Genomic DNA, 57,671 nt, shown 5'->3' with positions numbered 1-57,671 from the left:
GGATGGGTGGCGGGAACGAACGTCCGGTCTTTCAGGGCCGGCCGGTCCAGGCCGTAGATCTGCCACAGCGACGACAAGTCCAGCAGCCCGGGCACTTCGATGACATCACCCGGGTCCACGTCGAGTTCGCGCAGCAGCAACTCGAGCATGCCCTCGGTCATGTCGTCGGCGACCTCGAGTCGCACCGGCGAACCAAACCGTCGTCGCGCCAATTCCCGCTCCAGCGCCTGCAGTAGGTCTTCGTCGCGGTCCTCTTCCACCTCGAAGTCGGCGTTGCGGGTAATGCGAAACGCGTGATGCTCGACAATCTCCATGCCCGGGAACAGCACCGGGAGGAACGCCGCAATCAGCTCTTCCATCGGCAGGAACCGGACCTTGCCGTGGCCTTCTGACTCGGCGGACATCTCACCGCCGTCGCCGGCTCCCAGTTCGACGAAGCGATCGACGTTGTCGGGCACCTTGACCCGGGCGAAGTGCTGGCCGCCGTCCTCGGGTTGCCTGACGGTGATAGCCAGGTTCAGGCTCAGCCCGCTCACGAACGGGAACGGGTGGGCCGGGTCGACCGCAAGCGGTGTCAGCACAGGGAAGACCTGCTCGGTGAAATAGGTCGACAACTGCTCGCGCTCAGCCTTATCCAGGTCGTCCCACGTGATGACCGAGATGCCCTCTTCGCCAAGCGCCGGCAGCACCGAGTCCAGGAACACGCGCGCATGCCGGCTGGCGATGTGCTGGGTCTGCTCAGCGATGCGACGCAATTGCTCACGCGGCGTCAGGCCGTCGGCGGACCGGACCGATAGCCCCATCTGGTCGCGACGTTTCAGCCCCGCCACCCGGACCATGTAGAACTCGTCGAGGTTGGAGGCGAAAATCGCCAGGAACTTCGCCCGCTCCAGCAGCGGCAGCGAGCTGTCGTCGGCCAGCGCGAGCACCCGCGCGTTGAAGTCCAGCCAGCTCAGTTCCCGGTTGAGGTAGCGGTCCTCTGGCAGCGCGTCGGTGATCGCCGCGCGAGTGGCGGCCGGTGGCGCTGCGACGGCCGAGTCGCCGGGCGACCACAGGTTCTCGTCGGGCCGCGCCTCAGCTTCGATTTCAGTCACCCTGCGATCATTGCTCATCACCCGTCGCGCGGCCAGCGCACCAGGCACACTTATATATCCCTTTGCTCGTCAACCCGCCCTCGTCAACCCGCTCGTCAACGATGTGCGATGGCGCGCGCGGTCGCGGGCCCGATCCCGAGCTGGCGGGCGGCCGCCAGGTCGGCCGGCGTGTCGACGTCGCAGCGCAGGCCGGGCCAGGCGCCGGTCAGCTCGATGGCGCCCGAACGGCGATGCCGCGCCGAAGAATCCGCCCCGAACTGTGGGTCCAGTGCGCTGCCGAATGCGCAGAGTGCCGAGGTGCCCGTGCCCAGCCTGTCGGCGACGAAGCTGCGCCGGTGGTGACGCGCGGCCGTGATCGCCTCGTCCAGCTCCTGTGTCTGTAGCGCAGGCAAATCTCCTTGCAGCACAACAAGATTGGCGCCTGATCCGGAGAGGGCCCGTTCGGCTGCGGCGATGGCGTGGTTGAGCGGGTCGCGATGGCCCTCGGGTGTCGGGTCGGTGAGCACCTCGGCGCCGGCGTCGGCCGCCGCGGCCGCCGCGGCTTCGTCGGGCGTGACAACGGTGATCGACCGCAGTGCTCGAACGCGGGCCGCCGCGGTCAGCGTGTCCTGCAGCATGGCCAGCACCACGTTCTCCCGGGTGCGCGCCGAGAACACCGGTGCCAGTCTCGTCTTGGCCGCGGCCAGTCGCTTGACGGCGATGATCAAGGCGATATCGCTTGCACCATCGGCCCGTGTGCCGCTCATGCGATTATCCTGCCAGCGGACGCCGTTCTGTCTCCCGCGAGCGTCACGCTAGCGTGATCGAGACGGCCGAGCGTCACGCCAGCGTGACGAGAGGCGACGAGACCCGGGAGCGTAATGGCCGTAACCGTGATGGGCGCCGGTGCGTGGGGCACGGCGCTGGCCAGGGTGCTCGCCGACGCTGGCGGCCCAGAGACGCAGGTCATCCTGTGGGCGCGTCGCGCCGAGGTCGCCGAGCAGATCAACGCCACCCGGTACAACAGCGACTATCTGCCCGGTGCGCCGCTTCCGCCGAGCATCCGCGCGACCTCGGACGCCGAAGAAGCGCTGAGCGGCGCGACGACGGTGTTGCTGGGCGTGCCCGCGCAAACGATGCGCGGCAACCTCGAGCAGTGGGCTCCGTTGTTGTCGCATGGTGCGACCCTGGCCAGCCTGGCCAAAGGCATCGAGCTGGACACCCTGATGCGGATGAGCCAGGTCATCGTTGGGGTGACCGGTGTTGACCCCAGTCAGGTCGCGGTGATCTCGGGACCGAACCTGGCCAGCGAGATCGCCGAACGCCAGCCCGCTGCCACCGTCATCGCATGCAGCGACTCCGGCCGGGCGGTCGCCTTGCAGCGCATGCTGAACAGCGGATACTTCCGGCCGTACACCAACTCCGACGTCGTCGGCACGGAAATCGGCGGGGCCTGCAAGAACGTCATCGCGCTCGCGTGTGGGATGGCCGCCGGCGTCGGCCTGGGTGAGAACACCGCGGCGGCGATCATCACGCGGGGACTCGCGGAGATGATGCGGCTCGGCATAGCGCTCGGCGCCAAGGGAGCGACACTGGCCGGTCTGGCCGGAGTGGGCGACCTGGTGGCCACCTGCACCTCGCCGTATTCGCGCAACCGGTCGCTGGGCGAACGTCTGGGCCGCCGTGAAAACGTGCAGTCGGCACTGCAGGTCAAGGATGGTCATGTCGTCGAGGGGGTGACGTCGTGTCAGTCGGTGCTGGCGCTGGCGTCCAGCTACGACGTCGAGATGCCTCTCACCGATGCCGTGCATCGGGTCTGCCACAAAGGGCTTTCGGTCGACGAGGCGATGGCACTGCTGCTGGGCCGCAGCACCAAGCCCGAATGAGCGCGGGCTCAAGTGCGTTCACTCTGCGGCTAGGGCGGGAAAGTTCGGGCGAAAACCCGCAGTTCGCGGCCTCGAGCCCGGCCTGGCGACAGCGCAACCGGTAGCCTCTGAAGGTTGTGACCCAATCCGGCCCGCCCGCGACGCCGCGCGACCGGCGCGTGCGCGTGGCCGTCGTGTTCGGCGGACGCAGCAACGAGCACGCCATTTCGTGTGTGTCCGCGGGCAGCATTCTGCGCAATCTGGACCCGCAGCGGTTCGAGGTGATCGCCGTCGGCATCACCCCCGACGGGTCCTGGGTGCTCACCGACGGCGATCCGGATGCGCTGGCCATCACCAACCGGCAGCTGCCCGAGGTGACCTCCGAGTCGGGCACGGAGCTGGCGCTGCCTGCCGACCCGCGCCGCGGTGGCCAGTTGGTGTCGTTACCGCCGGCTGCTGGTGGCATCCTGACGTCGGTCGACGTGGTGTTTCCGGTACTGCATGGGCCGTACGGCGAGGACGGCACCATCCAGGGACTGCTCGAGCTGGCCGGTGTGCCCTACGTCGGCGCCGGTGTGCTGGCCAGTGCGGCGGGGATGGACAAGGAATTCACCAAGAAGTTGCTGGTCGCCGAGGGGCTTCCGGTTGGTCCGCACGCGGTGCTCAAGCCCTCCCGCCAGACGCTGCAGCCAGAGGAGTGCGAACGGCTGGGCTTGCCGGTGTTCGTCAAACCCGCGCGGGGCGGCTCGTCGATCGGGGTGAGCCGGGTGTCGAGCTGGGATCAGCTGCCCGCCGCGGTTGCGGGCGCTCGTCGCCATGACCCGAAGGTGATCGTCGAGGCGGCGGTCAACGGCCGCGAGCTGGAGTGCGGTGTCCTCGAAATGCCTGACGGCACAGTGGAAGCCAGCACGCTGGGCGAGATCCGGGTGGCCGGGGTGCGCGGACGCGAGGACGCGTTCTACGACTTCGCGACCAAGTATCTCGACGACGCGGCCGAACTCGATGTGCCGGCCAAGGTCGACGACGAGGTGGCCGACGCGGTACGGGAACTGGCGATCCGGGCGTTTCGGGCGATCGACTGCCAAGGCCTGGCCCGGGTGGATTTCTTCCTCACCGAAGACGGACCGGTGATCAACGAAATCAACACGATGCCCGGCTTCACCACGATCTCGATGTACCCGCGGATGTGGGCGGCCAGTGGGGTCGACTACCCAACACTGTTGGCCACCATGGTGGAAACGGCGCTGGCCCGCGGCGTGGGGCTGCGCTAATCAGGCGCTAATGCGCGGGTGCCGGGTCGATGGGAACCGCGGCGACGGTGCGATCGATCACGTCCGAGAGCTCCTGAATCGGTGCCGGGCCGGATCCCGGCGGCAGCGTCAACGCCAGATAAACTGCGCGGTCCACCGCGTACCAGGTGGATCGGCCGGTGTCCGCTTCTGACTGGCCGTTCACCCGGAACCACTGCACCCGGTCGACCACCTGGATTGGGGAGCCCACCACGAAGTCGGCCGGCCGGTCCAACCCGCAGCGCAACACCACCGGCTCGCTGTGCGGCCCGGCCCGCCAGGCCGCTGCGCCCTCGGGCGCAGGCTGCGCCAACGGCGCGCGCTGATAGCTTCCGAGCCGCTGCGGCAGCGCCGCCGTCAGGGTTTTGCATGCTGGTGCGGCGGCTCGGGGGGCCGGGACGCCGGGAAGCGCGACGGGCTGCGGTGGCGTCTCCCGGTTGGCCGCGATTACCAGAATGACGCCGATCGCCGTCACACCCAGCAGCGCCGCGGCAATGATCAGAGCGCGTGGCGGGCCGTCGGAGTCGACTGTCACCTGCGTGGCTACCTCGGACTCTCATACACTGGCGCGGTCCGCCCGGGCGGGCAGGGACCAAACTTACCCGAGGCCGGGGCGGTTGGAGGTGGCGTGCGCGACGACACAGCAGGAGAGCCTTCGACGCTGCAGCAGCTCGGCGAGTTCGCGGTGATCCGGCGTTTGGCGCAGGGCCGCCGGCAACCCCGCGCTGTGCTGCTGGGCCCCGGTGACGACGCGGCTGTGGTTTCAGCCGGCGACGGTCGCGCGCTGGTGTCGACCGATGTGCTGGTGCAGGACCGGCACTTTCGGCTGGACTGGTCGACACCGCACGACGTCGGCCGCAAGGCGATAGCGCAGAATGCCGCCGACATCGAAGCGATGGGCGGGCGTGCCACGGCGTTCGTGGTGGGGTTCGGAGCGCCAGCGGATACCCCGGCGGCCCAGGTGGATGCGCTGGCCGCCGGAATGTGGGACGAGGCCGAGCGGATCGGCGCGGGCATCGCGGGCGGGGATCTGGTCAGCTGTCCGCAGTGGGTGCTGTCGGTAACCGTGCTGGGCGAACTCGACGGTCGCCCACCGGTGCTCAGATCCGGCGCAACGGCCGGCTCAACGGTTGCGGTCGCCGGTGAGCTGGGACGTTCGGCGGCCGGTCATGCCTTGTGGCACAACGGAATCGATCAGTTCGACGAACTGCGGCGGCGCCATTTGGTGCCGCAGCCGCCCTACGGCCAGGGGGCTTTCGCTGCGGCCGCCGGGGCCGAGGCGATGATCGACGTATCCGACGGGTTGATCGCCGACCTGCGACATGTCGCCGAGGCTTCGGCGGTGAGCATCGACCTGTCCGCGGCGGCGCTGGCGGCAGACCGCGACGCGCTGACGGCGGCTGCTGCGGCGGTGGGCGCCGACCCGTGGCCGTGGGTGCTGGGCGGCGGCGAAGATCATGCCCTGGTCGCCTGTTTCGGCGGGCCGGTGCCCGACGGGTGGCGCGTCATCGGGCGAGTGCTCGACGGCCCGGCTCGGGTGCTCGTGGACGGCGAGGAATGGGAAGGGTACGCGGGTTGGCGATCGTTTTGAGCGGTTAGGGTGGCCCCGTGACCGTCTATGCGATCGCGCAGTTGAGATTCACCGACCGGGCAGCCTACGACCGATACCAGGCCAGATTCATGGAGGTTTTCGGTCGCCATCCGGGAACATTGCTGGCGGCCGACGAGTCGCCGCGGGTCGTCGAGGGGCAGTGGGACCGCGAGAAGGTGGTGCTGATGTCGTTTCCCGACGAGGCCGCGTTCTACAGCTGGGCGCAGTCGCCGGAATACCAGGAGATCTCGAAGGATCGGCGCGCGGGCGCGGACACGGTGGTGGTGCTGGCCAAGGGCTTGCGTTGACCGCGCGCCCGCTGAGCGAACTCGTCGAGGCCGGCTGGGCCGCTGCGCTGGAGCCCGCCGCCGAGCAGGTCGCCGAGATGGGACGGTTCCTGCGCGCCGAGCTGGCGGCGGGGCGCAGGTATCTGCCCGCGGGCCCGAATATCTTGCGCGCCTTCACTTTTCCCTTCGATCAGGTGCGGGTACTGATCGTCGGGCAGGACCCCTACCCGACGCCGGGACATGCTGTGGGCCTGAGCTTTTCGGTAGCGCCCGACGTGCGGCCGCTGCCACGCAGCCTCGCCAACATCTTCGACGAGTACACCGCCGACCTTGGTCACCCACAGCCCTCGTGTGGCGACCTGACGCCGTGGGCGCAGCGCGGCGTGCTGCTGCTGAACAGGGTGCTCACGGTGCGGCCCAGCAATCCGGCTTCGCATCGCGGCAAGGGCTGGGAAGCGGTCACCGAGTGCGCAATCCGGGCACTGGCAGCGCGCGCACAGCCGATGGTCGCGATCCTGTGGGGGCGCGACGCGTCGACGCTGAAGCCCATGTTGGCCGCGGGCAAGTGCGTTCCCATCGAGTCGCCGCACCCGTCGCCGCTGTCGGCTTCGCGGGGGTTCTTCGGCTCGCGTCCGTTCAGCCGCGCCAACGAATTGCTCACGGAGATGGGTGCCGACCCGATCGATTGGCGACTGCCCTGAATTAGGGGCGAGCAGACGCAAAATCACGCGACACACCGTGCTTGCGGGGGCTTTTGCGTCTGCTCGCGGGGTTTAGCGCGGCGCGACGATGCCGTTGTCGTAGGCATAGACGATCGCCGCGGCGCGGTCGCGCAGCCTGAGCTTGCCGAAGATCCGGCCGATGTGGCTTTTGACGGTGACGCCCGAGATACACAGTTCGTCCGCGATCTCGTTGTTGGAGAAGCCTTTTCCGATCAGCGTGAGCACGTCGAGTTCGCGCGCGGTCAGTTCGGCGAGATCGTTACGGTGCTTATCCGAAACCCCGTGGGCCGCTTTGCGGTATGTGCTGAGTACACGCGAGGTGACCGCGGGGTCCAGATAACTGTCTCCTCGCGCGACGGCCCGCACGGCGCGGATCAGCTCCTCGGCGGAAGAGTCCTTGAGCACAAAGCCCGCCGCGCCGGCCCGCAGTGCTCCGGACAGCAGCTCGTCCTCGTTGAATGTCGTCAGCGCCAGCACCGGCGGCGCCCCGCCCAGCCGGCGCGTCGCCTCGATGCCGTCGACCCGTCGCATCCGCAAGTCCATCACCACGACATCGGGTTGGTACTTGGCGACCGCCGCGAGCACTTCGTCGCCGTCGGCGCATTCGGCCACGATGGTGAAACCGTCTTTGCGGCGCAGGATTCGGCGCAGCCCGGAGCGCACCAGATCCTGGTCGTCGACGAGCAGCACCGCGACTTCCGGCGTTTCAGTGGCAGTGAAGCTCACGACTGGTGACACCACCACGGCCGCCATCCGGTATTGCCGTCCTCGAGCGGTATTTCGGCATTCACCGCCCACCCGTCCCGACTCGGCCCGGCCTCGATGGCTCCGCCGAGCAATTCGACGCGCTGGCGCATGCCGCGCAGTCCGCGACCCTCGGTGTCGGCGGCCGCAACCGCGGCGGGCAGTTGGGTGTTGATGGCCAGCTTGGCCGATGCCGCTGAAATATCAAGCACCACAGATGATCTGGAGTCCGGCGCGTGCTTGGCGATGTTGGCCAGCGATTCCTGCGTAATGCGATACAGGGCGAGGCCGACCGCGGCCGAGACGCGGCTGGTCGGGCCGTCGACGCGCAGTGTGACGGCTACTCCGGCCCGCTCGAAATCCGCGACCAGCACGCCGATGTCGTCGATGCCGGGCTCGGGTGGAGGAGCGGCTTTTCTGGCGCCGTGCGGTCCCGTGTCGAGCAGACCGACGGTGCGGCGGATGTCGGCCATCGCCTGCCGGCCGAGCCGTTCGGCCTGCTCGAGCGCCTCGACCGCGTCGTCGACGTCGCGGTCCTGCTGCAGCGCGCGGCGCGCGCCGGTGACGTGCAGCAGTGTGACCGAAAGCGAGTGGGCGATGACGTCGTGCACTTCGCGTGCGATGCGTCGCCGTTCGTCGGCCGCGGCGTGCTCGGCCAACACCTCCTGCGCCTCGATCTGTTGCGCCAGCAGCACCCGTTGGGTGTGCATGAGATAGCCGATAAGCCAGCCGCCCGCGACGAACAACAGATACAGCGCCACCACATCCAGCCGGTGCACCGCGGCCGCGGTGAGCAGCATCGCGGCCGACGACACGGCGGCCAGGAAGCCTCCGACACCGGAGGTCAATGTCCCTACGAGACCGACCATCAACACCAGCAAGGCCGGTGCGAAATCGGCGCGAATCGGCGTCGACGTGGCGAAGAGCATTACCGCCGTGGTTGCCGACCAGGTGATCCACATCAGGACGGGCCGGAACTTCATATTGAAAAAGAAGAACGCCACTAGCGGCGACAGGGCGATAGACATCGCGATCAGCGCGGCGGGCAGATCGGACCATGGCCGCTGCAGCACCGCGACAGCCCCGGCGGACAGCACAAGGCCGTAGGTAATGATGACGAACGGCCAGGTGATGCCGACCGGCATCCGCTCACGCCGTTCGCGCAGCCTCTCGCGCAGGAAGCCGATTGCGGCACGCAACATCGTCCAATCCTAAAAGAGCCGCGTGTCCGGCCACATCATCCTCGGGTATGCCTCGCGGCGGCTCGGCCTCATACCGTGGTAGGAGCCAAAGACCGAACCTCAGCACGACGCGCGGTAGCGGCCCCCATTCCTAACGTTTCCGGTATGACATGGAAACTGCTGCACGAGCGCATGGCCTTCATGGCCGAATTGATCCAAGCCGCCGAGACCGACCCCGAGGCGGCACTTGATCTGGCCGACAAGGCATCCGAAGTCTCCCGGCTGTTCGGCAGCGAGGAGGGGCTGCTGCTCTCACTGCGGCAGCGCTGGCTGATGATGCTGTACGCGAAGCTGGATCAGGCGGACTACGACGGTCTTACGGCCGAAGAGGCCAGAGCTGAGCTGACCGCCGCCAACCCGGGACTACACGCATTGTTGGGCATAGCTTCCCGACGATCGCTGCGGCTGCGCGTGCTGTCTCGAGGTGAGCACCGGGTTGTGGATCTCTTCGACGGATCGATGAGCGATCGGCAGACCGTTGCGTGAACAGAAGGCAATCCGATACGCGATCCTGGCTGTCGGGCTCTGGGTGCTGGCGGCCGCCGTCGGCAATCTGGCTGTGCCGCAACTGGAGCGGGTCGTCGAGTCGCACTCGCGCTCCTTCATGCCCGCGAACGCGTCCAGCTCGATCGCCGCCACCCGCGCCGCCGAGCTGTTCGGGCAAACCCCCAGTAACAACTTCATTTTCGTGGTGCTGGAACGGAACGCGCCGCTGACAGCACAGGACCGCAAGTTCTACGACGCGCTGACGGCGGCACTGGAATCCGATCGCCGGCACGTGTATTCGGTGACGGACCTGTGGTCACAACCCGCGACCGCCGCGGGCGCACAGAGCCGCGACGGACATGCGGTCAGCGTCATGGTTCGGCTCGCCGGAATGCTGGGGACCTCCAAAGCGCGCGATTCGGTGGACTCCGTGCGCAATACCGTCACCGCCCTGTCGCCACCGGCGGGGCTGCACGCTCATGTGACGGGTCCGGGCGCGACGATCGTCGACGAATTCGCCGCCATCGACCGGCAGATGCTGTCGATCACCGCCGCCACTATCGCACTGATCCTGGTGCTGCTGCTGGTGGTGTACCGGTCGCCGATCGCCGCGGCCATTCCACTGATATCGGTCGGTCTGGCGCTGGCGGTTGCCCGCTGGATTGTTGCGGCACTTGGGTTGTCGGGCACCGTTGAGGTGTCCCTGTTCTCGGTGGCGCTGATGGCGGCGATGACGTTGGGCGCAGGCACCGATTACGCGATCTTTCTCGTCGGGCGCTACCAGGAGGGCCGGCGTGGCGGTGTGGCGCCTGCGCCGGCGCTGACCGACGCCTACCGTGCCGTCGCCCCGGTGATCATCGGGTCGGCGCTGACGGTGTCGGTGGCGCTGGCGTGCCTCGGCTTCGCCGAGGTGGGGATGTTCCGTAGCGCCGGAATACCCTGTGCGATAGGGATTCTCGCGACGATGGTGGCGTCCCTGACGCTCACGCCCGCGCTGATGGCCTTGGCCGTGCGCCGCGAACGGCTCGAACCGCGGCCGTCCAAGACCGCGCGGCGCTGGCGGCGCGTGGGAGCCGCGGTGGCGCGTTGGCCCGGGCCGATCCTGACCACCGCCGGCGCGGTGATCGTGCTGGTGGCATTGCCACTCGCGAGCCTTCGGGTCGGCTGGAATGAGCCGGCCGCCACCCCTTCCGACGCCGAGTCCAGTCGCGGCTATGCGGCCACCGATCGGCATTTCGCGGCCAATTGGCTGCTACCCGACGTCGTCACCATTCAGGCCGACCACGACCTGCGCAGCCCGGCCGGGCTGATCGCCATCGAGCGGATCACGCGTCAGATCATGGCCGTCCCTGGGGTGCGGATGGTGCAATCGGCCAGCCGGCCCGACGGCAAGGTGCCAGAGGAGGCGACGCTGAGCTATCAGGCCGGGACGGTCGGCCGTCAATTCAACGAGACGGTCGATTCGTTGACGCGGCGGCTGCGCCGGATCTCCGAACTCGACGGCGCGCTGGCGCAAACCCAGGCGGCGGTGAGCCAGCTCGGCAGCGGACTGCGGGGCGGCAGTGCGGGCTTGGCCGAGATGTCCGGGGCCGCAACCGATATGCGCGCCGGCCTGGAAGGCGTGCAACGGTCGGCCACCACGGTGTCGAGCTACCTGGATCCGCTGCGCGACTTCGTCGCGCGTACCCCGGACTGCGCCGGTAACCCGTTGTGCGCGACCGTGAACCGGATACTGGAGCCTGTCGATGGCCTGCTGCAGACTTCGACGCGACTCGGTGACGGCGCCGCCAAGCTGACCGGTGGGTCGAATATCGCAGCCCAGGCGCTGGCGGGTATGCCGCAAGCCGTGGCAGCAATGAACAACGCACTGGCGCAAGCCCGTTCGGCCACCCACGACCTGCTCGGATTGAGCGATGCCATCGGGCCACAGCTGAGGCAGCTGACCGACTACCTCGCCGAGATCGACACTCAATTCCAAGGCAGCGCGGCATCGGGTTTCTACCTGCCGCAGCGAGCGTTCTCCGACCCGCGCTACACCGAGGTCCTGCGCAAACTCATCTCCGCGGACGGCCGCGCCACCTATCTACTGGTGTACGGCGACGGTGAGGAGTGGGGCAGCGACGGCGCCACCCGGGCGGATCAGGTGCGCGCCGCGATCAGGCAGGCCACCAAGGAGGGCACGCTGACCCCGACTGGAGTCGACCTGGCCGGTGTCGGGCCCGCGACCGCCGACTTGCAGCGCTCCGTCGGCCGCGACACGGCGCTGCTGGTAGGAGCCGCGCTGGTGCTGATTTTTCTGATCGTCATGACGATGCTGCGCAGCCCGGTCGCCGGGCTGGTGGTCGTCGGCACCGTCGTCGCGTCGTATGCATCGGCGCTGGGTGCCAGCGTGCTGATCTGGCAGTACCTGCTGCATCAGCCGCTGCATTGGGCTGTCGCGCCCATCGCCTTCATCGCATTGATCGCCGTCGGCGCGGATTACAACCTGCTGCTGGCGTTGCGGATCAAACACGAGGCGGCAGCGGGCCTCAAGACGGGGATCATCCGGGCTTTCGGCGGTACCGGTGGCGTGGTCACCACGGCGGGCATCGTTTTCGGGATCACCATGCTGGCACTGCTCGCCAGCAGCGTGCTCAGCATCGCCCAGGTCGGCACCACGATCGCGGTCGGCCTGTTGATGGACACCCTGGTGGTGCGGGCGCTGGTAGTGCCGTCCATCGTGGCGCTGCTGGGCCGATGGTTCTGGTGGCCGCGCCGTCTGACCCGTGGTACCGCGAAAGTGCAGCCGCCGACGCCGCCACTCGGGAAATCCGTCGCCAGTCGCACCTTCGCGGCGCTTGACCGCCGCTAGACCCAGGGCGGCGACCCGCCGCGCCCGGCTTCGCCGCGCTTGCGATCGCCGCTGGATCGATGGCGGCGACCCGCCGCGCCCGGCTTCGCCGCGCTTGCGATCGCCGCTGGACCGTCAGCCGCGGACGACCTTGCCGGCCTTGATGCACGAGGTGCACACGTTGAGCCGCTTCTTGTTGCCGCCGGGACGCGTCACGACGTGCACGGTCTGAACGTTGGGGTCCCACCGGCGGCTGGTGCGGCGGTGGGAGTGCGACACCGACTTGCCGAAGCCGGGGCCTTTCCCGCAGATATCGCACACAGCGGCCATTCTGAGCTCCTCAAACGTTCTGGGATCCGGTGTCTTGGTGTCCGGCGACCAACCCGGACCGGCCGGGCCGTCCCAGGATAGCCGGGGTCGGCGGCAACCGCCAAAATGCTGCACCGCGGCGGCTGCGTCATGAGCTGTGCTGTCACCGCCGCTGGCTAGGCTCAACGCACGGGCCGGCACGCAGGGAAGAGGGTCAGCGGTGGGCACTTGCGCCGAACACGATCGTCGGCTGAACGCGTCCGCCCTCCGCGACTGGGCCCACACCGCCGTCAGTGACCTGATCACTCATATCGACGAGATCAATCGGCTCAACGTCTTCCCGGTCGCCGATGCCGACACCGGCGCCAACATGCTGTTCACCATGCGTTCCGCGCTTGCCGAGGCCAACGCCTCGGAGGCCGTCCCCGGCGACGTCGCCCGGGTCGCCGCCGCTTTGTCGACCGGCGCGCTCAACGGCGCCCGGGGCAACTCCGGGGTCATCCTGTCCCAGATCCTGCGCGGTATTTCCGACGTCACCGCGGCGGCGGCCGCCGACCGCGGCGGTGAACTGCCCGAAATCGACCCCGCCCTGCTCGGGGCCGCGTTGCGGCGCGGAGTCGAGCTGGTGATCGCCTCGATGGGCGGCGACGAGGTCCACGGGACCATCGTCTCGGTGTTACGGGCCGCGGCCGGCGCCGTCGAGGAGTGCGCGGTCGACGGTCAAGGCCTGGCCCACGCGGTCACGGCTGCCGGCAATGCGGCGGTCGTCGCGCTGGAGAAGACCCCCGAGCAGCTCGACGTGCTCGGTGACGCCGGCGCGGTGGACGCCGGCGGACGCGGCCTGCTGGTCCTGCTGGACGCGCTGCGCACGACGATTACCGGCCAGGCGCCCGCCCGCGAGGTGTATGAGCCGTCACCGCGGATACCGCCCGCGCAAGCCGCCAAGCGACCGGCGCCGCAGTTCGAGGTCATGTACCTGCTGAGCGGTTGCGACGCCGAGGCGGCCGACGCGCTGCGGGACCGGCTGGCGGAGCTGGGCGAATCCGTCGCCATTGCCGCCGCCGCGCCGACTACAGGCGGCAGCTATTCGGTGCACGTGCACACCGACGACGCCGGTGCGGCCGTCGAAGCCGGCCTGGTCGCCGGGCAGCTGAGCCGCATCGTCATTTCGGCCCTTTCCGGTGCCACCGGCCTGCCCGCGGGCGGCTGGACGCGGGAACGGGCGGTCCTGGCTGTCGTCGACGGTGACGGCGCCGCGCAGTTGTTCGCCGACGAGGGCGCCTACGTGCTGCAACCCAGTTCGGACGCCGCCGACCCGGCCACCGACATCAGCGCCCACCGGCTGGTCCGGGCGGTGGTGGACACCGGCGCCGCACAGGTCATGGTGCTGCCCAACGGCTATGTGGCGGCGGCCGAGCTGGTTGCCGGCTGCACCGCTGCCATCGGCTGGGGTGTCGACGTTGTTCCGATACCGACCGGGTCGATGGTGCAGGGGCTGGCCGCGCTGGCGGTGCACGAACCGGACCGGCAGGCCGTCGACGACGGCTACACCATGGCCCGCGCGGCCGGCGCTGCCCGGCACGGCTCGGTGCGCATCGCCACCGAGACGGCCCTGACCTGGGCCGGCAGCTGTCAGCCCGGTGACGGCCTGGGCATTGCTGGCGACGAGGTGCTAATCGTGGCCGCCGACGTCGCGGCGGCGGCAGCCGGCCTGCTCGACCTGCTGCTGGCCTCCGGCGGCGAGCTGGCCACAGTGCTCATCGGCGAGGCAATCGAGGCGACCGACGGCGCCGCTGCCCTGGCCGACGCTCTGCACAAGCACGTGCACGACAAGCATCCCGGGACCGAGCTGCTGACCTACCGCACCGGCCATCGCGGCGACGCGCTACTGATCGGGGTCGAGTAGCCGTGGCGTCACTGAGCGATCGACTCGACTACGTCGTCGGCGGCAAAAACGCGGAGCAGCTCGACGAGGAATTCGGCATCCGCACCGTCGACGACCTCTTGCGCCACTGTCCGCGCAGCTACGTGGTCGGCGCGGCGGTGCGCGCCGCCGAGGACGAGCAGCCGGAAGCCGGTGAGCACATCACCATCGTCGACACGATCACCCAAGCGCACACGTTTCTGACGAAGAAGACCCCGAAGAGAACTTGTCACCGGATCACCCTCGGCTCCGGCCGCAACCGCGTGACCGCCACGTTCTTCAACGCCAAGATCATCAGCAGGGACCTGACCAAAGGCACCAAGGTGATGCTCTCCGGGGAAGTCGGGTTTTACAACGGCGTCATGCAGCTGACCCATCCGGCATTCCTCATCCTCGACTCGCCGGACGGAAAGCATCGCGGCACCAAGTCGTTGAAAAGCATTGCCGTCGCCTCGCAAAGAACCAGGGGCGAGTTCGACATAGCGGACTTCGCAAGCCGCTTCTTCCCGATCTACCCGGCCAGCACCAAGGTGCAGAGCTGGGACATCTTCAACTGCGTGCGCCAGGTGCTCGACGTCCTCGACCCGGTCGCCGATCCGCTGCCCGCGGACCTGCGCGAACGCTATCACCTGATGCCCGAAGACGAGGCCTTGCGCGCCATCCATCTGTCGGAGAGCGACGCGGTGCGCCGACGCGCCCGCGAGCGACTCACCTTCGACGAGGCCGTCGGGCTGCAATGGGCGCTGCTGGCCCGTCGGCACGGCGAGCTGTCCGAGTCGGGCCCGTCGGCACCCCCGCGCGTCGATGGTCTGATGGCAGAATTGTCGCGGCGGTTGCCATTCGAGCTGACCGCCGGACAGCGCGAAGTGCTCGGCGTGCTGTCCGACGAGCTCGCGGAGACCCGTCCGATGAACCGCCTGCTGCAAGGCGAGGTCGGCTCCGGCAAGACCATCGTCGCCGTGCTGGCGATGCTGCAGATGGTTGATGCGGGCTACCAGTGTGCGCTGCTGGCGCCGACGGAAGTGCTTGCAGCACAACATCTCCGGTCGATCTCCGATGTGCTGGGCCCGATGGCGATGGGCGGACAGTTGGGCGGGGCCGACAACGCCGCGCGGGTAGCGCTGCTCAGCGGGTCGATGACAACGGGTCAGAAGAAATACCTGCGGGCCGAAATCGCCGCCGGGCAGATCGACATCGTCATCGGCACCCACGCGCTGTTGCAGGACGCGGTCGACTTCCACAATCTGGGCATGGTCGTCGTCGACGAGCAACACCGGTTCGGTGTGGAGCAGCGAGACCGGTTGCGCGCCAAGGCCGCTGCGGGCATCACGCCGCACCTGCTGGTGATGACGGCAACGCCGATACCACGCACGGTGGCACTCACCTACTACGGCGACCTGGAAACCTGCACACTGCGCGAACTTCCGCGCGGGCGGCAGCCGATCACCACCAAGACGATCTTCGTCAAGGAGAATCCGGGGTGGCTGGACCGAGCCTGGCAGCGCATCAAAGAGGAGGTCGCCGCCGGCCGCCAGGCCTACGTGGTGACGCCCCGTATCGACGACACGGACGGGGCCGATCAGCCCGGCTCGAAGCCTTCGGAGACCGCCGAGGGCCTGTTCGCTCGGTTAGGTTCCGGTGAGCTGGCGGACCTGCGGTTGGGCCTCATGCACGGCCGACTGCCCGCCGACGAGAAGGACGCCGCGATGGCCGCATTCCGTTCCGGCGATATCGATGTGCTGGTGTGCACCACCGTGATTGAGGTGGGAGTCGACGTTCCCAACGCGACTGTCATGTTGGTGATGGACGCCGACCGGTTCGGAATCAGCCAGCTACACCAGCTGCGCGGCCGCATCGGCCGGGGTCAGCACCCAAGCCTGTGCCTGCTGGCCAGCTGGGTTTCGACGGGATCCCCGGCGGGCCGACGGTTGCGTGCCGTAGCTGACACCATGGACGGATTCGCGCTCGCCGACCTGGACCTCAAAGAGCGGCGGGAAGGAGATGTGTTGGGCCGCAATCAGTCCGGCAGGGCGATCACCTTGCGGCTGCTCTCGCTGGCCGAGCACCAGGCCGTCATCGAGGCCGCCCGGGACCTCTGCACGGCGGCTTATGCGGAGGCGGCTGCGCATCCCGGATTGGCGGTCCTGGGAGCCCGTTTCGAAAGACCGGACCGCGTCGAATATCTGGACAAGGCATGAGGCACGTGATGAACCGCAAAGTGCTGCTGTGGTTGTCGGCTCTCGCGGTGCTCGCGTTGGTGGTGGCCTACCAGACGGTGGGACCGGCCGCGAGGCACCACAAGGAGTTCGCCGCGCGCGCCGACGTCCCGACGGTGCAACCGGGGACCGATGTGCTGGCCGGAATCGCCGTGTTACCCCAGCGGCTGCATCGCTACGACTACCGCAGGGCGGCTTACGGCGACGCCTGGGACGACGACAACGACGCCCCGGGTGGCCACAACGGCTGCGACACCCGCGACGACATCCTCAACCGCGATCTCGTCGACAAGACGTACGTGATCACCAAGCGGTGCCCCGACGCGGTGGCCACCGGGATCTTGCACGACCCGTACACCAACACCACAGTGGTCTTCCAGCGCGGCGCCAAGGTCGGCGAATCGGTGCAGATCGACCACATCGTCCCGCTCGCATACGCCTGGGACATGGGCGCCTTCGCCTGGCCGGGGCCGCAGCGGCTGCGTTTCGCCAACGACCCGGCCAACCTGTTGGCCGTGCAGGGCCAGGCCAACCAGGACAAGGGCGATTCGCCGCCGGCCCACTGGATGCCGCCGAACACCGCGTTCGCGTGTCAGTACGCCATGCAGTTCATCGCGGTGCTGCGCGGCTACCAGTTGCCGGTGGAACAGGCTTCGGCCGACGCGCTACGTCAGGCCGCCGCCACGTGCCCGGCGGGATAGGCCTGGGCTGAGCAGCCGTTGGCAGCCGACAGTGAATATCGCGACAGGACACGCCGACCAAGCGTCGCCAGGTTCGCACTCGACGAGCTGTCTGGCTTACGCGCCCTCGTACGTCTCCGGATCCGGACGCAGCCGGGTGCCGTCGTTAAGGCCGTTGATCGCCTCCAGGTGATCGGCGCTCAATTCGAAGTCGAACACGTCGAGGTTGCCGGCAATGTGCTCGGGCTTGGCCGACCGGAAGATGACCGCATTGCCCAGCTGCAGGTTCCAGCGCAGCAGGACTTGCGCGGGAGACTTGCCGTACTCGCCGGCAATCGACGTGATCGTCGGGTTGTCCATCAGCCTGCCCAGAACCAGCGGTGTGTAGGACTGGGTCACCACATTGTGCTGCGCGTTCGCTTTGCGCAGGTCGTTCTGGTTGAGCAGGGGGTGCAACTCGACCTGGTTGACCGCGGGCGTGAAGAAGGTGAGTTCGATGACCGTCGTCAAGTGATCCTCGGTGAAGTTGGACACGCCGATCGAGCGGGCATGCCCGTGTGCCTGGCTCTGGATCATGCCGCCGAAGGAGTCCACATAGTTACCCAGCGACGGCGCCGGCCAGTGCACCAGGTACAGGTCGACGTAATCCAGTCCGAGCCGCTCCAAGCTGGCCTGGCAGGCCTGTTGCGCACTGGTGAAACCCTGGTCGGCAGTGGCCAGCTTGGTGGTGACGAACAGCTCCGCGCGCGGAATCCCGGAGGCCGCGATCGCCCGGCCGACGGCTGCTTCGTTGCCGTAGACCGCAGCGGTATCGATCAGGCGGCAACCGATTTCCAGCGCCGCCGAGACGGCACGTTCGGTCTCGTCATCAGACAATTCCGCGACGCCCAGGCCAAGCACCGGCATGGTCTTATCGTCATTGAGCGATATGGATGGGACGATGTCGCCCGACTCGCCAGTCAACTCAGCTCACCTGCCTGTGGAATTAAAGGTTCGAGGGTTGGGGCCAAGCCGGGTGCCGTCTTCGAGAGAAGAGACCGATGCCATTTGACTGGCGCTCAGCTCGAAATCGAACACGTCGAAGTTGCTCGCAATCCGTGAGGGGTGTACCGACTTGGGAATCACGATATTACCGAGTTGGATATGCCACCTAAGCAACGCCTGGGCAGGTGTCCGGCCACATTCCTCGGCGACAGCCTTGATCGCCGGATGAGTCAACAGCGAACCCCGCCCGAGCGGAGACCACGCCTCGGTGGCAATGCCCAGCTGGGCGTGCACCTCACGCAACTCTTTCTGGGGCAACCGCGGGTGGAGTTCGATCTGGTTGAGCGCGGGGACGATGCCGGTGGCATCGATGAGCACCGTGAGGTGTTCGGGCTCGAAGTTGCTGACGCCGATCGACCGGACTCGGCCCTGGTCGCGCAGGTGGGCGAACGCTTTGAACGTGTCGACATATCTGTTGAGGGCGGGCTGCGGCCAATGGATCAGGTAAAGGTCCAGATAATCGAGCCCCAGCCGGTCCATGCTGGCATCGAAGGCCGCCAGCGTGCTGTCGTAGCCCTGGTCGGAATTGGCCAGCTTCGTCACCACGTAGAGTTGGTCGCGAGGCACGCCGGAATCGACAATCGCTCGCCCCGTCTCCCGTTCGTTGCGGTAGGCGGCCGCGGTGTCGATATGCCGGTAACCGGCGCGCAGCGCGGCACCGACCGCCTGCTCGGTGTCTGCGGGCGCGACCTGGAAAACTCCGAGCCCGACGGTGGGTATCCGATTCCCGTCGTTCAGTAAGACTTGGTGACTGAACAAGGGACCGAACAAGGGATCAGCCATGACAAAGAGTCTGCCAGGCGCGACGGACGTCAAGCTCGGAGCAAAAGGCGCGCCCTTGCGGTGGGTGAGCCGGGTGCAGAACAAGGTCACCACCGTCGGCGTCAAGGTGATTCCGTGGATCCCGGCCCCGGCAAAGCGGGTGCTCTCGGGCGGTCGTTCGGTGATCATCGACGGCAACACGCTTGATCCCACGCTGCAGTTGATGTTGTCGGGTCTGCGACTGGCCGGCATCGACGGGCTGGCCGTCGACGACGACCCCGTCGCCTCCCGCGCCCAGATGCGCGAGACGATCCTGGAACTTCCGGGCCCGCAGATTCACGTCGACGTGCGCGAGTTGTCCATACCCGGCCCGGCCGGTGAGATCGCCGCGCGACACTACCGCCCGGCGGGTGACGCGGCCGCACCGCTGCTGGTCTTCTACCACGGCGGGGGCTGGACGATCGGCGACTTGGACACCCACGACGCGCTGTGCCGGCTGACCTGCCGCGATGCCGGCCTGCACGTGTTGTCGATCGACTACCGGCTGGCGCCCGAGCATCCGGCCCCGGCCGCGGTCGACGACGCCTACGCCGCGTTCCTGTGGGCACACGAGCACGCCGCTGAACTCGGTGCGATTCCGGGCCAGGTCGCCGTCGGCGGAGACAGTGCGGGGGGCAACCTGGCGGCCGTAGTGTGCCTGCTGGCCCGCGACGCGGCCGGTGTTCAAAGCGGGCCCGTTCCGGTGCTGCAGTGGCTCATCTACCCGCGAACCGACTTCACCGCGCACACCCGATCGATGAGCCTGTTCGCAACCGGGTTCTTGCTGACCAAACGGGATATGGACTGGTTCCACGCCCAATACCTGCGGGGTACTGACCTGGATCCGGCAGACCCGCGGATGTCGCCGCTGCTGGCCGACTCGTTGGCCGGCTTGCCGCCGGCGCTGATCGCGGTCGCCGGTTTCGACCCCCTGCGCGACGAGGGTGAGAGCTACGCGACGGCGCTGCGGGCCGCCGGGACGGCGGTGGACCTGCGGTACCTGGGTGCGTTGACGCATGGCTTCGCCAATCTGTTTCCGCTCGGCGGCGGCAGCGCGGAGGCGACGAACGAGCTGATCTCGGCGTTGCGCGCGCACCTGACCCGGGTGTGAGCCTCCAGCTGAATCGCCCGCTCTCCCCCGCAAGCGGGAGGTGCCCCCACCTCCGGCCCCCCGGGCCGGCATCGTCGCCGGGCGGCCGCCGGTACTCTAGAGGCGCCGCCGCCCTAGTGCGACCGGGACAAGCCGACACCGAAGGATCAGCAAACCTGTGGCCGACAAATCGAAACGTCCCCCGCGAATTGACCTGAAGAACCCCGACGGCAAATTCGGCCGGTTGGTCCAGATCGGGGGCACCGCGATAGTGGTGATATTCGCGGTCGTCCTCGTCTTCTACATCGTGACGTCGCATCAAGACAAGAAGTCTCCTGCCGCCCCGGTCAACGGTCAGGGCGACACGGTGCGGGTGACGTCGAGCAAGCTGGTGACCAAACCCGGGACCACCGAACCCAAAGCCGTCGTGACCTTGTACGAAGACTTCCTCTGCCCGATATGCGCCGATTTCGAGCACAAGTTCGGGCCGACGGTGAGCAAGCTGATCGACATCGGTGCCATCGCGGCCGATTACTCGATGCTGGCGATTCTCGACGACCCCCGCACCCACAACAACTATTCGTCGCGGGCCGGTGCCGCTGCGCGCTGCGTTGCCGACAAGTCCGTTGACGCGTTCCGCGTCTTCCACGCCGAGCTGTTCGACCCCAACCTGCAACCCGCAGAGCGGGCCTCCAGCTACCCGGACAACAAGTGGCTGATCGAACGCGCCCGCCAGGCCGGCGTCGACGTCGGCCCCGGCTCGGAGGTCGCCGATTGCATCAACAGCGGCAAGTACGTCGACGTGGTCGCCGCGGAGGCGAAACGCGTCGGTATCGACGGAACTCCGGTGATCAAGATCAACGGCGAGGAATACACGCGTTCCACTCCGCAGGACCTGGTCGCCAAGATCAAGGGGATCGTGGGCGACGTGCCGGGCATTGACACGGCCGTCGCTCCTGCGGCGTCATGACCGCCGCGGCGGCAGCTGAACCCGGCGAATCTGTCGAGGCGCCAGTTGCGGTCCGCGAAGTGCGCGTGTCCGCGCCCAGCGCATGGGCTGTGTTGGTCGCCGGGGTGGTCGGCCTGGTGGCTTCGACGACGCTGACGGTGGAAAAGATCGACATACTGATCAACCCGGCGTACAAGCCGTCGTGCAATTTGAACCCGATCCTGTCGTGCGGGTCGGTGATGATCACACCGCAGGCATCGGTGCTGGGTTTTCCCAACTCGCTGCTGGGCATCGTGGCGTTCACCGTGGTGCTCGTAAGCGGTGTGCTGGCGGTGGCGAAAGTTGCTGTGCCGCAATGGTATTGGATTGGGCTGCTGGCCGGGACTCTGGTCGGCGCCGGGTTCGTGCACTGGCTGATCTTCCAGAGCCTGTACCGCATCGGGGCGTTGTGCCCCTACTGCATGGTGGTCTGGGTGGTCACCATCTCACTGCTGGTGGTGCTCACCTCCATCGTGGTGGGTCCGCAGCTCGAAGCCCGGGCCGGCGCGTCCGTGGCGCGGGTGTTCTACCAATGGCGATGGTCGATTGCCACGTTGTGGTTCACGGCGGTGTTCCTGCTGATCATGGTGCAGTTCTGGAACTATTGGTCGACACTTCTTTAAAGGGAGTGTTCGCTCGGTGACGGCGGAGGCGAGGGGCCACAGATGATCTCGAAAGTACTGGTGGCCAATCGGGGCGAAATAGCGATTCGCGCGTTCCGCGCGGCTTACGAGCTGGGGATCGGCACGGTGGCCGTCTACGCCTACGAGGATCGCAATTCCCAGCACCGGCTCAAGGCCGACGAGTCCTACCAGATCGGCGAGACCGGTCATCCCGTGCGCGCATACCTGTCGGTCGACGAGATCGTCGAAACCGCCCTGCGCGCAGGCGCCGACACCGTCTATCCCGGCTACGGTTTCTTGTCGGAGAACCCCGAGCTGGCGGCGGCCTGCGCGGCCGCGGGCATCACCTTCGTCGGCCCCAGCGCCGACGTGCTCAGACTCACCGGACACAAATCCCGGGCCATCGCGGCGGCCCGCGAAGCCGGTCTGCCGGTGTTGATGTCGTCGGCGCCGTCGGATTCCGTCGACGAGCTGGTGGCCCAGGCTTCCGGTGCGTCGAATCTTCGATTTCCGTTGTTCGTCAAGGCGGTTGCCGGTGGTGGCGGGCGGGGGATGCGTCGCGTCAACGACATCGACGCGTTGCCCGACGCGATCGAGGCCGCCAGCCGGGAAGCCGAGTCCGCATTCGGGGACCCGACGGTCTATCTCGAGCAGGCGGTGCTCAAGCCGCGGCACATCGAGGTGCAGATCCTGGCTGACAACCACGGCCATGTCATCCACCTCTACGAGCGTGACTGCAGCGTGCAGCGCCGCCACCAGAAGGTCATCGAGCTGGCGCCGGCTCCGAACCTGGACGACGAGCTGCGGATGAGAATGTGTTCGGACGCGGCCGCTTTCGCCCGGCACATCGGATACACCTGTGCGGGCACGGTGGAATTCCTGCTGGACGAAGACGGCCGCTACGTGTTCATCGAAATGAACCCGCGGATTCAGGTCGAGCACACCGTGACCGAGGAGATCACCGACGTCGACCTGGTGTCCAGCCAGCTCCGCATCGCCTCCGGGGAGACGCTGGACGACCTGGGTCTGCGCCAGCAGGACATCGCACCCCACGGCGCCGCATTGCAGTGCCGCATCACCACCGAGGACCCGGCCAACGGCTTCCGGCCCGACATTGGACGGATCAGCGCCCTGCGCACCCCGGGCGGTGCCGGCATCCGCCTGGACGGCAGCACCAACCTGGGCGCCGAGATCAGCGCGCACTTCGACTCCATGCTGGTCAAGCTGACCTGCCGGGGCCGTGACTTCCCGACCGCGGTGTCCAGAGCGCGCCGGGCCATCGCGGAATTCCGGATCCGCGGGGTATCGACGAATATCCCCTTCCTGCAAGCGGTTCTGGACGACCCGGACTTCCAGGCCGGCCGCATCACCACATCGTTCATCGACGAGCGACCGCAGCTGCTCACGGCGCGGGGTTCGGCCGACCGGGGCACCAAGATCCTCAACTATCTGGCCGACGTCACCGTCAACCAGCCGCACGGGGCCCGGCCGTCGAAGGTGTACCCGCACGACAAGCTGCCGGACATCGATCTCGAAGTGCCGCCACCCGCTGGGTCCAAGCAGCGGTTGGTCGAACTGGGCCCGGAGGGGTTCGCACGCTGGCTTTTGGAGTCGCCGGCGGTTGGCGTCACCGACACCACGTTCCGCGACGCGCACCAGTCGCTGCTGGCTACCCGGGTGCGTACCAGCGGTCTGATCATGGTCGCGCCGTATCTCGCCCGCACGGTGCCGCAGCTGTTGTCGGTGGAATGTTGGGGTGGTGCGACTTACGACGTGGCGCTGCGCTTCCTCAAGGAGGATCCGTGGGAACGCCTGGCAGCACTGCGCGAAGCGATGCCCAACATCTGCTTGCAGATGCTGCTGCGGGGCCGCAACACCGTCGGCTACACGCCGTATCCTGAGGTGGTGACGTCGGCGTTCGTGGAGGAGGCGACGGCCACCGGCATCGACATCTTCCGCATCTTCGACGCGCTCAACAACGTCGAGGCGATGCGACCGGCGATCGACGCGGTCCGCGAAACCGGTTCTGCCATAGCAGAAGTCGCGATGTGCTACACCGGCGACCTGGGCGACCCGGAGGAGCGTCTCTACACGCTGGACTACTACTTGAAACTGGCCGAGCAGATCGTGGACGCCGGTGCACATGTGCTGGGCATCAAGGACATGGCCGGGCTGCTACGGCCACCGGCAGCAAAGCTGTTGGTGGGTGCGCTGCGCAGCCGCTTCGACTTGCCCGTGCATGTGCACACGCACGACACGCCGGGTGGCCAGTTGGCCAGCTACGTGGCCGCTTGGCAAGCCGGGGCCAGCGCCGTCGACGGCGCCGCGGCGCCGATGGCCGGGACGACCAGCCAGCCCGCGCTGAGCTCGATCGTGGCCGCGGCGGCACACACCGACTACGACACCGGGCTATCGCTGGATGCGGTCTGCACGCTGGAGCCCTACTGGGAGGCGTTGCGAAAAGTGTACGCGCCCTTCGAATCTGGGCTGCCCGGCCCGACCGGGCGGGTGTATCACCACGAGATCCCCGGTGGTCAGTTGTCCAACCTGCGCCAGCAGGCGATTGCCCTGGGGCTGGGGGACCGGTTCGAGGAGATCGAAGATGCCTACGCCGGTGCGGACCGGGTGCTGGGCAGGCTGATCAAGGTCACCCCGTCGTCGAAGGTAGTCGGCGACCTGGCATTGGCACTGGTCGGCGCCGGTGCGAGTGCGGACGAATTCGCCACCGACCCAGGAAAATTCGACATCCCCGAGTCGGTGATCGGGTTTCTGCGCGGCGAGCTGGGCGACCCGGCTGGCGGCTGGCCCGAGCCGTTGCGTACAGCGGCACTGACCGGCCGTGCGCCGGCCAAGCCTGTCGAGCAGCTGGCGCCGGAGGACGAAGCCGCCCTGGCGTCGGCTGGGCCCAAGCGTCAGGCCACCCTGAACCGGCTGTTATTCCCGGGCCCGACAAAGGAATTCGAGGAGCATCGGGAAAACTACGGCGACACATCGCAATTGTCGGCCAACCAGTTCTTCTACGGCCTGCGTCAAGGCGAAGAGCACCGGGTGAAGTTGGAACGCGGGGTGGAGCTGCTGATTGGGCTGGAGGCCATCTCCGAGCCCGACGAGCGCGGCATGCGAACGGTGATGTGCATCATCAACGGGCAGCTGCGGCCGGTGCTGGTGCGCGACCGCAGCATTGCCAGTGCGGTCCCGGCCGCGGAGAAGGCGGACCGCGGCAATCCCGGACACATCGCCGCGCCGTTCGCCGGTGTGGTCGCCGTCTCGGTGTCTGAGGGCGACCAGGTGACCGCAGGCCAGACCATCGCCACCATCGAGGCGATGAAGATGGAAGCCCCGATCACCGCCTCCAAAGACGGCGTGGTGGAGCGGGTGGCCGTGTCGAGCACCGAGCAGGTCGAGGGCGGCGACCTCCTGGTGGTGCTGAGCTGACGCGCATCATCGGCGGCGTCGCCGGGGGCCGGCGCCTCGCGGTCCCTTCGCGGGGGACCAGACCGACCACCGACCGGGTGCGCGAGGCGCTGTTCAACATCGTCGCCGCCCGTCGGGATCTGGCCGGCCTGGCGGTGCTGGATCTCTACGCCGGCTCGGGAGCCCTTGGGCTCGAAGCGTTGTCGCGCGGGGCCGCGACGGCGCTGTTCGTGGAGTCCGATCCGCGCACTGCGAGCGTTCTCGCCCGCAACATCGACGCGCTTGGTCTGGCCGGTGCGACCCTGCGCCGCGGGGCGGTGGCCACCGTTCTGGCGCAGGGTGCTGCCTCGCCGGTGGATCTCGTGCTGGCCGATCCCCCATACGACGTCGAGACTGCCGACGTGGATGCCGTGCTGGCCGATCTAGGCGTCCACGGCTGGGTACACGAGGGCAGCATCGCAGTGGTGGAGCGCGCGGCGGCCAGTGCGCCGTTGACGTGGCCGGCGGGTTGGTCGGTGTGGCAGGAGCGAGTTTACGGCGACACCCGGGTGGAGCTGGCCGAACTGAGATGACGGTCTACCTTCTCTATCTCGCAACAGCTCTCGGGTTGAGGTAAGCGGTGGTTTTTGGCTGTTTTCGATCCAGGTATGAGGCAGGTACCCAGTCGGTCACGCGGTGGGGCGTGCGCGGGTGGTGAGGCCTGCGCGTTTGATCAGAGCAAGGCGGCCAAGCGTACGGGGAACTATTCGCGGCGGGATCGCGGTCGACAAACTTCGCCAGGCGCCTCGAGGCCTGAGATACCTGCCGGAAACACACCATTGGGCCGCTGGTGCTCTGTACCGTGAGGATTCATGCGTGGATGGATCCTTGAGGAATCGCCTGGCGAGTACTGCTGGGCTGAGGTCCCGACTCCAGTGCCAGGTCCTGGCGAGGTGCGCATCGAGGTTCGGGCATCGGCGCTTAACCACATCGATCTCTGGCTGACGCGGGGGACGCCCAAGCCGCGATCCTTTCCGCACGTGTCGGGCTCCGACGTCGCGGGAGTGATCGACATGGTCGGGCCCGGCGTGACCGACTGGCAACCGGGCGACGAAGTCGTGATGGAGGCGGGCGTCACCTCTCATGAGGCGATCCTCACACGCGGCATCGACAACGTCGTCGACCCTGGACTACACCTGCTCGGTGAACACCGCTGGGGTGGCCACGCCGACTACGTGGTGGTCCCGGCCTGGCATCCGGTTCGCAAGCCGAAGCACCTGTCGTGGGTCGAGTGCGCGGCATATCCGGTGTGTCACGTGACAGCCTGGCGGATGATGCGCAAGGGTCGCGTGCAGGCCGGCACGAGGGTGCTCGTCGTCGGCGGCGGCGGCGGGGTAGCCGTCGCGTCGCTGCTGATCGCCAAGTACCTGGGCGCCGAGGTGTACTCGACGTCGCGGGACGAGGCGAAGCGCAGGCGCGCCAAGGAGCTCGGCGCAGTCGACGCGTTCGATTCCGCCGGGCCATACCCGATCAAGGTGGAGGTCGTCGTCGACAGCGTCGGCGCGCCGACCTGGGAACCGGCGATCCGGGCACTCGACACCGGCGGTCGCTACGTTACCTGCGGTGCGACCGGCGGGATCGAGGTGCCGCTGTTGCTGCCCCGGCTGTTCTTCAAGCACCAGGAGCTGATTGGGGTGACGACGGGATCACACCTCGAATTCGTCCAGGTGACCGAACGCATAGGCCGGGGTCTCCCGGTGATCGTGGACGAGGTGTTCCCGTTTGACGCCTACCCCGAGGCGCTGACCAAGCTCGCCAAGGGCGACCAGATCGGCAAGCTGGTCCTAGAGCATTGACATTCGCGCGCGCCCGGACCGCAACAGGCTGCGGTCACCGACGGAAAGACTCGTTGCAAGGTCGGGCACGCCGCTGACTTGGCCGGTCGGGCAGGTCTTCCTGGTCGCCGGCGTTAGCAACACCCGCTTGCGTAGGCCGAACGGCGGCAAGGCGGACGTGTAGCGTCATCGACCATGAGCGGCGCGGTATGTCCAGGGTCATTCGACCCGGTGACGTTGGGCCACATCGATGTCTTTGAACGCGCCTGCACCCAGTTCGACGAGGTGGTGGTGGCGATTCTCGTCAACCCCGCCAAAAAAGGCATGTTCGATCTCGACGAGCGGATCGCAATGATCGAGGAGTCCACCACGCATCTGCGTAACTTGCGGGTGGAGGCCGGACAAGGTCTGGTGGTGGACTTCGTCAGATCCCAGGGGATGACCGCAATCGTCAAAGGCTTACGCACTGGCACCGACTTCGAGTACGAGTTGCAGATGGCTCAGATGAACAAACACGTCGCCGGGGTCGACACGTTCTTCGTCGCGACCGCACCGCGATATTCGTTCGTTTCGTCCTCACTTGCCAAAGAGGTTGCGTCACTGGGTGGTGACGTGTCGGAGTTGTTGCCTGAACCGGTAAACCGCCGGCTTCGCGAGAAGCTCACCGATGGCCAGTGATCCTCGAGGCATCGTCGACAATTTCATGAAGGCGATTGTCGAGGAAAGGTTCGACGACGGCCGCATGCTGCTGCACGACGACTTCGTTGTCTACGAAGCGGGCGGTCTACCATATAGCGGCGAATATCACGGCCCTGACGACTTTTTCGAGCTCTTTGCAAAGATGAACGAAGCCATGGAGCTTTCACCGGGGGAAACGGTTCAACATCTACTGAGCGGTGACGTCGTTGCCATACGGGGGCGGTTGAAATTCACCGCGCGGGCCTCTGGCGAGAGTGTTGAGATGAGTTTGGTCGAAATCTATACGGTCCGAGACGGATTGATCGCTGAGCTCGACGTGTACTACAAGGACCCATCGGCGGTTGCAGCGCTGCTGCGGGTGTAACACCCCGGATGACGACGGGCGGTGTCAATACTGCTTTACGACGGCCCGCGGCGCTGTTCGCCAACTCAAGCGACCGTTCGCCTGCTGTCGGGGCGGCTCAAGAAGTAGCACGGCACGGCCGTCGAGTAGGACGGGGCGTACCCAGTCACCCAGTTCGATGAGCTCGCCCGTACTGGGCCGGCGATGCAAGGGGTCACGAGCGACGTCGATTGGGGTATGCGCGTAAACCGCCTCAATGGTGGCGTGAGTCGGCAGATCTTCGAGGCCGGGCAGCGTGATGAAAAGTCCGTCGTTGCCCGACAGATGCAGGCCCACCGCCGCCAGTGCGCCGAGCACCCCGTCCTGGGTCCCGCCGTGCCCGGACAAATGCACGCCCACCGCGGCGGCAAGTTCCCGGCCTTGCTTGGGGCACAACACTTCACGTTTGGCCCGACGACCGAAATCCACTAGAAGTGACGCGGTCTCTGTCAGCTCGCCCGGCAGGGCTACGGCGAGCCCGGGATCGGCATCAGGAGGGCATACCCTTTCCAGGAAATGTCCGGCGATTTCGATGATCCTGGTGCGCGCCGCGTGCGGTTTGCCGTTTGCGCTTCGCCAGGCCAGGCACGCACTGGAATTGTGTGAGGTGTAGGGGATTCGGTCGTCGACGAAGAGCTGATGGCGAGTTGCGCCCGCCGCGTCGCCGAGGCCCGCCGCCGTCAGCTCGCGAAGCAATGCCCTTGCGCGACGGCCTGTTCCGGGGGTGTACAGGTTGTCGGTGTCGTCGATTCCGATCAGCACATCTACCCCGGCAAGGGCGCATGTGCCGGTCATGGGTTGACCATTAGTGCGGTGACATCGCGGACCCATCGGTCCCGGCTGAGTTTCGCTCCGGTGAGCTTGAGGGTATGGCGTTTGGTGACGTTCAGGATCACCGGATCGCTGAGTTCGGCGGCGCTCAGGGTCTGCGCCGGATCGCGGCCCTCCACCCGCACGCTGACTGCACCGGCGGTGCCTGCGAGATCCAAAATCGAGCGCACGGTTGGTCCCTTCTGGGTCTGCGCGCCGTGCGACCGCGGCGTTGCGATCTCGACCTGCGGAAGACGTTGCAATTGCGACACGCTGTAGCGCTGAAGGACGCGGCCGTTGTCTTGCACGGTCAGACGGCTTTCGGCGTCAAACCGGCTGCAGGCAGCCATGCCGAGGATCAGCGTTACCGCAAATGCTAGGAACCGGCGGCTAATAGGGCGCATATGAGGAGTTTAGTCGGAAGTATTTCCGCAATTTCGGTTGTGCCCTGCTGCCGTTCCGTCCTATCGTTTCTGAGTGACCGTCGTGCACCAACCTGCCCACGGCTTGTCGCTTTTCCGGGAGGTGGCGCTACCAGCGCTGGCGGTCGCCCTGATCGTCGTTTACTCCGATATCCGAATCCCGTTGGGGCTGCCCGGGCACCGCGGCCTGGTCTGGTTGACCCTGCTGGTGTTAGTTGCGCTCGCGACGCATAGGCGCGAAACGGTGGTCGCTGTCGGAGCGGTCGCGACGATGGCGACATTCGCCGCTCAGACCCCGGCCGGTCCCTGGGCCAGTGGGCGATATCTGGCCGCTGCTGTTCTGCTATATGCGGTCGCCGCGGCGCCGGTGGTGCGTTGTCGGCGATGGTTGCTTGCGGTAGCTGCTGCGCCGATTCACCTTGTCGCACTGGGCGGCTCGATTGTTGCTCTGATAGCTCGCGGCCAGCTGTTTGCGTTCGCATCGGCCGGGATGACTGAGCGGGTGGTGCTTCATCTCGCTTTCGGGTTGATAGCCGGACTGCTCGGATTGGCTTTGGCATCGGGCCTGGATCGCTTTCGAGTGTCGAATGCACGCGGACGAAGGGAGTAGCCGTCATGATGCTGCGAGTTGTTCCTGAGGGCCTGGCTGCGATCAGTGCCACGGTCGAATCGATCACAGCGCAGCTGGCTGCTTCACATGCGGCAGCCGCTCCGGTGGTCTCGGTGGTAGTGCCCCCGGCGGCGGATCCGGTCTCGCTGGAAGCCGCGGCCGTGTTCAGCGCCCGGGGTACCCAGCATGCGGGAGCGGCAGCGAAAGGTGTTGAGGTACTGGGACGCGCAGGCTTGGGCGTAAGCGTGGCCGGTGTGAGCTATGCCGTCGGTGACGCGGCGACGGCCTCGACTTATTGATTGCGGGCGACGGTGACGGCGCCGGTGTGGATGGCGTTTCCGCCCGAGGTGCACTCGGCGTTGCTGAGCAGCGGTCCGGGGCCGGGCCCGTTGCTTGCGGCGGCAGCCACCTGGACGGCCTTGAGCACCGAATACGATGCTGCGGCAACGGAGTTGTCGGCGGTCTTGTCGGGATCGACCCTGGTGTGGGACGGCCCGACCGCCGCACAGTATGTGGCCGCACACATGCCGTATTTGGCGTGGCTAAGGTTGGCCAGCACCCTTAGCGCCGAGGCGGCAACACAGCATGAGGTCGTTGCCGCTGCATATACGGCCGCACTGGCCGCGATGCCGACACTGCCGGAGCTGGCCGCCAACCATGCAGTCCACGCGGTCTTGGTGGCCACCAATTTCTTTGGCATCAATACGATTCCGATCGCGCTCAACGAGGCTGACTACGCCCGTATGTGGACTCAGGCCGCGACGACCATGAGTACCTACCAAGTCACGACCATGGCGGCCCAGAACACCCAGGGGGCCGGAGCGGGCGCCGGAGCGGGCGCAGGTGCAGGCGCGGGTTCCGGTGCAGGCACGGGTGCCGGAACTGGCGCGGGCGCGGGTTCCGGTGCGGGCGCTGGGACGGGTGCAGGCGCCGGCACCGGAGCGGGAGCCGGGACTGGCACTGGCGCCGGCAGCGGCGCAGGCGGCGGTGGCGGTGGCGGCGGCACGGGCTCGTTTCAGTTACCCACGCCGGATGAGATTTGGCAGATGCTCTTCGGGCCCGACGGAGAGCAAATCCCCGGCCAGGGCCAGCCCAACTGGAGTCCGTCGCAGTACGTGGAGAACCTGCCCAATTTCTTCCAAGGAAATGCCCAGGCTCTGACATGGTTGCAACAAAATCTGCAGGGCTTGCTGAACCCGTCCACCGCACCGGCGCTCATTCAGTACTTCATCGCCTGGCAAACATTCCGGTTGGTCAACTGGACATTGCGGACGCTGCGGTTCCTCATCCAGGAGTTGCCGCTGCTGATCAGCGTCGGGATCAGCATGGCAATCACCAACCTGGGCAGTGTCGCCCCGCTGGCGGGACTGGCCGGACTGGCCGGAATGGCTCAGCCGGTGAACGTCCCCGCATCCGCCGCGCCGGTCCCGCAACCTGCGGCAGCGGGCGTCCAACCCTCCGCGGTGCCGGTTTCCGTCGCCATGACGCCGATGACGCCGACGAGTCCCGTGGCGCCGGCTGCGTCGGTCGCATCGCCCGCGGCGTCTCCGGCCTCTGCCGCCGCGCCGCCGTCGGGCCCGCCCGCTCCACCGACACCGGTGACCGGTGCCGAGGGTTTCGGTTACATGGTGGGCAGCCTCGGCGCCCGCCTGGACTCGACGCTCGAAACCCGGACCAAAACCAAGGAGTCGGCCGCCGCATCCGCCTCTGCTCCAGCGGGCGTCGCGGCGCACGAGCGAGATCAAACAAGGTCGCGGCGACACCAGCGGTCGGTCATCGACCGTGCCTACCGCTACGAATACCTGGACGCCGAAGGCGATTCACCTGCGTCTCCGCCATCTTCGGTGGCATCGGGATCCGGCGCCGGACCGCAAGGATTCGCCGGAACGGCGCCCAAGGCAGGTGGCCAGGCAGCTGGCTTGATCACGCTCGCTGACGACGAATTCGGGAACGGGCCCAGTATGCCGATGCTGCCGGAAACCTGGGGCGACGAGTCCGGGCAGTGAGACCTCAGGGACTGTTGGCGCCGTGATCCTGCTGACCGGCTGCGGGTGGCCCGCCCATCATTCGTAGCATCGGGATCCCGCCCGAAGTCATGAATCGGATGACCAGCACCACCGCCATCGCTAGAAACGCAATGTTGAGCCAAGTCGTGTAGTCCCACGAAATGCCTCCGGTCATGACCATCGCATGGCGTTGCCTCGGAATGAGATGTGCTGTGCCGAACAGTATTTCGACAAGATAGCCGGCGGCGACCATCGCGACGTAGAAGGTGCCGAGCAGCGTCAGCATCATCTTGGTCCCGTAGTACTTGCGATAGATATTCAGGATCGGCAGGATCAGCAGGTCGGCAAAGATGAACGCGATGACGCCGCCGAAACTGATGCCCCCATTCCACAGCGCCGCGGCAAGCGGCACGTTGCCGATCGAGCAGACGAACGACACGATCGCCACCACGGGTCCGACGATCGGTCCCCATATCGCCGACCAGCCGGGGTGATTCGTCAAAAAGAAGCTCTGCCAAGCGGTTTCGGGAACCCAGGCCGCGATGGCGCCGGCGATAACCAGCCCCAGGACCAGGTCACGCAGAATCGCCAGCCACTCCATGACGAAAACGTGGGAGACCGAGGTGAGACCCTGCGCTGAAAAGAGGCGCTGCCAGAAGGATCCGTCACCGCGGATGGACATGTCCATGGCGGCGTGGCCTTCCATCGAACCGGCGATTCCCCGGTCGGCCTGCTCGCGGGCGGCGTCGACGAGCCGGCTGCGAACAAACAGCCGGAACAACAGCGCCAACACCACGATCATCACGGGGCCCGCGATGAACTCTGCCGCGGTGAATTGCCAGCCCATCAGCAGGGCCAGGATGATGCCCAACTCGATCACGAGATTCGTGGATCCGATCTCGAACGCCATGGCGGCGGTGAAGTTCGCGCCCTTGCGGAACAGTGATCGGGCCAGTGCGACGGCGGCATACGAGCACGACGAGGACGCGGCTCCCAGGCTGGCCGCGACCGCCAAGGTGCGCGCCCGATCGTCGCCCATCAAGCTCACGATCGTCGAACGGCGCACCACGGCTTGCACCACCGCCGACAACGCAAAGCCCAAGATCAGCGCCCAGAGGATTTCCCAGGTCATCGAGCCGGCCAGCGCCAATGCGTGGCCGACGGCTCTGAGGGCTCGGTCTGTCACTCTGCGCTCCGCGCTGGACTCACGAGTCGGACGCTATACCCCTGGCCGCCGCGCCTCGATGCCTGCGACGGCACTGCTGCAATAGCCGGGGCTACCCTGTAGCAAAGCCGCTTGGGCGACAGTCCTGCAGAAATACGAAAAGGCCGACACACCGGCCTCGCCACCACAGTCACAAAGGTAACACCAGGCACACTGGTAACAACCGGGATTTTGCAAGATGCCAGGAGGGTATGGCCGTGTACCGAGTCTTTGAAGCGCTTGACGAATTGGGCGCCATCGTGGAAGAAGCGCGTGGCGTGCCGATGACGGCAGGCTGCGTGGTCCCTCGCGGCGATGTCCTCGAACTGATTGATGACATCAAGGACGCGATTCCCGCAGAGCTCGACGACGCTCAGGACGTGCTCGACGCCCGCGATTCGATGCTGCACGACGCCAAGACGCACGCCGACTCCATGGTGGCCACGGCGACCACCGAGTCGGAGTCGATGGTCAACCATGCGCGCGCGGAGGCCGACCGCATCCTCGCCGACGCGAAATCGCAGGCAGACCGGATGGTCGCGGAGGCACGTCAGCACAGCGAGCGGATGGTCGGCGAGGCCCGTGAAGAGGCGGTTCGCCTGGCGGCTGCCGCCAAACGCGACTACGAAGCCAGCGTCAGCCGCGCCAAAGCCGAGGCCGACCGGCTGATCGAGAACGGCAACATCTCCTACGAGAAGGCTGTGCAGGAGGGCATCAAGGAGCAGCAGCGCCTGGTGTCGCAGAACAGCGTGGTGGAGGCGGCCAACGCCGAGGCCACCCGCCTCATCGACACGGCGCACGCCGAAGCCGACAGGCTGCGTGGCGAGTGCGACATCTACGTCGACAACAAGCTGGCCGAGTTCGAGGAATTCCTCAACGGCACCATCCGTTCAGTTAGCCGCGGCCGTCACCAGCTCCGCACCGCAGCCGGTACCCACGACTACGCGACCCGGTAACCGGCTTATAAGGCTCCAACAAGGCTCTGGCGCTGCAGGGTGCGCGCCGTAGGATTTCTGCTATGGCGCGCCAGCACAGCACCGCAGCTCACAGGCACCCGACGTCGCCGATGGTGGTCGACATCGCGCGCCTGGGTCGTCGCCCGGGAGCGATGTTCGCCGTACGCGACACGTGGCCCAGCCCCGCTCGTATCGGGCTGGAGCTGATAGCGATCGAGCGAGGCGCCCCGCTGGATCTGGACCTGCGAGTCGAGTCGGTGTCGGAGGGCGTGCTGGTGACCGGGACGGTGACCGCACCGACAGCCGGTGAATGCGCCCGTTGCCTGACCGCGGTCGAAGGCCGAGTGCAGGTCAGCCTGACGGAACTTTTCGCGTACCCGGCCAGTGCGACCGAGGCGACCACCGAGGAAGACGAGGTCGGCCGCGTCGTCGACGACACCGTGAACCTCGAGCAGCCCATCATCGACGCCGTGGGGCTGGAGCTTCCGTTCTCGCCGGTCTGCCGGGCGGACTGCCCCGGATTGTGTCCGGAATGCGGGGTTGCGCTTGCCGACGAGCTTGGTCACCGCCACGACCGCATCGACCCGCGGTGGGCCAAGTTGGCCGGAATGCGTGGCTCGGACAGGCCGGAGACCGGGCAGGATGAGCGGTGACGCCGTCGCGGCAAGTCCTGCTCGACGCCCTCGGAGTCGAACTGCCTGACGAGCTGATCTCGCTGGCTCTGACCCACCGAAGCTACGCCTACGAACACGGCGGACTGCCGACCAACGAGCGCCTGGAGTTCCTCGGTGACGCCGTCCTGGGCCTGACCATTACCGACGAGCTGTTCCACCGCCATCCCGACCGTTCCGAGGGGGACCTGGCCAAACTGCGCGCGAGCGTGGTCAACACTCAGGCGCTGGCCGACGTCGCACGCCGCCTTACCGACGGCGGGCTGGGTGTCCACATGTTGTTGGGACGCGGCGAGGCGAACACCGGCGGGGCCGACAAGTCCAGCATCCTGGCCGACGGGATGGAGTCGCTGCTGGGCGCGATCTACCTGCAGCACGGCATCGAGGTGGCTCGCGAGGTGATCTTGCGGCTGTTCGGATCGCTGCTGGACGCGGCACCCACGCTCGGCGCCGGCCTGGACTGGAAGACCAGCTTGCAGGAGCTGACTGCGGCCCGCGGCCTGGGTGCGCCGTCCTACGTGGTGACCTCCACCGGCCCCGACCACGATAAGGAATTCACCGCGGTGGTCGTCGTGATGGATACCGAATACGGCTCGGGCGTGGGTCGCTCCAAGAAGGAAGCGGAGCAAAAAGCGGCATCGGCAGCCTGGAATGCGCTGGACGCGCTGGATGTGCGCGACCCCGCCGGAAAATCTTCTGTCTGAGCCCATGGTAATGACCCGCTGCGCCCGGCTTCGCCGCGCTTGCGATCATCACTAGATGCCTGAGCTGCCTGAAGTCGAGGTGGTGCGGCGCGGACTGCAAACCCATGTGGTGGGCAAGACGATCACGGCTGTTCGGGTGCACCACCCCCGGGCGGTACGCCGCCACGAAGCCGGTCCCGCCGACCTGACGGCCCGGTTGCTCGGGGCGCGGATCGAGGGCAGCGATCGGCGCGGCAAGTACCTGTGGCTACTACTGGACGCCGCAGACGGCGCCGAGCCTGATGCCGCTTTGGTGGTTCATCTCGGCATGAGCGGGCAGATGCTGCTGGGGACCGTGCCGCGCGCCGATCACGTCCGGATCTCGGCTTTGCTCGACGACGGGACGGTGCTGAGCTTCGCCGACCAGCGCACGTTCGGCGGCTGGATGCTCGCCGACCTGGTGACCGTGGACGGCAGCGTGGTGCCGGCACCCGTCGCCCACCTCGCGCGCGATCCGCTGGACCCGCGGTTCGATACCGACGCCGTAGTAAAGGTGTTGCGCCGCAAGCACTCCGAGATCAAGCGGCAGCTTCTCGACCAGACCGTAGTCTCCGGCATCGGCAATATCTACGCCGACGAGGCGCTGTGGCGGGCCAAGGTGCACGGAGCCCGGTTGGCCGCCAAGCTGACCCGCCGGCAGTTGTCCATGGTCCTCGATGCGGCCGCCGACGTGATGCGCGAGGCGCTGGCGAAGGGCGGGACGTCGTTCGATTCGCTGTATGTCAACGTCAACGGCGAGTCGGGCTACTTCGACCGATCGCTGGATGCCTATGGCCGCGAAGGAAAAAGCTGTCGCCGATGCGGCGCGGTAATGCGCCGGGAGAAGTTCATGAACCGGTCGTCGTTCTACTGCCCGAAATGCCAGCCGCGGCCCCGCATCTAGGCCTCAAATCAATCGAAGATGTTGCGGCGCACGGTAACCGGTGACCTGTGGGCAAAGGCCGGATCGACGAACCACTCGTGGGCGAACAGCAGACCGAACACTTGTGGTGGCAGGCGAAGCAGGAGGCCGAACATGCGCACCGCCGGTCCCGTGCTGCCGATCTGAGAGCGGTGGGCCGCCAACGCATCCCGCTTCTGCCGAGCAAAGCGGAAGATGTTGATCCGATGCGTGATGGTCCCTCGCGGAGCGTATGCGGTACGAGCGATGTCCTCATCGTAGGGTGCCGGCAGCCGCAACAGGCGAGCCAGATACGCCGTCCACAAGAGTAATTCGCGCGGCATGGTCACCTCCAGCACTCGCGGGGTGCCAGCGAGTTCGGCGGCGCGCTTGCCGACATGGTGCACCTGCACATGGTCGCGGTGGCCGTAGCCGCCGTTGGGCTGGTAGCTGAGCAGGAGGTCTGCGTCCTCGTCGCGAAGTATGGCCGCGAGCCGTTGGGCCGCCTCGTCGACATCCGCTCTACCGAATCTGACCCGCCCGGGCGGATCCGGATAGAATTCCGGACCGTATCCACTGTCGGCGTAGCCGAGACATTCAACTCGATGGGCTCCCAGGATGCTTGCGCTCGAACGCAATTCGCCCAGGCGGTCAGCCTCCTCGTTGTGCACGCATCCGTCGGTCGCCGTGACGATCACCACGCGATGCCCGGCCGCCGCCGCCTGCGCCAGCGTGCCGCCGGTGAGGACGACCTCGTCGTCCGGGTGGGCGTGGAATGCGACGACCGTGGGCATGCAACGCAGTATGCCTGCCGGCCGTCGGCGTCGAAATTGACGCTGGCGCGGTGCTCTCTCGCGGTTTTGCGCGCTGCCGTCGATCTCGGCGGGACCACCACCCGGTAGAAAAGACCCATGACGCAACTGTGGGTCGAGCGCACCGGAACGCGCCGGTATACCGGGCACAGCTCGCGGGGCGGGCAGGTTCTCGTCGGCTCGGAGGATGTCGACGGCGTCTTCACCCCGGGTGAGCTGCTGAAGATCGCGCTCGCCGCATGCAGTGGCATGGCCAGCGACCAGCCGCTGGCCCACCGCCTCGGCGAGGATTACCGAGCGGTGGTGCGCGTCTCCGGTGCGGCCGACCGTGACCAGGAACGTTATCCGCTGCTGCAGGAGACCCTGGAAGTAGACCTGTCGGGACTGTCCCCCGACGACAAGCAGCGGCTGTTGGTGGTCGTGAATCGCGCGGTCAACGCGGTCTGCACGGTGGGGCGCACGCTCAAATCCGGTACCACCGTCACCTTCGAGGTCGCTGATGCCGGAAGGTGACGTCCGGCTCACCGCCTGGGTGCACGGCTGGGTTCAGGGAGTGGGCTTCCGCTGGTGGACCCGGTGCCGTGCGTTGGCGCTGGGTCTTACCGGGTATGCCGCGAACCAGGATGACGGCCGGGTGCTGGTGATCGCCCAGGGGCCGCGCGAGGCCTGCGAGAAATTGCTGCAACTGCTGCAGGGCGGCAGCACACCCGGCAAAGTCGACAAGGTCGTCGCCGACTGGTCGCAGGCGCGGGAGCGGTTCACCGGCTTCGTGGAGCGGTGATCGGAAGCGCGGCGAAGCCGGGCGCGCCGGGTCACCGCCATCTGGTCCAGCGGTAATCTGGCCCCTCGTGTACCTCAAGAGTCTGACGCTGAAGGGCTTCAAGTCCTTCGCCTCGCCGACGACTCTGCGTTTCGAGCCCGGCATCACCGCCGTCGTCGGGCCTAACGGCTCCGGCAAATCCAATGTCGTCGACGCCCTGGCCTGGGTGATGGGGGAGCAGGGAGCAAAGACGCTGCGCGGCGGGAAGATGGAGGACGTCATCTTCGCCGGCACCTCGTCGCGTGCCCCGCTGGGCCGCGCCGAGGTCACCGTCACCATCGACAACTCCGACAACGCGCTGCCGATCGACTACTCCGAGGTGTCGATCACCCGCAGGATGTTCCGCGACGGCGCCAGCGAATACGAAATCAACGGCAGCAGTTGCCGTTTGATGGATGTCCAGGAATTGCTCAGCGACTCCGGGATCGGGCGCGAGATGCATGTCATCGTCGGGCAGGGCAAGCTCGACGAAATCCTGCAGTCGCGGCCCGAGGATCGCCGGGCGTTCATCGAAGAAGCCGCCGGGGTGCTCAAGCATCGCAAGCGCAAGGAAAAGGCGCTGCGCAAACTCGACGCGATGTCGGCCAATCTCGCCCGGCTCACCGATCTGACCACCGAGCTGCGGCGCCAGCTCAAACCGCTCGGGCGTCAAGCCGAAATGGCACAGCGGGCCGCAAGAATCCAGGCCGACTTGCGGGACGCCCGGCTGCGGCTGGCCGCCGATGACATGGTCAGCCGGCAGGCAGAGCGGAACGCGATCTTCGAGGCCGAGGAAGCGATGCGGCGCGAGCACGACGAGGTGGCGGCCCGGCTGACGTTGGCCTCCGAGGAGCTGGCCGCCCACGAAGAAGCGGCGGTGTCGCTGTCGCAGCGGGCCGACTCGGTGCAACACACCTGGTTCGGGCTGTCGGCCCTGGCCGAACGGGTGGGCGCCACGGTGCGCATCGCGACCGAACGGGCCCAGCACCTGGACGTCGAGCCGGTGACCAGCAGCGACACCAATCCCCGAAAACCTGAAGAATTGGAAGCCGAGGCGCAGCAGGTGGAGATTGCCGAGCGGCAACTGCTGGCTGAGCTGGCCGCGGCGCGCAACCGGCTGGAGGCCGCCCGGACGGAATTGGCCGACCGGGAGGCCCGCGCCGCCGAGGCGGACCGGGCGCATCTGGCGGCGGTCCGGGCCGAGGCGGACCGGCGGGAGGGGCTGGCGCGGCTTGCCGGCCAGGCCGAGACGATGCGCGCGCGCGTCGAATCGATCGACGACAGCGTCGGGCAATTGTCCGAGCGCATCGAGGAGGCCGCCGCCCGGGCCCAGCAGACCCGAGCGGAGTTCGAGACCGTGCAGGGCAAGGTCGGTGAACTCGACCAGGGCGAGGCCGGCCTCGACGAGCACCACGAGCGGACGGTAGCCGCACTGCGGCTGGCCGACGAACGCGTCGTCGAACTACAGGCCGCCGAGCGGACGGCCGAACGCGAGGTGGCGTCGCTGCGGGCCCGCATCGATGCGCTGTCGGTTGGGCTCGAACGCAAGGACGGCGCGGCGTGGCTCACCGAGAACCACAGCGGCGCAGGGCTTCTCGGGCCAATCGCCAAGCTGGTGAAAGTGCGCGCAGGCTATGAAGCGGCATTGGCCGCCGTGCTCGGATCGGCGGCCGACGCGCTGGCCGCGGCCAGCCTCGGCGCCGCCCGCGGAGCGGTTGCCGCGCTCAAGCAAGCCGACGCGGGCCGTGCGGCGCTGGTGCTGGGCGACTGGCCGGCCCCCGAGCAGCGACCGGTCGCCGAACTACCCGGCGGGGCACTGTGGGCGCTGGACCTGATCGAGGCACCCCCGCGGCTGCGCGGCGCGATGGTCGCCATGCTGTCCGGAGTGGCGGTGGTCGCCGACTTGGGCGCGGCCCTGGATCTGGTGGCAATCCAGCCGCAACTGCGTGCCGTGACCGTCGACGGCGACCTGGTGGGGGCCGGCTGGGTGAGCGGTGGTTCGGACCGCAAGCTTTCCACGCTGGAGGTCACGTCGGAGATCGACAAGGCCGGTGGCGAGCTCGCCGCTGCTGAGGCCCAGGTGGCGCAACTGAGCGCGGCGTTGTCCGGCGCGCTGGCCGAGCAGACGGCCCGGCAGAACTCGGCTGAGCAGGCGTTGGCCGCGCTCAACGAATCCGACACCGCCATCTCGGCGATGTACGAGCAGCTCGGCCGGCTCGGCCAGGACGCGCGCGCGGCCGACGAGGAGTGCAGCCGGTTGTTGCGGCAGCGGGAGGAATTGGAAGCCGCCCGCGCCGCGACCCTGCAGGAAGTCGTCGAACTCGAGACCCGGCTGCGCAACGCCGAAGCGACCCAACAGGTGCATGACGTCGAGCCGGTCGACCGGCAAGAGATCGCTGCTGCCGCCGAAGCCGCCCGCGGCGCCGAAGTCGAAGCCCGGCTGGCAGTGCGGACGGCAGAAGAAAGAGCCAATGCCGTACGCGGACGCGCGGATTCGCTGCGCCGGACGGCCGCCGCCGAACGCGAGGCGCGGGTGCGGGCCCAACAGGCCCACGCCGCACGGCTACACGCGGCCGCCGTGGCCGCGGCGGTTGCCGATGCCGGACGGCTGCTGGCTGCGCGGCTGGACCAGGTGGTCGAGGCGGCGTCGGGGATGCGCGACGCACTGGCTGCCGAACGCCGGCAGCGGTCCGAGGCGCTGGTGGCGGTCCGCGGCGAGGTGAACGCTCTGACCGCGCGGGTGGCCACGCTGACCGATTCGCTGCATCGCGACGAGGTGGCCAACGCGCAGGCGGCCCTGCGAATCGAGCAGCTGGAGCAAATGGTTCTCGAGCAGTTCGGCATGGCGCCCGACGACCTGGTCGCCGAGTACGGCCCCCACGTCGCACTGCCACCGACCGAACTCGAGATGGCCGAATTCGAGCAGGCCCGCGAGCGCGGCGAACAGGTGGTCGCACCGGCTCCGATGCCATTCGACCGGCCGAGCCAGGAGCGGCGGGCCAAACGCGCCGAGCGTGAACTGGCGGAGCTGGGCAGGGTGAATCCGCTGGCGCTGGAGGAGTTTGCTGCGCTGGAGGAGCGCTACAACTTCCTGTCCACCCAGCTCGAGGACGTCAAGGCCGCCCGCAAAGACCTGCTCGACGTGGTCGCCGACGTCGACGCGCGCATCCTGCAGGTATTCAGCGACGCGTTCACCGACGTGGAGCGCGAATTCCGGGGCGTGTTCGCCTCGCTGTTCCCCGGCGGCGAAGGCCGGCTGCGGCTGACCGACCCGGACGACATGCTCGCCACCGGTATTGAGGTGGAGGCGCGTCCGCCCGGCAAGAAGATCACCCGCCTGTCTTTGCTGTCCGGCGGCGAGAAGGCGCTGACGGCGGTGGCGATGCTAGTGGCCATCTTCCGGGCCCGGCCGTCGCCGTTCTACATCATGGACGAGGTGGAGGCCGCGCTGGACGACATGAACCTGCGCCGCCTGCTGGGCCTGTTCGAACAGCTGCGGGCCCATTCGCAGCTGATCATCATCACGCACCAGAAGCCCACGATGGAGGTCGCTGACGCGCTGTATGGCGTGACCATGCAGGGCGACGGCATCACCGCGGTGATCTCGCAGCGGATGCGTGGCCAAGAGGTTGACCAGTTGGCCTCTACTTCCTCGTAAGTCTCGTGTGAACGTGATGGCTATTAGTGTGAACGCACGGCTTTGCGGGTGACGGCAGGGCGGGGTTCCGGCCGATTCCTCCGCCGACGATTCAGACTGAACGCCGGCAACCCCACGAGCGCCGGAGTCACCCACGGCTGAAAGGATTGTCAGCGTGTCGGAAGGTCTGTGGATCGCCATCGCGGTCATCGCCGCCCTGGTAATCGTCGCCGCGCTGGTCGTGGGACTGGTGCTCTACCGACGGCGGCGGATCAGCCTCTCGGCGCGGCCGCAGACCGAGGCTATCGACCGTTCGGGCGGCTATCAGGCGTCGTCGGGCATCACCTTCAGCCAGACGGCCACCCCTGTCGAGGACCGCATCGACACCAGCGGCCTGCCCGCGGTCGGCGACGACGCGACCATTCCCCGCGACGCGCCCAAACGCACGATCTCCGATGTTCTGCTTCCCGAGTTCGAGCCGGAGGCCGAGACGCTGGCCCCACCGGAAGCCGAGGCCCCCGAGCAGCTCGAAATCGAGGCGATCGCGCCGCCCGAAGGCCGATTGGAACGCCTGCGCGGGCGCCTGGCCAAATCACAGAACGCACTCGGCCGCAGCGTGCTGGGCCTGATCGGCGGCGGGGATCTCGACGAGGAATCGTGGCAGGACGTCGAGGACACCCTGCTGGTCGCCGATCTGGGCCCGGTGGTCACCGAATCGGTGGTGTCGGCACTGCGCAGCCGGTTGGCCAGCAGCAGCGTGCGTACCGAAGCCGACGCCCGCGCAGTGCTGCGCGACGTGCTGATCGACGAGCTGCAGCCCGGTATGGACCGCTCGATCCGGGCGCTGCCACACGCCGACCATCCGTCGGTGCTGCTCGTGGTCGGGGTGAACGGCACCGGCAAGACGACGACCGTCGGCAAGCTGGCGCGGGTGCTGGTGGCCGACGGCCGCCGCGTCGTGCTGGGCGCCGCCGACACCTTCCGGGCCGCCGCGGCCGATCAGCTGCAGACCTGGGCTGTCCGGGTGGGCGCCGAGGTGGTGCGCGGAGCCGAAGGCGCCGACCCGGCGTCGGTGGCGTTCGACGCCGTCGACAAGGGCATCGCGGCCGGCGCCGACGTTGTGGTCATCGACACCGCCGGGCGATTGCACACCAAGGTGGGGCTGATGGACGAACTCGGGAAGGTCAAGCGTGTCGTTACCCGCCGCGCGGCAGTCGACGAGGTGCTGTTGGTGCTCGACGCCACCATCGGCCAGAACGGGCTGGCGCAGGCGCGGGTGTTCGCCGAGGTCGTTGACATCACCGGCGCCGTACTGACCAAGCTCGATGGAACGGCCAAGGGCGGCATCGTTTTCCGCGTGCAGCAAGAGCTGGGGGTGCCGGTGAAGCTGGTCGGACTCGGCGAAGGGCCGGACGATCTGGCGCCGTTCGAGCCCGCCGCCTTCGTAGACGCGCTGCTGGGCTGAATCAGGGCGCCCGAGAGCGACGTTAATACCGCCGAAACATGGTGGCTGTATTGCCGAAACAACCATTGCGCAAGGTTCTGGATCAGGTCGTCAGGCACGTGTCTGACGCCTGTTTTCGGGGCCGACCGGAGGTGATTGCGAGTGACATACCCGTTAATGGGCCAGCCCAACGCAGGCGATACCGCCTGGATGTTGGCGAGTTCCGCGCTGGTGCTGTTGATGACGCCGGGTCTGGCGTTCTTCTACGGCGGCATGGTGCGCGCCAGAAGCGTGCTCAACATGATCATGATGAGCATCAGCTCGATGGGCGTGGTGACCATCCTGTGGGTGCTCTACGGCTACTCCATGGCATTCGGCAACGATAAGGCCAACTTCGCGGGCGACCCACTGCAATTCTTCGGCCTCAAGCACCTCATCGGCGGCAATGCCGTCCCCGCGGATCCGACCGCGTCGCCGCCCACCTCCGCCACGGACATCGCGCTGGTAGGCACCCCGCCGGACGCGCTGCCCGCCACCGTGTTCGTGGCCTTCCAGCTGATGTTCGCGATCATCACCGTCGCGCTGATCTCCGGCGCGGTGGCCGACCGGCTGAAGTTCAGCGCCTGGCTGGTGTTCTCCGGGCTGTGGGCGACGCTGGTCTACTTCCCGATTGCGCACTGGGTCTTCGCGGCCGACAAGTATTCGGCCGAGCACGGTGGCTGGATCAACAACAAGCTGCACGCCATCGACTTCGCCGGTGGAACGGCGGTGCATATCAACGCCGGTGTGGCCGGGCTGATGCTTGCGCTCGTGCTGGGCAAGCGCAAAGGCTGGCCCACGACGCTGTTCCGCCCGCACAACCTGCCCTTCGTGATGTTGGGTGCCGGATTGCTGTGGTTCGGCTGGTACGGCTTCAACGCCGGGTCGGCACTGACCTCCAACGGCGCCGCCGGCTCGACGTTCATGGCCACCACCATCGCGACGGCCACGGCCATGCTGGGCTGGCTGCTCACCGAGCGCATCCGCGACGGCAAGGCCACGACCCTGGGCGCGGCGTCGGGCATCGTCGCCGGGCTGGTGGCCATCACGCCGTCGTGTTCGTCGGTCAACGTGCTGGGCGCCCTGGCGATCGGCCTGGTGGCCGGGGTGCTGTGCGCGCTGGCGGTGGGGCTGAAGTTCCGCTTCGGGTTCGACGACTCGCTCGACGTGGTCGGTGTGCACCTGGTCGGCGGATTGGCGGGCACCCTGATGGTGGGCCTGGTCGCGGCCCCGGAGAGCACGGCCATCAACGGCATAGCCGGGGTCTCCAAGGGCTTGTTCTACGGCGGCGGCTGGGCCCAGCTCGAACGACAGGCCATCGGCGCATTCAGCGTTCTGATTTACTCTGGCGTGGTAACACTTATCCTGGCGTTGATCCTCAAATACACCATGGGATTGCGTCTGGGTGCCGAACAGGAGGCCACTGGCATCGACGAGTCGGAGCACGCTGAGTCGGCCTACGACTTCGCCGTCACCAGTGGTTCGGTTCTTCCTCCACGGACCAGCGTGCTGGACACCCGTAACGGCCTGCAGGAGCGAGTGGACGACAGAGTGGAGGCAGAGCGCTAATGAAGCTGATCACCGCGATCGTGAAGCCGTTCACGCTCGATGACGTCAAGACCAGCCTCGAAGACGCCGGTGTCTTGGGAATGACGGTCAGCGAAATCCAGGGCTACGGTCGGCAGAAGGGCCACACGGAGGTCTACCGGGGCGCGGAGTACTCGGTGGATTTCGTCCCGAAGGTTCGCATCGAGGTCGTCGTCGACGACTCGATCGTCGACAAGGTCGTGGACAGCATTGTCCGGGCGGCGCGAACCGGCAAGATCGGCGACGGCAAAGTGTGGGTCAGCCCGGTCGAGACGATTGTGCGGGTACGCACCGGCGAACGCGGAACCGACGCCCTCTGACGGTGGACCGCGCCGGGCGGCGCATCTCGATTGGAGGGTCCGGAAATAGGAAGTGCTTGCGCAGCAACTGATTTGGCTGCCGCGCGACGCAAGCTGCTGGCACCTGAGCACCGCGAACTTGATTCGGCCGAGTTGCGGCAAGCACTGCTGGATCTGCACGAGTCCTGGCTGAGGGCCAAGGCGGCCGAGATCGGGATCACCGACACCAGTGGCTTCGCGATCGTCGGGATCGGTGGGCTGGGCCGCCGGGAGCTGCTGCCGTACTCGGATCTGGACCTGATGCTGGTGCACGACGGCAAGCCCGCCGACGTGCTGGGCGACGTCGCCGACAAGCTGTGGTATCCGCTGTGGGACGCCAACATTCGGCTCGACCACAGTGTGCGGACCGTCAGTGAGGCCCTGAGTACCGCCAATTCCGACATGACCGCCGCCCTGGGCATGCTGGATGCGCGCCACATTGCCGGCGACGAGCAGTTGTCGACCGAGGTGATCGCCGGGGTGCGGCGGCAGTGGCGCAGCGGAATCCGCACCCGGATGGACGAACTCATCGAAATGACGCAGGCTCGCTGGCGTCGCTGTTTCCGGATCGCACACCGCGCCGAGCCGGACCTGAAGTTGGGGCGCGGCGGCCTGCGCGACGCCCAGTTGCTCGACGCGCTGGCGGTGGCCCAGCTGGTCGACCGCCATCGCGCGCACAACGCCGACGCGGCGGCCGGCTCGCTGGACGATGCATACCGGACGCTGCTCGACGTGCGCACCGAGCTGCACCGCGTTTCCGGCCGCGGGGGCGACATCCTGCTGGCCCAATTCGGCGACGAGATCAGCGCGGCGCTGCATATCGGTGACAGGTTCGACCTTTCCCGCATGCTGTCCCACGCCGCCCGCACCATCAGCTACGAGGCTGAAACCGGGCTGCGGACCGCCGCCAACGCGTTGCCGCGGCGCGGCGTGTCGGCCCTGATGCGGCGCCCGAAACGCCGACCGCTGGCCGAAGGCGTTGTCGAGTACGCCGGGGAAGTCGTGCTGGCCCGCGACGCCAAACCGGAAAGCGATCCCGGTCTGGTGCTGCGGGTGGCCGCGGCGTCGGCGTCGACCGGATTGCCCATTGCCGCAGCCACCCTCACGCATCTTGCCAACAGCGCGGCCCGGTTAAAGTCACCCTGGCCGCGCCAGGCACTGGACGACTTTCTCGTCGTGCTCGGTGCCGGGCCGGCCGTCGTCGGGACGATCGAAGCGCTGGACCGCACCGGACTCTGGAGCCAGCTGCTGCCGGAATGGGACGCGATCCGCGACCTTCCGCCGCGGGATATCGCCCATAAGTGGACGGTGGACCGTCATCTGGTCGAGACCGCCGTGCAGGCGGCGCCGCTGGCCACCCGGGTGGGGCGACCCGATCTGCTGGCGCTGGGCGCGCTGCTGCACGATATCGGCAAGGGCCGCAGCGACGATCACAGTGTGCTGGGGTCGGAGCTGGCCGTCCAGATCGGTCAGCGGCTGGGCATGTCGCCCCCGGACATCGAGATGCTTTCGAAGCTGGTCCGCTATCACCTGCTGCTGCCGGTGGTGGCCACCCGAAGCGACCTGAACGATCCCCAAACCATCGAGTACGTATCGCAGGCCATCGGCGGGGACCCGCTGTTACTCGAGGTGTTGCACGCGATGACCGAGGCGGACTCGAAGGCCACCGGCCCCGGAGTGTGGAGCGACTGGAAGGCATCGTTGGTCGAGAACTTGGTCCGCCGTTGCCAGCTGGTGATGGCGGGCGAGGCCTTGCCGCAGGCCGAACCGACTGCGCCGCACTATCTTTCACTTGCGGTCAACAATGGCGTGCACGTGGAGATCAAGCCGGGCGACGGCGAGCGGATGTACCACGCCGTGATGGTCGCCCCGGACCAACGGGGGTTGGTGTCCAAAGCCGCCGCGGTACTGGCGCTGAATTCCCTGGGCGTGCATTCGGCCTTGGTGAACGTCTCCGAAGGGGTCGCGATCACCGAGTTCGTGGTGTCGCCGCATTTCGGTGCACCGGCCGCGGCCGACCTGCTGCGTCAGCAGTTCGTCGGTGCCCTTGCCGGCGACATCGACGTCTTGGGCACTTTGGAGGAGCGCGACGTTGAGGCGGCCGCCGCCGCGTCCGGCCGGGCTGGGGAAGTGCAGGCGGGGGTGCCTGTGACACGGCCGACGGCCCCGCCGCGCATCCTCTGGTTCGACACCGCGACGCCCGGCCAGCCGATCGTCGAAGTCCGCGCGACGGACCGGCCGGGTCTGCTCGCGCTGCTCACCCGGGCACTGGAGCGTGCCGGAGCCGACATCGTCTGGGCGAAGGTCAACACCTTCGGCTCGACGGCGGCCGACGTGTTCTGCGTGGTGCTGCCCGAGGAACCCGGCGCCGACGTGCAAACCATGGTCAACGAGCACCTGCTCGCCGCGCTGGGCGCGGTAGCGAGCTGACCGTCACCGCCGCTCCGAATTGAGTTGCCGCACAGCGTCGATACGGGCTTTGAGCTGTTCGCTGCTCGCTGCCGCGATCGGCGGCCCGCCGCAGCGGCGGCGCAGTTCGCTGTGGATCCAGCCGTGTGGTTTGCCGGTGCGGTGATGCGCGATCGACACCAGCGCATTGAGTTCGCGGCGCAGCTCACGCAGCTGGCCGTGCGTCGTCAGCGCCGCCGGTGAGCCTGACTGGCGCTCGAGCCGGGCCCGCTTTTGCAGCTGCTCGTCCTGGCGGCGGTGCAGTAGGGCGCGCATCTGCTCGGCGTCGAGCAGTCCCGGGATGCCGAGGTAGTCTGCCTCCTCGTCGCTTCCGGCCGGGGTGGCGGTGCCGAACGAGGATCCGTCGAAGATGACCTGGTCCAGTTCGGCGTCGGCTCCCAACGCGGTGAAGCTCTGCTGAGTGTCGTCCATCTCGGTTTGAGTGCGCCGATCATCGACAGCGGCATCGCCGGCATCGCGATGCGGTTCGCCGAGCACGTGGTCGCGTTGGGCCTCCAGCTCGCTCGCCAGCTGCAGCAGGTTGGGCACCGACGGCACGAAGATGCTCGCGGTTTCCCCCGGGCGGCGCGACCGCACGAACCGCCCGATGGCCTGCGCGAAGAATAGCGGCGTCGACGCGCTGGTGGCATAGATGCCGACCGATAGCCGCGGCACGTCGACGCCTTCGGAGACCATCCGCACCGCGACCAGCCAACGACTCGTGCTGTCCGCGAATTGGCTGATGCGCGAGGACGATCCGGGGTCGTCGGACAGCACCACCGTCGGCTCTTCTGCGGTGAGCGTCGCCAGCAGACGAGCATAGGCGCGGGCGGCGGTCCGGTCGGAGGCGATGATCATGGCACCGGCGTCGGGAACATGCGCGCGCAGCTGGCTCAGTCGTTGATCGGCCGCTGCGATCACCGCCGGCATCCATTCGCCGGCCGGGTCCAGTGCTGTGCGCCACGCTCGTGCGGTCTGCTCGGCGGACAGGGGCTCACCCAGCCGGGCCGTGTGCTCTTCGCCCGCGCTGTCTCGCCAGCGTGCCTGGCCGGAGTAGGCGAGGAACACCACGGGCCGGACCACGCCGTCGGCCAGCGCTTCAGCGTAGCCATAACTGTGGTCGGCCTGCGACCGCAGCACCCCGTCGGGCCCCGGCTCGTAGCGCACGAACGGGATGGGGCTGTCGTCGCTGCGAAAGGGCGTGCCCGTCAAGGCAAGTCGGCGGGCGGCGTCGCTGAAGGCTTCGCGGATGGCATCGCCCCAGGTCTTGGCGTCGCCGCCGTGGTGGATCTCGTCGAAGACGACCAGGGTCCTGCGCTGCTCGGTTCGCACCCGGTGCAGCGTCGGATGCGACGCGACCTGGGCGTAGGTGACCAGCACGCCGTGATACTCCGGCGAGTGCCGGGCGTTGGAGTTGGAGAATCTGGGGTCCAGCGCCAGGCCGTGCCGCCAAGCGGCTTGTGCCCATTGAACTTTGAGGTGCTCGGTGGGCACGACGACGGTGATCTGTTCGACCGCGCGATGGCCGAGCAGTTCGCCGGCCACCCGCAGCGCGAACGTCGTCTTGCCGGAGCCCGGCGTGGCCACGGCCAGGAAATCGCGCGGCTGGGCCGCCAGGTACTTGACCAGGGCGCGACGCTGCCAACCGCGCAACGTCTCTTCGGGATCCGTGCGGCTGACAGCCTGCAGCGACAACGAATCCCCCCAATTCTCGGAGCGGCCACCCGGTGAGGCCGCGGCTGTGAAATGTAGCACGGCAACGCTTTTCGCTGCGGCAGCGAGGTGAGTCAGCTCGTCAGGCCGCGTGTCTGTAACCAGCTGTGGATGTGTCCGGCCACGTCGGCCCAGCCGGGTTCGAGCATCATGTTGTGTCCCATAAAGAAGAACTCCGGTTCGGTCCGGTAGGCGCGTGCGGTGGCACGCACGGCGCCGACGCTGACGAAGCCGTCGTGCACGGCGCCCAGGACCAGAATCGGAGTCGTCACCCGCTCGGTCTTGACGCGGCGAAACATCGGATCCCTCATCGCGGCGCGGATGCTTTCGCCGCCGGTGCGGTTCCAGCAGGATTCGACGATGGTTTCGGGCGTGTCCGCGCAGAAGAGGTATTCGCGAGCACGGGCCGGGCTGCTGAGGAACTTGACCAACGTGGGGTCGCCGAACGACTGCACGGAAAGCCACGGGCGACGGCGCCAGACCCGCAGTGCCGCGCCGAGCACGCCTCGCGGCGGCAGGGAACCCACCAACACCGCAGCCGGGGCATCGCGGTCTTCCAGGTAGCGCTGGATCACGTAGCCGCCCAGGGAATGACCGATCAGCACCGGCCCGCCCAGCTCGCCGGCCGTGGCGCGTACGTCGTCGACGTAGTCGGCGATGGAAACCGCGTGCAGTGGCTTGTCGGTGGGGCTCGCCCCGTGTCCCCGCAGGCTCAGCGCAACGGCGCGGTAGCCCTCGGCTGCGAAGTAGTCCAGAAAATGCTCCCAACACCATGCGCCGTGCCAACCGCCGTGTACGAACAGCAGCGGCACCGGATGCGCGTCGGTGCAGGCCCCTTTGTCGATCACCTCGAGCACGTGGTTGCTCCCTTGGCTTGCCGCCATCGCTTCGCCGAAGAATGGGCCACTGGGACGTCGTCGCCCGCTGCGGCCGCCCGCGTTCTCAGCTGCCACGATGTTGAGTGTGAACCCACGGCGTTAAGTGTGAATTGTGGGCTTTCGGAGTGCGTGTGGGGCGGGAATCGGCGCATATCTCCGCCCAGGATTCACTCGCGAAGCCCTGGATTCACTCGCGAAGCCCAGGATTCACGCCGAACGCCCCGCTTCGCCCGGCTGGGACTTCTCTGCCGCGTCCGCGGCAGCACCATTAGGCTGGCGGGCGTGTTTGAATCGCTGTCCGACCGGTTGACCGCTGCCCTACAAGGGCTGCGTGGCAAGGGTCGTCTCACCGACGCCGATATCGATGCCACCACCCGCGAAATCCGGCTCGCGCTGCTGGAAGCCGACGTTTCGCTGCCGGTGGTCCGAGCGTTCGTCCACCGGATCAAGGAACGCGCCCGCGGAGCCGAGGTGTCCGGCGCCCTCAACCCGGCGCAGCAGGTCGTCAAGATCGTCAACGAAGAGCTGATCGGCATCCTCGGTGGCCCCACCCGCCAGCTGGCGTTCGCGAAGACGCCGCCGACCGTGGTGATGCTCGCCGGCCTGCAGGGCTCCGGTAAGACGACGCTGGCCGGCAAGTTGGCCGCATGGCTGCGCGGCCAAGGACACACACCGCTGCTGGTGGCCTGCGACCTGCAGCGGCCGGCGGCCGTCAACCAGCTGCAAGTCGTCGGGGAACGGGCCGGGGTACCGGTGTTCGCGCCGCACCCGGGCGCCTCGCCTGAGTCAGGTCCCGGTGACCCGGTGGCCGTCGCGGCGGCCGGGCTCGCCGAAGCCAGGGCCAAGCACTTCGACGTCGTCATCGTCGACACCGCCGGACGCCTGGGCATCGACGAGGAGCTAATGGCCCAGGCCGCCGACATTCGCGCGGCCATCGATCCCGACGAAGTGCTGTTCGTCCTGGACGCGATGATCGGCCAGGACGCCGTCGCCACCGCGCGGGCATTCGGCGAGGGCGTCGGCTTCACCGGCGTGGTGCTGACCAAGCTCGACGGCGACGCGCGCGGTGGCGCCGCCCTGTCGGTCCGCGAAGTGACCGGCGTCCCGATTCTTTTCGCCTCCACCGGCGAGAAGCTGGAGGACTTCGACGTCTTCCACCCGGACCGGATGGCCAGCCGCATCCTGGGCATGGGCGACGTGCTCAGCCTCATCGAGCAGGCCGAGCAGGTCTTCGACGCCAAGAAGGCCGAGGAGGCCGCCGTCAAGATCGGCGCCGGCGAGCTGACCCTGGAGGACTTCCTGGAGCAGATGCTCGCCGTCCGAAAGATGGGCCCGATCGGCAACCTGCTAGGCATGCTGCCCGGCGCGGGCCAGATGAAGGATGCCCTGGCCGAGGTCGACGACAAGCAACTCGACCGGATCCAGGCCATCATTCGCGGCATGACGCCGGAAGAACGGGCCGATCCCAAGATCATTAACGCGTCGCGGCGGTTGCGCATCGCCAACGGCTCCGGGGTGGCAGTGTCCGAGGTCAACCAGTTGGTGGACCGGTTCTTCGAAGCCCGCAAGATGATGTCGTCGATGCTCGGCGGCATGGGCATCCCCGGTCTGGGTCGCAAGTCGGCGACGCGAAAGGCCAAGGGCGGCGCCAAGAACAAGGGTGGCAAGAAGGGCAAGAAGCGCGGCCCCACGCCGCCGAAGGTGCGCAGTCCGTTCGGGCCCGGGGTGCCGGGTGCGCCGAACATCCCCGCGGGGTTCCCCGACCTGTCGCAAATGCCCGAAGGTCTCAACGAGCTGCCGCCCGGACTGGCCGACTTCGACCTGTCCAAGCTCAAGTTCCCGGGCAACCCAGGCAGGAAGTAGCCTCGCCTTGCGCCTGCACGTGCGAGGTCTGTCACTGCCCGACGAGACCGGAATCGAACTGTGGGTCGTCGACGGGCGCATCAGCACCGAGCCCGGCGCCGACGCCGACACCGTCTTCGACGGCGGCTGGATCCTGCCCGGTCTGGTCGATGCGCACTGCCACGTGGGGCTCGGTAAGCACGGCGGCGTCGAGATCGACGAGGCGATCGCCCAGGCCGAGACCGAACGCGACGTCGGCGCGCTGTTACTGCGCGACTGCGGCGTCCCGACCGACACGCGCGCCCTCGACGACCACGACGACCTGCCGCGCATCATCCGGGCCGGCAAACATCTGGCCAGGCCGAAGCGCTACATCGCCGGCTACGCGGTCGAGCTGGAAGACGAATCGCAGCTGCCCGCGGCGGTCGCCGTCGAGGCGCGACGCGGCGACGGCTGGGTCAAGCTGGTCGGCGACTGGATCGACCGCAAGATCGGCGACCTCGCCCCGCTGTGGTCCGACGACGTGCTTCGGGCCGCGATCGACGCCGCACACGCCCAGGGCGCCCGGGTCACCGCGCACGTCTTCAGCGAGGACGCGCTGCCGGGGCTGATCAAGGCCGGGATCGACTGCATCGAGCACGGCACGGGGCTCACCGACGACACCATCGCACTGATGCTCGAGCACCGCACCGCGCTGGTCCCCACGCTGATCAACCTGGAAAACTTCCCGGGCATAGCCGAGTCTGCGTCGCGCTATCCCACCTACGCCGCCCACATGCGTGACCTGTATGCCCGCGGCTACGACCGGATCGCCGCGGCGCGGGATGCGGGTGTGCCGATATACGCCGGCACCGACGCCGGAAGCATGATCGAGCACGGCCGGATCGCCGACGAGATCGAAGCCCTCAAGCGCATCGGGATGAGCCCGGGCGAGGCGTTGGGCGCCGCCTGCTGGGATGCGCGTCGCTGGTTGGGCCGCCCAGCCATCGAAGACGCGGCGCCGGCTGATCTGGTGTGCTACTCGGACGATCCGCGCAATGGCACCGGCGTGCTCAACCATCCGGAGCTGGTGATCTTGCGCGGCAAGGTGTTTCGGTTGGCGGGGCCTGGACGCGCTGAACGCGCGCGGTTTCCCGAACGCGGATAGGATCTCGAAATGGCGTTGGCCAGCGGCGCAACCTTTGCCGGTTACACGATCGCCCGCAGGCTGGGTTCGGGTGTGACGGGTGAGGTCTACCTGGCCCAGGACCCGCGATCGGCGCGCTGGGTGGCGCTGAAAGTGCTTTCGCTCGCGATGTCGTCGGACAGCGAATTCCGGCGCCGCTTTCATGCTGAGACCCCGGTCGTCTCGAGTCTCTATCACCGGCACATCGTGGAGGTGCACGACCGCGGCGAGTCCGACGGGCAACTCTGGGTTGCGACGGACTACATCGAGGGCGGCAGCGCCGCGCAGCTGATCACCGAGCGTTTCCCGGCGGTGTCACCGGCGGGTGAAGTGCTTGCGCTGGTCACCGCCATGGCCGAAGCCCTCGATTACGCCCATCACCGTGGATTGCTGCATCGCGACGTCAAACCCGCCAACATCCTGCTGACCAGCCGGGGTGAGGGTGAACAGCGGATGCTGTTGTCGGATCTCGGGATAGCCCCGCCGGCCGGCACCGTGGGCTACGCCGCGCCCGAACAGTTGATGGGCCGCGATTTCGACGGGAGCGCCGACCAGTACGCACTGGCGGCCACCGCATTTCACCTGCTGGCCGGTGCGCCGCCGGTCCAGCCCGGTGACCCCGCTACCGCGGTCGACCAGCTGATGAACGGCGCACCCCCCAGGCTCAGCGATCAGCGTCCCGAGCTGGCCCACCTCGACGGTGTGTTCTCCAGAGCCCTGGCCAGGAATCCCGCGGACCGATTCGCCAGCTGCGCGGAGTTTGCCGGCGCCGCGAACGAACAGGCCGGTGTCTCGGTCGGCCAGCACAGTCCCGAGGCCGCGTTCACCGTCGAGGTCGTCGACTATCCCGCGTATGCATGGCCCGATACGGCGCACACCGTGGCCGCGAACGCGGCCGAAGCGCCCGACTCCGTTCCCGGTATGCCCAAACAGCGTGGCACGGTACTGCAATCGGCCGCCGGGTTGCTGGCGCGGCGACTGGACGACTACTCGACCGGCAGCAACGCCGCACCGCGCCGGCGCCGCCGGGTTTTGCTGGCCGGTGCGGCGGCACTCCTGGTCGTCGGGGTGCTTGCCGCGGGCATCGCGATCGGCCGCAACGCCGAAAAGAAGTCCAGTCAGGCCGCCGGCACGTCGCGGAGCACGCCGGCCGCCGTCGTTCCGCCGACGACCACCGGCCCCCCCGAGCCTTCGGCGCCGGTGCCGCTCGACGGCAGTTATCGCATCGAGGTCCAGCGCGCCAAGCAGACATTCAATTACCTCCCCGACCCGCAACCGCCGAACGTGAACACCTGGTGGGCCTTTCGCTCGTCGTGCACGCCGGCGGCGTGTACCGCCAGCGGAACGCTGCTCGACGACGAGGACCACACGCAGGCCAAGTCGCCGGGCGGCGGTCACATCGTCATGCACTTCGGCGAGGGTCAGTGGCAGTCCGAAGCGGAAACGGTGCAGTTCCCCTGCGTCGGGGGGAATGGTTTGGCGAATACCCAGACCACGACGCAGGTGCTGACGCTGCGACCGCAGCCGCACGGCGATTTCGCCGGCGAAATGACGGTCACCGTGCAAACCAACGAATGTGGCCAGCGGGGGGCGGTGATCCGGATCCCCGCAGTGGCCAGCCCCAGCGGGGTGGTCCCTCCGGGGGTCAACGTGCCCGACCCGCGGGCGCCTGCCAGCACCCCCACCGAAGCCCCGACCACGACGACGCCGACGACGGCCCCGTCGGGCCCCGGCCGCTGATCTACCTGTAGTTATCGCTTTGATCTCGACTCGCCAACGGCCCGGCAAAGAAAGCGAGTGCTTACATTCTAAGCGTAGACTTGGGGCATGACGTACGACGTGATCATCCGCGACGGCTTGTGGTTCGACGGCACAGGCAGCCCTCCGCAACTCCGCACGCTGGGCATTAGCGACGGGGTGGTGGCAACCGTGGCCGGCCCGTCGGATCCGCCGCTGGACGAGACCGGCTGTCCCGAGGTGATCGACGCGGCGGGCAAGTGGATTCTGCCGGGCTTCATCGACGTACACACCCACTACGACGCCGAGATATTGCTCGATCCCGGCCTGCGGGAATCCGTGCGCCACGGCGTCACCACCGTGCTGCTGGGTAACTGCTCACTGTCGACCGTCTACGCCGACTCCCAGGACGCCGCCGATCTGTTCAGCCGGGTGGAAGCGGTGCCGCGCCAGTTTGTGTACAACGCGTTGGACGCCAACAAGACGTGGTCCACGCCGGCCGAGTACATCGACGCCCTCGAGTCACGGCCGCTCGGGCCGAATGTCGGCTCACTGCTTGGTCATTCGGATCTGCGGACCGCTGTGATGGGGCTGGACCGCGCCACCGACCGCAATGTCCGGCCCACCGAGGCCGAGCTGCAGAGGATGACCAAACTGCTCGATGACGCGCTCGATGCCGGTGTGCTGGGCATGTCCGGGATGGACGCGGCGATCGACAAGCTGGACGGCGACCGGTTCCGGTCGCGCGCGCTGCCGTCGACCTTCGCGACCTGGCGGGAACGCCGCAGGCTGATCAACGTGCTGCGCAAGCGGGGCCGGTTGCTGCAGAGCGCCCCGGACGTCGACAACCCGCTGTCTCCGCTGTTGTTCTTCCTGGCCAGCAGCCGATTGCTGAACGGCGGCAAGGGAACCCGGATGAGCATGCTGGTGTCCTCCGACGCCAAGTCGATGCCGCTGATTGTGTACGTCATCGGCGTCGGCACCCGGATTCTCAACAAGCTGCTGGGCTCGAGCGTGCGATTCCAGCACCTGCCGGTCCCGTTCACGTTGTACTCCGACGGAATCGACCTGCCGGTCTTCGAGGAGTTCGGTGCCGGCACGGCCGCCCTGCATCTGCGTGAACAGTTCGAGCGCAACGAGCTACTGGCCGACGAGTCCTACCGCCGGCGGTTCCGGCGTGAGTTCGACCGCATCAAGCTCGGACCGTCGTTGTGGCACCGCGACTTTCACGACGCGGTGATCGTCGAGTGCCCGGACGAGACGTTGATCGGCAAGAGCTTCGGCGCCATCGCCGACGAACGCGGGCTGCACCCGCTTGACGCGTTCCTGGACGTGCTCGTCGAGAACGGCGAACGCAACGTCCGGTGGACAACCACGATCGCCAACCACCGGCCCAAGCAGCTCGACCAGCTCGCCGCGGAGCCCAGCGTCCACATGGGCTTCTCCGATGCCGGCGCGCACCTGCGCAACATGGCGTTCTACAACTATGCGCTGCGGCTGCTACGGCGAACCCTGGACGCCCAGCGGGCCGGAAGGCCGTTTTTGTCCATCGAACGCGCGGTATATCGCCTGACCGGCGAGGTGGCCGAGTGGTTCGGCATCAACGCCGGCACGTTACGTAAGGGCGACCGGGCGGATTTCGTGGTGGTCGACCCGGCCCACCTGGACGAGTCGCTGGACGGATACCACGAGGAAGCGGTGCCCTTCTACGGCGGTCTGCGGCGGATGGTGAACCGCAACGATGCGACCGTGGCAGCAACGGGCGTGGGCGGCGTAGTGGTATTTCGCAACGGGCAATTCCGCGACGGCTATGGTCAGACTATGAAGTCGGGCCGATACCTACGTGCGGGCGAGCGGGATGCAGGTGAGGAACGGCGTGTTTTGAGCGTCAGCGCCTGAGATGGCCCGGACCCAACAGCAACGCCGCGAGGAAACCGTCGCACGGCTACTCGACGCCTGCATCGACACCATCGTCGAGGTCGGATACGCGCGGGCATCCGCCGCCCTGATCACCAAGCGCGCGGGAGTGTCCGTGGGCGCGCTGTTCCGGCATTTCGCAACGATGGGCGATTTCATGGCCGCGACGGCATCCGAGGTGCTGCGCCGCCAGCTGGAGTGGGGCATCCAGCAGGTAGGCGCGCTACCGCCCGACCAGCCGCCCTTGGAGGCGGCCCTGACGATTCTGCGGGACATCACCCGTGGCCCGGGGAATGCGGTGCTCTACGAACTGCTGGTCGCCGCTCGCACCGACGAGAAGCTCAAGGCCACGCTGCAGGACGAGCTCGGGCAGTATGCCGAGAAGATCGTCGACGCTTGCCGGATGCTGCCGGGCGCAGATCAGTTCCCAGACGACAAGTTCCCGGTGATCGTCGGATTAGTGGCGAACGTCTTCGACGGCGCCGCCCTGGTGCAGGGCGTGGTGCCGGTGCCGGAGCTGGACGAACAGCGAATTCCGATGCTGCTGGCCCTGCTGAACGCCGCCTTCCAGAATCCGGGCTTTTAGGCCGAGCAGACGTAAAATCCCCCAATCTCGCGCTGAAACGGGGGATTTTGCGTCTGCTCGCCTGCTCTACAGCGAGCCGATGCTGGCCTGTGGGCTCAGCGCGAAGCCCCAGTCGAGCAGGCTCGCGGCCTGGTCCCAGTATGTCGGTCCGCCCGCTTTGACCAGCCCGTACATCATGGCGATCACCAGCCGGGGGCCGCCGCGGGCGGCCGCGCCGACGAATGTCTTGCGGGCGGCGTTGGTGAATCCCGTCTTGCCGCCGATCGCGCCCGGGGGGGGGGGGCCCCCCGCGGCGGGGGGGGGGGGGGGCGGGGG

General features: G+C 67.6%; 51 protein-coding genes and 2 pseudogenes (1 of these 53 running past the window's edge). 38 read left to right on the top strand and 15 right to left on the bottom strand.

Features of this window, described 5'->3' with window-relative positions:
• A protein-coding gene (locus A9W99_RS08740; RefSeq protein WP_067375895.1) for an RNA degradosome polyphosphate kinase crosses the window boundary here: on the bottom strand, positions 1–1,115 show its 5' portion. 1,090 nt of this gene lie to the left of the window's left edge; the window shows 1,115 of its 2,205 coding nt (coding positions 1–1,115); its start codon is at positions 1,113–1,115; its stop codon lies off the left edge, out of view.
• Between the two features lie 74 nt (positions 1,116–1,189).
• Positions 1,190–1,840: a 2-phospho-L-lactate guanylyltransferase gene (cofC, locus tag A9W99_RS08735; protein ID WP_067375838.1), complete on the bottom strand. Its 651-nt coding sequence runs from the start codon at positions 1,838–1,840 to the stop codon at positions 1,190–1,192.
• A 114-nt stretch (positions 1,841–1,954) separates the two neighbouring features.
• Between cofC and A9W99_RS08730 the strand changes: the two genes are divergently transcribed.
• Together A9W99_RS08730 and A9W99_RS08725 are read left to right on the top strand one after the other, a co-directional pair.
• Complete coding sequence (locus A9W99_RS08730) at positions 1,955–2,959, top strand: NAD(P)H-dependent glycerol-3-phosphate dehydrogenase (RefSeq protein WP_067375836.1); 1,005 nt, start codon at positions 1,955–1,957, stop codon at positions 2,957–2,959.
• Positions 2,960–3,075: 116 nt separating this feature from the next.
• Entirely contained in the window at positions 3,076–4,209 is a 1,134-nt protein-coding gene (locus tag A9W99_RS08725; protein WP_067375833.1) for a D-alanine--D-alanine ligase family protein, read from the top strand.
• 7 nt (positions 4,210–4,216) lie between these two features.
• On the opposite strand, the gene A9W99_RS08720 is transcribed toward A9W99_RS08725, so the two are convergent.
• Positions 4,217–4,762, bottom strand: coding sequence for a DUF3515 domain-containing protein (locus A9W99_RS08720; protein ID WP_067375831.1), 546 nt, complete (start codon positions 4,760–4,762; stop codon positions 4,217–4,219).
• A gap of 93 nt (positions 4,763–4,855) precedes the next feature.
• Between A9W99_RS08720 and A9W99_RS08715 the strand changes: the two genes are divergently transcribed.
• The 3 genes from A9W99_RS08715 to A9W99_RS08705 are packed head-to-tail and all read left to right on the top strand — an operon-like array spanning position 4,856 to position 6,806.
• The gene (locus A9W99_RS08715) at positions 4,856–5,818 is read left to right on the top strand and encodes a thiamine-phosphate kinase (protein ID WP_067375829.1); all 963 of its coding nucleotides are present in this window, start codon (positions 4,856–4,858) and stop codon (positions 5,816–5,818) included.
• Between the two features lie 17 nt (positions 5,819–5,835).
• Positions 5,836–6,126, top strand: coding sequence for a DUF1330 domain-containing protein (locus tag A9W99_RS08710; protein WP_067375827.1), 291 nt, complete (start codon positions 5,836–5,838; stop codon positions 6,124–6,126).
• Positions 6,123–6,806: a uracil-DNA glycosylase gene (locus tag A9W99_RS08705; protein WP_067375825.1), complete on the top strand. Its 684-nt coding sequence runs from the start codon at positions 6,123–6,125 to the stop codon at positions 6,804–6,806. The genes A9W99_RS08710 and A9W99_RS08705 overlap by 4 nt, the downstream gene beginning before the upstream one ends.
• Before the next feature lie 72 nt (positions 6,807–6,878).
• On the opposite strand, the gene A9W99_RS08700 is transcribed toward A9W99_RS08705, so the two are convergent.
• Positions 6,879–7,553: a response regulator transcription factor gene (locus A9W99_RS08700; protein ID WP_253869689.1), complete on the bottom strand. Its 675-nt coding sequence runs from the start codon at positions 7,551–7,553 to the stop codon at positions 6,879–6,881.
• The gene (locus A9W99_RS08695) at positions 7,550–8,773 is read right to left on the bottom strand and encodes a sensor histidine kinase (protein ID WP_067375821.1); all 1,224 of its coding nucleotides are present in this window, start codon (positions 8,771–8,773) and stop codon (positions 7,550–7,552) included. The genes A9W99_RS08700 and A9W99_RS08695 overlap by 4 nt, the downstream gene beginning before the upstream one ends.
• A gap of 144 nt (positions 8,774–8,917) precedes the next feature.
• Between A9W99_RS08695 and A9W99_RS08690 the strand changes: the two genes are divergently transcribed.
• The 3 genes and pseudogenes from A9W99_RS08690 to A9W99_RS27725 form a co-directional block, all read left to right on the top strand.
• Positions 8,918–9,298, top strand: coding sequence for a hypothetical protein (locus tag A9W99_RS08690; RefSeq protein WP_067375819.1), 381 nt, complete (start codon positions 8,918–8,920; stop codon positions 9,296–9,298).
• On the top strand, positions 9,291–12,149 hold the full coding sequence (locus A9W99_RS08685) for an RND family transporter (protein WP_253869687.1): 2,859 nt from the start codon (positions 9,291–9,293) through the stop codon (positions 12,147–12,149). Before A9W99_RS08690 ends, A9W99_RS08685 begins: the two co-directional genes overlap by 8 nt.
• A 39-nt stretch (positions 12,150–12,188) precedes the next feature.
• Positions 12,189–12,309 (top strand): annotated as a pseudogene (locus A9W99_RS27725) (gamma-glutamyl-gamma-aminobutyrate hydrolase family protein); the annotation flags it as partial.
• Here A9W99_RS27725 and rpmB read toward each other — a convergent pair.
• Complete coding sequence (rpmB, locus tag A9W99_RS08680) at positions 12,264–12,458, bottom strand: 50S ribosomal protein L28 (RefSeq protein ID WP_066930307.1); 195 nt, start codon at positions 12,456–12,458, stop codon at positions 12,264–12,266. The pseudogene A9W99_RS27725 and the gene rpmB sit on opposite strands and share 46 nt — an antisense overlap.
• 229 nt (positions 12,459–12,687) lie before the next feature.
• Between rpmB and A9W99_RS08675 the strand changes: the two genes are divergently transcribed.
• Genes A9W99_RS08675 through A9W99_RS08665 form a run of 3 tightly spaced genes read left to right on the top strand, consistent with a single transcriptional unit; the run spans position 12,688 to position 17,278 of the window.
• Positions 12,688–14,343, top strand: coding sequence for a DAK2 domain-containing protein (locus A9W99_RS08675; protein WP_216639721.1), 1,656 nt, complete (start codon positions 12,688–12,690; stop codon positions 14,341–14,343).
• A gap of 2 nt (positions 14,344–14,345) precedes the next feature.
• Positions 14,346–16,559, top strand: a complete 2,214-nt coding sequence (gene recG / locus A9W99_RS08670) for an ATP-dependent DNA helicase RecG (RefSeq protein ID WP_067375814.1) — start codon at positions 14,346–14,348, stop codon at positions 16,557–16,559.
• Positions 16,560–16,567: 8 nt separating this feature from the next.
• Positions 16,568–17,278, top strand: coding sequence for an HNH endonuclease family protein (locus tag A9W99_RS08665; RefSeq protein ID WP_067375893.1), 711 nt, complete (start codon positions 16,568–16,570; stop codon positions 17,276–17,278).
• A 96-nt stretch (positions 17,279–17,374) separates the two neighbouring features.
• Here A9W99_RS08665 and A9W99_RS08660 read toward each other — a convergent pair whose 3' ends face one another.
• Positions 17,375–18,220: an aldo/keto reductase gene (locus A9W99_RS08660; RefSeq protein WP_172828838.1), complete on the bottom strand. Its 846-nt coding sequence runs from the start codon at positions 18,218–18,220 to the stop codon at positions 17,375–17,377.
• Positions 18,221–18,226: 6 nt separating this feature from the next.
• Positions 18,227–19,084, bottom strand: coding sequence for an aldo/keto reductase (locus tag A9W99_RS08655; protein WP_067375808.1), 858 nt, complete (start codon positions 19,082–19,084; stop codon positions 18,227–18,229).
• On the opposite strand from A9W99_RS08655, the gene A9W99_RS08650 reads away from it, so the two are divergent.
• The 8 genes from A9W99_RS08650 (at position 19,083) to A9W99_RS08615 (ending at position 28,094) form a co-directional block, all read left to right on the top strand.
• Positions 19,083–20,213, top strand: coding sequence for an alpha/beta hydrolase (locus tag A9W99_RS08650; protein WP_067375806.1), 1,131 nt, complete (start codon positions 19,083–19,085; stop codon positions 20,211–20,213). The two genes, A9W99_RS08655 and A9W99_RS08650, sit on opposite strands and share 2 nt — an antisense overlap.
• A gap of 157 nt (positions 20,214–20,370) precedes the next feature.
• Positions 20,371–21,162 carry a DsbA family protein gene (locus tag A9W99_RS08645; RefSeq protein ID WP_067375805.1) on the top strand — a complete coding sequence of 264 codons (792 nt, stop codon included), beginning with the start codon at positions 20,371–20,373 and terminating at the stop codon, positions 21,160–21,162.
• The gene (locus A9W99_RS08640; protein ID WP_067375803.1) at positions 21,159–21,803 is read left to right on the top strand and encodes a vitamin K epoxide reductase family protein; all 645 of its coding nucleotides are present in this window, start codon (positions 21,159–21,161) and stop codon (positions 21,801–21,803) included. The genes A9W99_RS08645 and A9W99_RS08640 overlap by 4 nt, the downstream gene beginning before the upstream one ends.
• A gap of 42 nt (positions 21,804–21,845) precedes the next feature.
• Complete coding sequence (locus A9W99_RS08635) at positions 21,846–25,238, top strand: pyruvate carboxylase (protein ID WP_067375801.1); 3,393 nt, start codon at positions 21,846–21,848, stop codon at positions 25,236–25,238.
• The gene (rsmD, locus tag A9W99_RS08630; RefSeq protein WP_082929915.1) at positions 25,235–25,789 is read left to right on the top strand and encodes a 16S rRNA (guanine(966)-N(2))-methyltransferase RsmD; all 555 of its coding nucleotides are present in this window, start codon (positions 25,235–25,237) and stop codon (positions 25,787–25,789) included. The genes A9W99_RS08635 and rsmD overlap by 4 nt, the downstream gene beginning before the upstream one ends.
• Positions 25,790–26,068: 279 nt before the next feature.
• Positions 26,069–27,052, top strand: coding sequence for an alcohol dehydrogenase catalytic domain-containing protein (locus tag A9W99_RS08625; RefSeq protein WP_067375796.1), 984 nt, complete (start codon positions 26,069–26,071; stop codon positions 27,050–27,052).
• 174 nt (positions 27,053–27,226) lie between these two features.
• The gene (coaD, locus tag A9W99_RS08620) at positions 27,227–27,709 is read left to right on the top strand and encodes a pantetheine-phosphate adenylyltransferase (protein ID WP_067375794.1); all 483 of its coding nucleotides are present in this window, start codon (positions 27,227–27,229) and stop codon (positions 27,707–27,709) included.
• Positions 27,699–28,094, top strand: a complete 396-nt coding sequence (locus A9W99_RS08615) for a nuclear transport factor 2 family protein (protein ID WP_067375792.1) — start codon at positions 27,699–27,701, stop codon at positions 28,092–28,094. Before coaD ends, A9W99_RS08615 begins: the two co-directional genes overlap by 11 nt.
• Before the next feature lie 24 nt (positions 28,095–28,118).
• Here the strand turns inward: A9W99_RS08615 and A9W99_RS08610 are convergent, their stop codons facing one another.
• Together A9W99_RS08610 and A9W99_RS08605 are read right to left on the bottom strand one after the other, a co-directional pair.
• Positions 28,119–28,907 carry a hypothetical protein gene (locus A9W99_RS08610; RefSeq protein WP_067375790.1) on the bottom strand — a complete coding sequence of 263 codons (789 nt, stop codon included), beginning with the start codon at positions 28,905–28,907 and terminating at the stop codon, positions 28,119–28,121.
• Complete coding sequence (locus tag A9W99_RS08605) at positions 28,904–29,326, bottom strand: hypothetical protein (RefSeq protein WP_067375788.1); 423 nt, start codon at positions 29,324–29,326, stop codon at positions 28,904–28,906. The genes A9W99_RS08610 and A9W99_RS08605 overlap by 4 nt, the downstream gene beginning before the upstream one ends.
• Positions 29,327–29,399: 73 nt before the next feature.
• Here A9W99_RS08605 and A9W99_RS08600 point away from each other — a divergent pair, with 73 nt between their 5' ends.
• Genes A9W99_RS08600 through A9W99_RS08590 form a run of 3 tightly spaced genes read left to right on the top strand, consistent with a single transcriptional unit; the run spans position 29,400 to position 31,960 of the window.
• The gene (locus tag A9W99_RS08600; RefSeq protein ID WP_067375787.1) at positions 29,400–29,954 is read left to right on the top strand and encodes a hypothetical protein; all 555 of its coding nucleotides are present in this window, start codon (positions 29,400–29,402) and stop codon (positions 29,952–29,954) included.
• A gap of 5 nt (positions 29,955–29,959) precedes the next feature.
• Positions 29,960–30,253 carry a PE family protein gene (locus A9W99_RS08595; RefSeq protein WP_067375784.1) on the top strand — a complete coding sequence of 98 codons (294 nt, stop codon included), beginning with the start codon at positions 29,960–29,962 and terminating at the stop codon, positions 30,251–30,253.
• A 12-nt stretch (positions 30,254–30,265) separates the two neighbouring features.
• The gene (locus A9W99_RS08590) at positions 30,266–31,960 is read left to right on the top strand and encodes a PPE family protein (protein WP_216639720.1); all 1,695 of its coding nucleotides are present in this window, start codon (positions 30,266–30,268) and stop codon (positions 31,958–31,960) included.
• Between the two features lie 4 nt (positions 31,961–31,964).
• Here the strand turns inward: A9W99_RS08590 and A9W99_RS08585 are convergent, their stop codons facing one another.
• On the bottom strand, positions 31,965–33,146 hold the full coding sequence (locus A9W99_RS08585) for a permease (protein WP_082929913.1): 1,182 nt from the start codon (positions 33,144–33,146) through the stop codon (positions 31,965–31,967).
• A 236-nt stretch (positions 33,147–33,382) separates the two neighbouring features.
• Here A9W99_RS08585 and sepIVA point away from each other — a divergent pair, with 236 nt between their 5' ends.
• The 4 genes from sepIVA (at position 33,383) to mutM (ending at position 36,417) form a co-directional block, all read left to right on the top strand.
• Entirely contained in the window at positions 33,383–34,120 is a 738-nt protein-coding gene (sepIVA, locus tag A9W99_RS08580; protein WP_067375889.1) for a cell division protein SepIVA, read from the top strand.
• Between the two features lie 62 nt (positions 34,121–34,182).
• Positions 34,183–34,773 (top strand): DUF177 domain-containing protein, encoded by a 591-nt coding sequence (locus tag A9W99_RS08575; protein ID WP_216639719.1) that lies wholly within the window; start codon positions 34,183–34,185, stop codon positions 34,771–34,773.
• A complete protein-coding gene (gene rnc, locus A9W99_RS08570; protein ID WP_067375778.1) occupies positions 34,770–35,495 on the top strand; it encodes a ribonuclease III in 726 nt (241 codons plus the stop codon). Before A9W99_RS08575 ends, rnc begins: the two co-directional genes overlap by 4 nt.
• 55 nt (positions 35,496–35,550) lie before the next feature.
• Entirely contained in the window at positions 35,551–36,417 is an 867-nt protein-coding gene (gene mutM / locus A9W99_RS08565) for a DNA-formamidopyrimidine glycosylase (protein ID WP_067375776.1), read from the top strand.
• A gap of 8 nt (positions 36,418–36,425) precedes the next feature.
• On the opposite strand, the gene A9W99_RS08560 is transcribed toward mutM, so the two are convergent.
• Positions 36,426–37,208 (bottom strand): PIG-L deacetylase family protein, encoded by a 783-nt coding sequence (locus A9W99_RS08560; RefSeq protein WP_067375774.1) that lies wholly within the window; start codon positions 37,206–37,208, stop codon positions 36,426–36,428.
• A 117-nt stretch (positions 37,209–37,325) separates the two neighbouring features.
• Here A9W99_RS08560 and A9W99_RS08555 point away from each other — a divergent pair, with 117 nt between their 5' ends.
• The 7 genes from A9W99_RS08555 to A9W99_RS08525 all read left to right on the top strand — a co-directional run bounded on the left by A9W99_RS08555 (position 37,326) and on the right by A9W99_RS08525 (position 47,500).
• A complete protein-coding gene (locus A9W99_RS08555; RefSeq protein ID WP_067375772.1) occupies positions 37,326–37,739 on the top strand; it encodes an OsmC family protein in 414 nt (137 codons plus the stop codon).
• The gene (locus A9W99_RS08550; protein WP_067375770.1) at positions 37,726–38,007 is read left to right on the top strand and encodes an acylphosphatase; all 282 of its coding nucleotides are present in this window, start codon (positions 37,726–37,728) and stop codon (positions 38,005–38,007) included. Before A9W99_RS08555 ends, A9W99_RS08550 begins: the two co-directional genes overlap by 14 nt.
• Positions 38,008–38,074: 67 nt before the next feature.
• Positions 38,075–41,683: a chromosome segregation protein SMC gene (gene smc, locus A9W99_RS08545; RefSeq protein WP_067375768.1), complete on the top strand. Its 3,609-nt coding sequence runs from the start codon at positions 38,075–38,077 to the stop codon at positions 41,681–41,683.
• Between the two features lie 154 nt (positions 41,684–41,837).
• Positions 41,838–43,127 (top strand): signal recognition particle-docking protein FtsY, encoded by a 1,290-nt coding sequence (gene ftsY, locus A9W99_RS08540; RefSeq protein ID WP_067375766.1) that lies wholly within the window; start codon positions 41,838–41,840, stop codon positions 43,125–43,127.
• A 156-nt stretch (positions 43,128–43,283) separates the two neighbouring features.
• Positions 43,284–44,714 (top strand): ammonium transporter, encoded by a 1,431-nt coding sequence (locus A9W99_RS08535; RefSeq protein ID WP_067375764.1) that lies wholly within the window; start codon positions 43,284–43,286, stop codon positions 44,712–44,714.
• Complete coding sequence (glnB, locus tag A9W99_RS08530; RefSeq protein ID WP_003878721.1) at positions 44,714–45,052, top strand: nitrogen regulatory protein P-II; 339 nt, start codon at positions 44,714–44,716, stop codon at positions 45,050–45,052. Before A9W99_RS08535 ends, glnB begins: the two co-directional genes overlap by 1 nt.
• A gap of 30 nt (positions 45,053–45,082) precedes the next feature.
• On the top strand, positions 45,083–47,500 hold the full coding sequence (locus tag A9W99_RS08525; RefSeq protein WP_082929912.1) for a [protein-PII] uridylyltransferase: 2,418 nt from the start codon (positions 45,083–45,085) through the stop codon (positions 47,498–47,500).
• Between the two features lie 3 nt (positions 47,501–47,503).
• On the opposite strand, the gene A9W99_RS08520 is transcribed toward A9W99_RS08525, so the two are convergent.
• Together A9W99_RS08520 and A9W99_RS08515 are read right to left on the bottom strand one after the other, a co-directional pair.
• The gene (locus A9W99_RS08520) at positions 47,504–49,207 is read right to left on the bottom strand and encodes a DEAD/DEAH box helicase (RefSeq protein WP_371514937.1); all 1,704 of its coding nucleotides are present in this window, start codon (positions 49,205–49,207) and stop codon (positions 47,504–47,506) included.
• Between the two features lie 98 nt (positions 49,208–49,305).
• Positions 49,306–50,088: an alpha/beta hydrolase gene (locus A9W99_RS08515; protein WP_067375760.1), complete on the bottom strand. Its 783-nt coding sequence runs from the start codon at positions 50,086–50,088 to the stop codon at positions 49,306–49,308.
• Positions 50,089–50,391: 303 nt separating this feature from the next.
• On the opposite strand from A9W99_RS08515, the gene ffh reads away from it, so the two are divergent.
• The 5 genes from ffh (at position 50,392) to A9W99_RS08490 (ending at position 57,356) form a co-directional block, all read left to right on the top strand.
• The gene (gene ffh, locus A9W99_RS08510; RefSeq protein ID WP_067375758.1) at positions 50,392–51,972 is read left to right on the top strand and encodes a signal recognition particle protein; all 1,581 of its coding nucleotides are present in this window, start codon (positions 50,392–50,394) and stop codon (positions 51,970–51,972) included.
• 7 nt (positions 51,973–51,979) lie between these two features.
• On the top strand, positions 51,980–53,098 hold the full coding sequence (locus tag A9W99_RS08505; RefSeq protein ID WP_067375756.1) for an amidohydrolase family protein: 1,119 nt from the start codon (positions 51,980–51,982) through the stop codon (positions 53,096–53,098).
• 9 nt (positions 53,099–53,107) lie between these two features.
• Entirely contained in the window at positions 53,108–54,856 is a 1,749-nt protein-coding gene (locus tag A9W99_RS08500; RefSeq protein WP_067375754.1) for a serine/threonine-protein kinase, read from the top strand.
• A gap of 87 nt (positions 54,857–54,943) precedes the next feature.
• Positions 54,944–56,752 carry an amidohydrolase family protein gene (locus tag A9W99_RS08495; protein WP_067375752.1) on the top strand — a complete coding sequence of 603 codons (1,809 nt, stop codon included), beginning with the start codon at positions 54,944–54,946 and terminating at the stop codon, positions 56,750–56,752.
• Position 56,753: 1 nt separating this feature from the next.
• The gene (locus A9W99_RS08490) at positions 56,754–57,356 is read left to right on the top strand and encodes a TetR/AcrR family transcriptional regulator (protein ID WP_067375751.1); all 603 of its coding nucleotides are present in this window, start codon (positions 56,754–56,756) and stop codon (positions 57,354–57,356) included.
• Between the two features lie 66 nt (positions 57,357–57,422).
• Here A9W99_RS08490 and A9W99_RS08485 read toward each other — a convergent pair.
• Positions 57,423–57,671, bottom strand: a pseudogene (locus A9W99_RS08485) (hypothetical protein); the annotation flags it as partial.

Origin of the sequence: Mycobacterium sp. 1164966.3 (assembly GCF_001665395.1) — a bacterium.
Taxonomy (GTDB): Bacteria; Actinomycetota; Actinomycetes; order Mycobacteriales; family Mycobacteriaceae; genus Mycobacterium.
The sequence above is the reverse complement of the archived record's forward strand: the minus strand, read 5'-3'. Positions and strand labels throughout refer to the sequence as shown.

Excerpts from the sequence above, each read along its gene's own strand:
- cofC (WP_067375838.1), bottom strand. The coding sequence starts at position 1,840 with ATGAGCGGCACACGGGCCGATGGTGCAAGCGATATCGCCTTGATCATC.
- A9W99_RS08730 (WP_067375836.1), top strand. The coding sequence starts at position 1,955 with ATGGCCGTAACCGTGATGGGCGCCGGTGCGTGGGGCACGGCGCTGGCC.
- A9W99_RS08695 (WP_067375821.1), bottom strand. The coding sequence starts at position 8,773 with ATGTTGCGTGCCGCAATCGGCTTCCTGCGCGAGAGGCTGCGCGAACGG.
- A9W99_RS08690 (WP_067375819.1), top strand. The coding sequence starts at position 8,918 with ATGACATGGAAACTGCTGCACGAGCGCATGGCCTTCATGGCCGAATTG.
- rpmB (WP_066930307.1), bottom strand. The coding sequence starts at position 12,458 with ATGGCCGCTGTGTGCGATATCTGCGGGAAAGGCCCCGGCTTCGGCAAG.
- A9W99_RS08665 (WP_067375893.1), top strand. The coding sequence starts at position 16,568 with ATGAACCGCAAAGTGCTGCTGTGGTTGTCGGCTCTCGCGGTGCTCGCG.
- A9W99_RS08650 (WP_067375806.1), top strand. The coding sequence starts at position 19,083 with ATGACAAAGAGTCTGCCAGGCGCGACGGACGTCAAGCTCGGAGCAAAA.
- A9W99_RS08655 (WP_067375808.1), bottom strand. The coding sequence starts at position 19,084 with ATGGCTGATCCCTTGTTCGGTCCCTTGTTCAGTCACCAAGTCTTACTG.
- A9W99_RS08640 (WP_067375803.1), top strand. The coding sequence starts at position 21,159 with ATGACCGCCGCGGCGGCAGCTGAACCCGGCGAATCTGTCGAGGCGCCA.
- A9W99_RS08635 (WP_067375801.1), top strand. The coding sequence starts at position 21,846 with ATGATCTCGAAAGTACTGGTGGCCAATCGGGGCGAAATAGCGATTCGC.
- A9W99_RS08625 (WP_067375796.1), top strand. The coding sequence starts at position 26,069 with ATGCGTGGATGGATCCTTGAGGAATCGCCTGGCGAGTACTGCTGGGCT.
- coaD (WP_067375794.1), top strand. The coding sequence starts at position 27,227 with ATGAGCGGCGCGGTATGTCCAGGGTCATTCGACCCGGTGACGTTGGGC.
- A9W99_RS08615 (WP_067375792.1), top strand. The coding sequence starts at position 27,699 with ATGGCCAGTGATCCTCGAGGCATCGTCGACAATTTCATGAAGGCGATT.
- A9W99_RS08610 (WP_067375790.1), bottom strand. The coding sequence starts at position 28,907 with ATGACCGGCACATGCGCCCTTGCCGGGGTAGATGTGCTGATCGGAATC.
- A9W99_RS08605 (WP_067375788.1), bottom strand. The coding sequence starts at position 29,326 with ATGCGCCCTATTAGCCGCCGGTTCCTAGCATTTGCGGTAACGCTGATC.
- A9W99_RS08595 (WP_067375784.1), top strand. The coding sequence starts at position 29,960 with ATGATGCTGCGAGTTGTTCCTGAGGGCCTGGCTGCGATCAGTGCCACG.
- A9W99_RS08575 (WP_216639719.1), top strand. The coding sequence starts at position 34,183 with ATGGCGCGCCAGCACAGCACCGCAGCTCACAGGCACCCGACGTCGCCG.
- mutM (WP_067375776.1), top strand. The coding sequence starts at position 35,551 with ATGCCTGAGCTGCCTGAAGTCGAGGTGGTGCGGCGCGGACTGCAAACC.
- A9W99_RS08560 (WP_067375774.1), bottom strand. The coding sequence starts at position 37,208 with ATGCCCACGGTCGTCGCATTCCACGCCCACCCGGACGACGAGGTCGTC.
- A9W99_RS08555 (WP_067375772.1), top strand. The coding sequence starts at position 37,326 with ATGACGCAACTGTGGGTCGAGCGCACCGGAACGCGCCGGTATACCGGG.
- A9W99_RS08550 (WP_067375770.1), top strand. The coding sequence starts at position 37,726 with ATGCCGGAAGGTGACGTCCGGCTCACCGCCTGGGTGCACGGCTGGGTT.
- A9W99_RS08535 (WP_067375764.1), top strand. The coding sequence starts at position 43,284 with ATGGGCCAGCCCAACGCAGGCGATACCGCCTGGATGTTGGCGAGTTCC.
- glnB (WP_003878721.1), top strand. The coding sequence starts at position 44,714 with ATGAAGCTGATCACCGCGATCGTGAAGCCGTTCACGCTCGATGACGTC.
- A9W99_RS08500 (WP_067375754.1), top strand. The coding sequence starts at position 53,108 with ATGGCGTTGGCCAGCGGCGCAACCTTTGCCGGTTACACGATCGCCCGC.
- A9W99_RS08495 (WP_067375752.1), top strand. The coding sequence starts at position 54,944 with ATGACGTACGACGTGATCATCCGCGACGGCTTGTGGTTCGACGGCACA.
- A9W99_RS08490 (WP_067375751.1), top strand. The coding sequence starts at position 56,754 with ATGGCCCGGACCCAACAGCAACGCCGCGAGGAAACCGTCGCACGGCTA.